The sequence below is a fragment of the Nocardiopsis sp. N85 genome (assembly GCF_028882275.1).
GTDB lineage: Bacteria > Actinomycetota > Actinomycetes > Streptosporangiales > Streptosporangiaceae > Nocardiopsis > Nocardiopsis lambiniae.
On the sequence record NZ_JARBUT010000018.1, the window covers coordinates 57,672 to 115,342 of the forward strand.

The window sequence follows — 57,671 nt, forward strand, 5'->3', positions numbered from 1 at the left end:
GGGCTGGGCAAGCCGCTCAAGATCATCAACCACCCCGTGCGCTCGGAGATCCCCGTCTACGTGGCCTCCCTCGGCGTCAAGAACGTGGCGATGACCGCGGAGATCGCCGACGGCTGGCTGCCGCACCTGTTCATCCCCGAGAAGGCCCACACCGTGTGGGGCGAGGCCCTGGCCGAGGGTCGGGCCAAGCGGGACGCCTCCCTGGGCGAACTGGAGGTCTCCGCCGGTGGCCTGCTCGCCATCGGGGAGGGCGAGGACACCAAGAGGCTGCTCGACCTCGTGCGGCCGATGATCGCCCTGTACGTGGGCGGGATGGGCGCCAAGGGCAAGAACTTCTACAACACGGTCGCCCGCCGCTACGGCTATGAGGAGGCCGCCGAGAAGATCCAGGACCTCTACCTGGCCGGGAAGAAGGACGAGGCGGCGGCCGCCGTACCGGAGGAGTTCGTGGAACTCACCAACATGGTCGGCCCCGAGTCCTACGTCCGCGAACGCGTGGAGGCGTTCCGGGCCGCCGGGGTCACCCGCCTCAACGTGATCCCCGTGGGCGAGGACCCCGTCGCCCTCATCGAGAAGGTCAAGGGCTGGGCCTCGTCGACGTGACCCGACCCTGAAGGGCCCCGCGGGCGTTGACGCGCCCACGCCGGGCGCCCGGTCGGGATGTCCCGACCGGGCGCCCGGCCACGGACCGCCGACGGCCGTGTCGCGACGATTCCCGGAATCCGCCGACTCCTCCCGGCCCGGCGGCCCCGCTCACGGTCCGGTGATCCGGATGCCCGCGTGGGTCTTGTAGCGGCGGTTGATCGCGATGAGGTTCGCGGTGAGCGCCTCCACCTGGTGGGCGTTGCGCAGCCGCCCTCCGTAGACGCCCCGGACACCCGGGATGAGCTCGGCCAGGGCCCGCACCGTGTCGGTGGCGCCCCGGTCCTCGCCCAGCACCAGCACGTCCAGGTCCACGCTCTCGACCTGCGGGTCCAGCAGGAGCACGGCGGACACGTGGTGGAACGCGGCGACCACGGTGCTGTCGGGCAGCACGGCGGCGGCCTGCTCGGCGGCGCTGCCCTCGGGCACGTCCAGCGCGAACGGACCGCGCTTGTCGAAGCCCAGCGGGTTGACGCAGTCCACGACGATCTTTCCGGACAGCGGAACGGCCAGATCCTCCAGCAGTTCCTTGTGACCGTCCCAGGGCACGGCGACGATGACGATGTCACCCTCGGCCGCGGCGGCGGCGTTGTCCAGCCCTCGGACGTCGATCGGAGTGGATTCGGCCTCCACCAGCTCGCGGGCCGCCTTCTCCGCGCGTTCGGTGTCGCGCGAACCCAGGTACACGGTGTGCCCGGCCAGGGCGAACCGGCGGGCCAGTCCGCGGCCCTGGTCACCGGTGCCGCCAAGGACGGAGACGGCCCGTCCGGTGATGTCGGTGCTGTCGGGTGTGCTCACTTCGGTCATGGGCCGATCCTGCCAGAACGCGGTTCGGAACCGGTCGAGCGCCCCGTCACCAACGGTCCTCCTCATCGTCGGAGTCCCACTCGTCATTGCGCTCGGCCGCGATGCCCAGCGCCCGCGCGGCGGTCGCCTCGTCCGGGTAGGGGCCCATCCGCTCCCGGTTGGGGCAGCCCGCGCCGTGCTCGACGGTGTTGTGCTTGAGGCAGTACCACCAGGCGTCGTTCTGTACGTCGGCCACCGCGTTCACCTTTCGTCGGTCCTCATCGGGCACCTACCCGCGGCACGGATGTTCCTCACACCGGGAGGGGTCCTCGGAGGGCACCGGCGGGTGGGCGCCACGAACTACAATCCGTGTTCATGACTACTCCGCTGGTTCCCGGGCGCATCTCGCCACAACGTTCGGTCCCCTCCCACATCGTCCGACCGGAGTACGTCGGGCGGAAGCACCCCGTGGAGGGTGTCCTGGGCGACGTGCAGACCCCGGAGACCATCGAGAGGATGCGCGCCACCGGCCGGATCGCCGCGCAGGCCCTGGAGGAGGTCGGCAAGCACGTCCACCCGGGAGTGACCACCGACGAGCTGGACCGGGTCGGGCACGAGTTCCTGCTCGACCACGGCGCGTACCCGAGCACGCTGGGGTACAAGGGTTACCCCAAGTCACTGTGCTCCTCGCTCAACGAGGTCATCTGCCACGGCATCCCCGACGACAGGGCCATCGCCGACGGCGACATCGTCAACATCGACATCACCGCGTACAAGGACGGCGTGCACGGCGACACCAACGCCACCTTCCTCGCCGGGAACGTCTCCGAGGAGCACCGCCTGCTGGTGGAGCGCACCCACGAGGCCACGATGCGCGCCGTCAAGGCCTGCCGTCCGGGACGGCGGATCAACGTGATCGGCCGGGTCATCGAGTCCTACGCCAAGCGGTTCGGCTACGGAGTGGTCCGCGACTTCACCGGTCACGGCGTCGGGCCGGAGTTCCACTCGGGCCTGGTGGTGCCGCACTACGACGACCCGCGCGCGGACACCGTCATGGTGCCGGGGATGACGTTCACGATCGAGCCGATGATCACCCTGGGCGGCGTCGACTACGACATGTGGGACGACGGCTGGACCGCGGTGACGGCCGACCGCGAGTGGACCGCCCAGTTCGAGCACACCCTGGTCATCACCGACACCGGCGCGGAGATCCTCACCCTGCCGTAGCCGGGGCGGACGCTCCCGTGCCGGGCCGGGGGTCCCGCCCCGGGCGAGACCGCACACCGGCGAGCGCCGGGGAGGAGGGCCCCACCCGGCGGTCGACGTGATCCGTTCAGGGCACCGGGACGACCTTCCCGGTGCCCTGTCGTGTTTCCAGGAGCCGGTGGGCCCGCGCGGCCTCGTCCGGGGGGACCGGGCGGCGACGGCGGGGGCGATGCCCCCTGCGGCGAGGAGTCCGAGCAGGTGGGCGAGGTCGCGTCGGACCCGTTCCGGATGGCGCTCGACCGCACGGCCGGAGCCGTGGAACAGCGCGGAGGCCGCGCCGGCCGGTGCCACCGGCGGGTGCGATGGGATGAGGCCGTCCAGGGGCCACCGGGATCCCGCCGGGGCGCACCGCCCGCCGGGCCGCCGCCCGATCTGCGGGCGGGCACGGTCCTGATCCGGCCACGTCTGGCGCGGTCCGGACCGCGACGGCTAGGGTCGGACCGGTGAAGATCCTCATCTCCGCGGACATGGAGGGCGCCACCGGCGTCACCTGGCCCGCCGACTGCGAACCCGGCACCGAGCAGTGGCGGCGCTGCCGCGTGATGTTCACGAGCGACGTCAACGCCGCGATCGCCGGCCTGTTCGACGGCGGCGCCACCGAGGTCCTGGTCAACGAGGCCCACGCCACCATGCGCAACCTGCTGCTGGAGGAGCTGGACGAACGCGCCACCATGATCACCGGTCGGCACAAGGAACTGTCGATGGTCGAGGGCGTCCAGCACGGTGACTGCGACGGGGCGGTGTTCCTGGGCTACCACTGCGGTGCCGGGGAGGAGGGGGTCCTCGCCCACACCTACCTGCCCAACGCCGTCACCGGTGTGTGGCTGAACGGCGAGCCCGCGAGCGAGGGCCGGCTCAACGCCGCCGTGGTCGCCGAGTACGGCACCCCCGTCATCCTGGTCACCGGCGACGACCGCGCCTGCCAGGACGCCGAGGCCTACGCGCCGTTCGCCCGGACGGTGGCGGTCAAGGAGTACGTCAGCCGGTACGCCGCACGCTGCCGCCCGCCCGCGCGCACCGCCGAGGAGATCCGGCTGGCCGCCTCGAAGGCGACGATGCTCGCCGGTCGTCTGGATCCGGCCGAGCCCTCCCCCAAGGCCGTGGAGATCGAGGTGGACGCCGCCCACCTCGCCCAGGACGCCGCCCTCGTCCCGGGCGTCACCCGGATCGGGGCGCGTCGCGTCCGCTACACCTCACCGGACGCCTACGAGATGATCCGCTGCTTCAAGACCGTGACGACGATGATCGCCCGGTCGATGGAGAAGGACTACGGCTGACCGCCCCTTCCTCCCCCGCCCTGCCGGCGCGAGGAGGATCCTTCCCGTTCGTCCGAAACCGGGGACGGCACCCCGTCGGAGCAGGTAGAACTATGGCGGAACCCGTGTCGCGCCCGGCCGTCGCCCCGGCCCGGCCGTCCCCGCGCGTCGACCCGCACCCCGCAGAAAGGCCGCACCGTGGGCCCCATCGCCCCCCTCACCGACACCGCCCGGACCGGTGAGGACGCCGTCGTCCTCACCCGGGAGCTGATCCGCAGGGACTCCACCAACCATGGCGGGGGTCGGGGTGACGAACGCGCCTCGGCCGAGTACGCGGCCGAGGCGCTGACCGACGCCGGACTCACCCCGGTGGTGCTGGAGTCAAAGGAGCGGCGGTCCAACGTGGTGGCCCGGGTACCGGGCACCGACCCCGACGCGCCCGCCCTGCTCGTCCACGGCCACCTGGACGTGGTGCCGGCCGACGCCGCCTCCTGGACGGTGCCCCCGTTCTCGGGGGAGATCGCCGACTGCCCGGTCACCGGGCTGCCCGCCCTGTGGGGGCGCGGCGCCGTGGACATGAAGAACACCGTCGGCATGGTCACCGCCGTCGTCCGGGAGTGGGCCCGCACCGGGGCGCGGCCGCGCCGCGACATCGTGCTGGCGTTCGTCGCCGACGAGGAGGACAGTTCCGAACACGGCGCCGAGTTCCTGGTGCGTCGGCACCCCGACCTGTTCGAGGGCTGCGCCGAGGCCATCGGCGAGGGCGGCGGTGAGACCGTCCACGCCCGCACCGCCACGGGCGGGACGGCGCGGCTGTACCCCGTGGGCGCCGCCGAACGGGGCAGCGCCTGGCTGACCCTGCGCGCCGAGGGCACCGCAGGGCACGGATCGCGTCCGCCCCGGGACAACGCCGTCGCCGCGTTGGCCGAGGCGATCGTGCGGATCTCCGGGCACCGCTGGCCGCCGCACCCGACCCCGGTCACGCGGGCGTCCATCGACGGGATCGCCGCGGCGCTGGGGGTGGAGCGCGGTCCCGACGACACCCGCACCGACGAGGCGCTGGAGGCGTTGCTGGCCCGGCTGGGCGCGGCCGCCCCGCTGGTCTCCCCCGCCGTGCGCAACAGCGCCGCGCCCACGATGCTCTCCGCCGGGTACAAGGTCAACGTCGTGCCGGGTGAGGCCACCGCCGGGGTGGACGGTCGCGTGTTGCCCGGGGCGGAGAAGGCTTTCGAGGAGACCATGGACGAGCTCACCGGGGACCGGGTGGGCTGGGAGTACGCGCACTCCTCGCCACCGGTGTCCGCGCCGGTGGACGCACCCGTGTTCGAGGCGCTGCGGGCCGCCCTGCTGGCCCAGGACCCGGACGCGCACGTGGTCCCGGTGTGTCTGGGGGGCGGCACCGACGCCAAGGTGTTCTCGCGGCTGGGGATCGACTGCTACGGCTTCTCACCGCTGTGGCAGCCGGAGGGGATGGACTACGCCGGGCTGTTGCACGGGGTGGACGAACGGGTGCCGCTGGAAGGGCTGCGGTTCGGCGTCCGGGCCTTGGACGTGTTCCTGCGGGCCTGAAACGACCGAGCGTCGTGGGTGGTGGGCGTGCGCCACGGTGGCGGGCGCCGCTGGGCGATGACCGATGTCCGGAGGGGGACGTGTGACGGAATCGATGACGGTGAACGATGAGGGCGTGGTGGCGGGGGTCCGGCCGCCGCGGCTGCGCGCGGGCGACCGGGTACGGCTGGTGGCACCGTGCAGCCCGGTCCCGGAGCCGATGCTGGAGTCGGCCGCGGAGGAACTGCGCCGATGGGGGCTGGTCGTGGAGTTCGGGGCGCACGTGCGCGACCGGCATCCGGTGCTGCCCTACCTGGCGGGAGCGGACGCCGACCGGGCCGCCGACCTCCAGGACGCCTGGTGCGACCCGGACGTGGCCGCGGTGTTCTGCGTACGAGGCGGCGACGGGGCGCACCGGACCCTGGACCTGCTCGACTTCGCCGCGCTGCGCGCGGCCGCGCCCAAGGCCCTGATCGGTTTCAGCGACGTCACGGCCCTGCACGAGGCCTTCTCGGTGGAACTGGGTGTGGCGACGGTGCACGGGCCGGTGATCGGCACCAAGTACTTCGTGGGCGACCCGGTGGCGCAGGAGGAGCTGCGGTCGACCCTGTTCGAGCCGGAGCGCCGCACGGTGCTGACCTCGCCGGGGGCGCACGCCCTGGTGCCCGGACGCGCCGAGGGTGTGCTCTTCGGAGGGAACCTGAGCCTGCTCAACGACGGTCTCGGGACACCGCACAGCCGGGCGTCGGCGGCCGGGGGCATCCTCATGCTGGAGGACATCGGCGAGGACGTGGCGCGGCTCGACCGGATGGTCACCCACCTGCTGCGCACGGGGTGGACGACCGGGCTGGCCGGGGTGGTCCTGGGCACCTGGACGGACTGCCCGCCGGGCCCGGGGGTGATCGCCGACCTGATGCGCGAGCGGCTCGCCCCGCTCGGGGTGCCGGTGCTGTGGGGGTTGGAGACGGGACACTGCGCCGCCCAGCTGACGGTCCCGCTGGGGGTCCCGGCCCTGTTGGACGCCGAGAACGGCCTCCTGGAGCTGGCGGTCCCCGGCCTGGCATGACCCGGGTGCCGTCGGGCGCACCGTGCCCGACGGCACCGTCCAACGGCGATGACCCGCGGATCCGGCGGTGCGGACGACCCGGTCGGCCGGGAGCCGGGGAGGAGGGGCCCGGCGTCGGCGACGACACGGGCGGGGCACGGTCCGGGCCGGCGATGGCGCGGCCGGGTTCGGCGAGGTCGCGGGCGGTGGCCGGGGCACGGACGAGGATCGGGCGGCGGCGTGCGGCGTACCCGCTGACGTGCTCCTCGACCGCCACCGTCCGGGCGAACGGCGCGTAGGTCTCGGCGTCCTGACAGGCGCGGTCGTCGCCGGTGACCAGGGTGGCGGGGGCGCCGTACCCGGCGACCACGACCCTTCCCCTCGTTCGGATGGTCGTACCGGTACGACCGTGGGGCTTCGGAGGGGGAGTCTAGACTCGACGCCATGGTGAGAGAGCCGCTGACCCAGAGCCAGATCGAACGCGGACGCCTGCTGGGCGGTCTACTGCGGCGGGCCCGCGCCGACCGCACCATGGTCGACGTGGCCCGACAGGCCGGGATCTCGGTGGAGACGCTGCGCAAGATCGAGGGCGGGCGCATCCCCACCCCGGCGTTCTTCACCGTCGCCGCGATCGCCGCCGCCCTCGACCTGTCCCTGGACGACCTGTTCCGCCGGGTCGACGAGGCCGCCGCGACCCCCGTGGGGGCCTGAGGTTAGGTTGGGATGGCACGCCCTTCCCGGGCGTGTTCCCGACCCCTCCGGCCGTGCGGGTGGTAGGCACGAGAGGGCCGCGTCGACGAGGACCAGCAGGGGGAGAAGATGAGCGAACAGGCGTTGCGGGTGGACGAGGCCGAGCTGCGGGGCCTCGTGGACGGCCGGTGGGCGCACGTGCGCGAACGCGCCCGTGATGTGATCCGGGGCGAGCTGTACGCCCCTGTGTACGGCCTGTCCGTGGAGGAGCACCGCGAGCGCACCCTCACTCAGCTCTCGGCCTTGGCCAAGACCGACATGCCCTCCTACGGGTTCCCCGCCTCGGTGGGCGGCAAGGACGACGTGGGGGCCTCGGTGGTGGCCTTCGAGATGCTCGTCGCGGACCTGTCCCTCATGGTGAAGATGGGTGTGCAGTGGGGGCTGTTCGGCGGGGCGATCCGTGCCCTGGGCACCGAGCGCCACCACACCGAGTACCTGCCCCGGGTGATGTCGATGGAGATGCCCGGCTGCTTCGCGATGACCGAGACCGGCCACGGTTCGGACGTGCAGCAGCTGCGCACCACCGCCACCTATCACCCGATCACCGAGGAGTTCGTGGTCCGCACGCCCGACGAGGCGGCGCGCAAGGACTACATCGGCAACGCGGCCAGGGACGGTCGGATGGCGGTGGTGTTCGCCCAGTTGCGCGCCGATGGCGAGGACCACGGCGTGCACGCCCTGTTGGTGCCGATCCGCGACGAGGACGGGAACCCGATGCCGGGGGTCCGGATCGAGGACTGCGGGCCCAAGGCCGGGCTCAACGGTGTGGACAACGGGCGGTTGTGGTTCGACGGCGTGCGGGTGCCGCGCGTCAACCTGCTCAACCGGTACGGCACCGTGGCGCCCGACGGCACCTACTCCAGTCCCATCCAGAACCCCAATCGTCGGTTCTTCACGATGCTCGGCACCCTCATCCGAGGCCGGATCAGCGTGGCCGGGGGCGCGGGGAGCGCCACCAAGGCGGCGTTGACCATCGCGTTGCGCTACGCCGACACCCGGCGCCAGTTCACCCGTCCGGGCATCGACGGCGCGCCCGAGCAGGAGGTGCGCATCCTCGACTACCTGGCGCACCAACGTAAGCTGCTGCCCGCCCTGGCCCGCACCTACGCGTTGCACTTCGCCCAGGAGGAACTGGTCACCAGGTTGCACGAGCTGTCGCGGGCGCCGCGACGGGACGAGCACGCCCAGCGGGAACTGGAGTCGCGGGCCGCCGGGTTGAAGGCGATCGCCACCTGGCACGCGACCGAGACCATCCAGACCTGCCGGGAGGCGTGCGGCGGGGCCGGGTACCTGGCGGAGAACCGGATTCCGCAGTTGAAGGCCGACTCCGACATCTTCACCACGTTCGAGGGCGACAACACGGTCCTGTTGCAGCAGCTCACCAAGGGCCTGCTGACCAACTTCCAGGACTCGTTCGGCGACCTCGACACGATGGGGCTGGCCCGGTTCATGGCGGGCAGGGTGTTCGAGACGGTGATCGAGCGCACCGCGGCGATCCCGTTGATCGACCGGCTCATCGCGGCCTCCCCCGGACGCGGGGACGAGGCCGACCTGTACAACCGGGGCTGGCAACTGGAGCTGCTGGAGGACCGGGAGAAGCACGTCATCGAAGGGCTGGCGGGGCGGTTGCGCCGGTCCGGCAAGGACGGCGACGCCTTCGAGGTGTTCAACCGGGCCCAGGACCACGTGCTGGCCGCGGGACGGGCGCACATGGACCGGGTGGTGCTGGAGGCGTTCGTGGCGGGTATCGACCGCTGCGGCGACAAGTCCACGGCCAAGCTGCTGAACCGACTGTGCGACCTGTACGTGATGTCGGTGATCGAGGAGGACCGGGCCTGGTTCCTGGAGCACGAGCGGTTGTCGACCGGTCGGTCCAAGGCGGTGACGCGGGCGGTGGACGACCTGTGCCGGGGGCTGCGGCCGTACGCGGTGCGGTTGGTCAACGCGTTCGGGTTGCGCGACGAGTGGCTGGGGGCGCCGATCGCGCTGGGCGCCGAGCACGCCCGGCAGGGCGACCCGGCCCCGGACCGGGGGTGACCCCCGGGTGCGGTCTCGATGCCGGGGCCGCACCCGCCCTATACTAGTCAAAGTTTAATAGAGACGCGGAGTCGAGCGAGGAGGGTATGGCATGTCGGCCATTCGGCTGCTGGTCCTGGGGGCGGTCCGCCTGCACGGGCGGGCGCACGGCTACCAGGTGCGCAACGACCTGGAGTTCTGGGGCGCGCACGAATGGTCCAACGCCAAACCGGGATCGATCTACCACGCGCTGAAACAGATGGCCAAGCAAGGACTGCTCGTCGCGCACGACGTGGCCCCCTCCACGGTGGGCGGCCCGCCCCGCACCGAGTACGAGATCACCCCCCGGGGGACCGAGGAGTACTTCGCCCTGTTGCGACGGTCGTTGTCCGGGTACGACGAACGCCGGGACATGCTCTCGGCCGGACTGGGCTTCATGGCGGACCTGCCCCGCGAGGAGGTGCTCGACCTGCTGAGCAAGCGGGAGGAGGGCCTCAAGACCTGGCAGGACTCGGTCTCCACGCACTACCTCCCCGAGGAGCACGCCGAGCAGATGGGCCACATCGGGGAGATCATGGAGATGTGGCTGCACATGGCCAAGGCCGAGACCCTGTGGACGCGACGGCTCATGGAGCGCATCGAGGCGGGCGCCCACACGTTCGCCGACGAGGCGGGCGAGCCGTTCGCGGAGGTGTTCGCCGAGGACCACCCCGACCTCATGGCCGCCTGGCGCGTCGGCGATTCCTGAGCCCCACGGGCCCGAGACCCCCGAAGCTCCGAGACCGAACGATCGGGGGAACGCCGCGTACCAGGACGGACGACCGGGACGGGCGACCGCCCCGGGCCGATCCCCGGGCCTCGGAGACCGGACTCCCCGGGAGGGGCCGCCCGCCGGGGCGGACGACCGGGACGAGGGCGGACCCCGCCCCGCGTCGACCCGGTGTCACGGGACGAGCGGACCGCGCGACGGTCCCGGCGTCATGGGGTGAGCGGACCGCGCGACGGTCCCGTGCGACCTCCGGCGCGGCCGGAGACCGATCGCCGGAACACCCTTCCGCGCGCCGGAACGGGTCCGGAGTGGACGCGGACGGTAGTCCGTGAGGGGCCCGCCCCTCCCGGCGCGGGAACGAGGCGCCGGGGAGGGCCGCCGCCCGGGATCAGCGGGACAGGGAGCGGAACCGGCCGGCCGCCATCGGGCAGGCGACCACGAGCAGCAGGACCGGCCACAGCACCGCCAGGAACAGGGCGTGCTCCGCCGCCCACGAGGTGCCCGCGACCCCCGGGTTCCCGAACAGGTCGCGCACCGCCGTGGCGGTGGCCGACATCGGGTTCCACTCGGCCACCGCGCCCAGCCACCCGGGCATGGACTCGGGCGAGGCGAAGGCGCTGGAGGTGAAGGCCACCGGCCAGACCAGGATCTGCACCGCCATCACCAGTTCCGGGCGGCCCACGACCAGTCCGAGCCAGATACCGCAGGCCAGCATCGCCGCGCGCAACAGGAGGAGCAGGCCCACCGCGCCCAGCGCGGCGCTCAAGGTGCCGTGCCAGCGCCAGCCGAGGGCGAACCCGACGGCGAGCACGATGAGCAGGGCCACGACGGATTCGAGCAGATCGGCGATGCCGCGGCCGACCAGCACGGCGGTGGGCGCCATGGGCAGGGACCGGAACCGGTCCAGGACACCGCGTCCCAGGTCACGGGTGATCGCCGTCATCGTGCCCTCCAGACCGAAGGCCATGGTGAGCACGAGCAGACCGGGGACCAGGAACTCGGTGTAGTCCCCTCCGCCGGCGACGGTCATGCTCCCGCCGAGGAAGAGGGCGAACATCACCAACATCATCACGGGGAAGAACAGGGCGAGGAGCACCCCGGCGGGGTTGCGGGCCCAGCGGGCGAACTCGCGCCGGGTCATCGTCCAGGAGTCGATCACCCACCGGGCCGCGTCGCCGGGCGTTTCCTCGTGCGCCCGGTCCTCCCGTACATCGGTCATCCGTGCCATCTCCCTCTCCCATCGTCGTCGCCGACCCGGGTCCCGCCCGGGTGGTCGCCTTTCCTCCCCCGCCCGAGCACGAACGGGTCATCGGTCGCGGACCCGCGGCCGGACCGGGGGCGCTCCCCTCCCCGGGTGGTCTCGGGAGGTCCGTCCGCGCCCGCTCCACCGCCCCGGGCGCGACTCCCGTCCCAGACCGGCACGGACCAGGCGGGCACAGCCCAAGCCGACACGGACCGGACGGGCTCGGGCCGGACGGGCACAACCCAAGCCGGCACGGGCCGGAGCGCCCTCCCGGAGGTCACCCGGAGCCCTGAGGAGCGCCCACCGGGCCGGTGGGGACATTCCCCGCGGCGCCGGGGCCGGAGTCCGCCGGGGCGTCGGGATCCGGAAGGACGCCGGCAGCGCCGTCGACGTCGGCGCCGGTGGTCCCGGTGAGGTGGAGGAAGACCTCGTCCAGGGTGGGGCGGCGGAGGGCCAGGTCATCGGCCTCGATGCCCGCCCCGTCCAAGGCGCGGACGGCGCGGGCCAGGGCGCCGCGCCGATCGGCGACGGGGACGCTGACACGACCGGAACGAGTATCGGCCTCCCGAGAATGGTCAAATTTGACCAGTTGGTCGAGGTCGGGGCCCCCGGGATGGCCGAAGAGCCTCGCCAGTAGTTCGGCGGCCTCGGCGAGGCGGGCCGGATCGGTGACGATGACGTCCAGGCGGTCGCCGCCGACCATCGTCTTGAGCCGATCGGCCGTACCCTCGGCGATCACCCGACCGCCGTCGATCACGCTGATGAGATCGGCCAACCGATCGGCCTCCTCCAGGTACTGGGTGGTGAGGAGCACCGTCGTACCACCGCCGACCAGGGAGTGCACCGACTCCCACACCTCGGTGCGCCCGCGCGGGTCCAGGCCGGTGGTGGGCTCGTCGAGGAACAGCACCCCGGGGTCGACGATGAGCGACGCGGCCAGGTCCAACCGGCGTCGCATGCCGCCGCTGTAGCCGGACACGGGCCGACCACCGGCGTCGCTCAGCCCGAACCGCTCCAGGAGTTCGTCGGCGCGGGCGGCCGCACGACGGCCGCCCAGGTGGTGCAGCCGGCCGAACAGTTCGAGGTTCTGGCGACCGGACAGCTCCTCGTCCAGGGCGGCGTGCTGTCCCAGCAGGCCGATGCGACGGCGGACGTCGCGTGGACGTGTGACGACGTCGATCCCGTCGACCTCCACACGCCCCTCCTGGACCCGGAGCAGGGTGGCCAGGGTCCGCACCAGCGTGCTCTTGCCCGCCCCGTTGGGCCCGAGGATGGCGTGCACCGTACCGCGCGCCACCGTCATGTCGAGGCCGTCCAGCGCCCTCTTCGTCCCATAGGACTTGCGCAGTCCCGCCACCAGGACGGCGGGATCCCCCCGTTCCACCATGACACCTCCCACTCATTGATCAATCTTGACTACTGGAGGAGGATAGCTCCCCGGAAGCTCATTAGTCAAACTTGATAAGTCACTTCTTCCGACAGGACACGACGCCACTCCGCCCATCGTTCGCCACCCGCCGCCCCGGCCACACCCTCCGACGGACATCCACGCCCGCCCCCGGGGAGCACCGGAGGAGACCGGCCCCCGCACACCCCCTCGGCGGACGCGGCCGTGGCGGGAACCGGGGAATCAGAGCCCCCTGGGGGCACACGTCACCGAGGTCGTCCGGAGAGCCAGTGCTCCAGCTCCTCGGCGTTGCGAAGCTCGCCCTCCACGCGCCGACGCTCCTCGGCGGTGAGGTCGATGGTTTTGAGCGCCTCGGTCCACTCGGACCGGCGCTCGTGCTCGTCCAACGCCACCGAGAGCTCGATGAGGGCGGCCAGCGCCATCGCCCGTTCCACCGCGGGGGCGTCGTCCCCGTGTCGACGCAGCGCGGAGCGGAGGTAACGCCACGCCGCCCGGTCGTCGAGCTTGAAGTCGCGGAGGATGCGGGCCCCGTCCAGCGCGCGGGCCAGACCCTCCAGTTCGACCGAACCGCCGTACTCCAACTCCTGGGGTTCGTCGCGCTGGATGAAGATGATCGAGTTGCCCGAGGGGTCCACCACCGTGAAGCGACTCGCCCCCGAGCGGTAGCGGGTGATCCGGGGCACCCCCTTGGTCGGGACCCGACCCTCGGCCGACCGCATCCGGGCCGACAGAACGGCGTGATAGGCCGCCACGTCGTCCACCATGACCAGACAGCCGCCCCCGTCCTCCCCCGACGGGTCGAACCCCTTGGGCGCCCGGCCGTAGTGCAGGTGGACACCGCCCCACCGGAAGGCGAGGTAGAGGTAGGGCCGGTCCTGCTCGTAGGTCACCTCGAACCCGAGGGAGCGGAAGAAGCCCAGGGTCTCCTCCGCCGACGCGCACGGCAGCAGCGGCACCATCGTCTCGTTCGCCCGCACGCCGGCTCCGGCACCCTCCCCGCCCTCCGGACCGGTCATCCCGACTCCCTCCGCCCGCCCCTCCACACCGGCCGCCTCCATGGCCCCCTCCCGGTCCGGGCTCCCGGGCATCCGCGCGTCCGACATCCGACCGGCGGCCCCAGGGCCACCACCGCTCCCCCTTCCCGCCGGCCCGGACCGCCCGACCCCCGCATCGGACCGGAGCCCCGATCCGCCGACGGCCTTCGCCCGCCCCTCGCCTTCCGCAGGCCTCACCGCGTCCCGCGCCCCCGGCTCGACCGTTCCGGCCGACGGGTCGGCCCTCGTACGGGACCCGGGTCCCGACGCCCGGACGAGCGCAGCGCCCTTCGTCGGTTCCGAACCCGCGGCCTCGTGGTGCGTTCCGATGTGCGTCATCGCCACCCCCACCTTCATTAATCAAGTTTGATCAGCATTCGAGGTTATCCCCCGCGCGGAATCTGGTCAAAATTGATCAGCCATGCCCGCCGCACCTTCGGGTCTTCCGCTCGCACATGTGACCCACATAACATGAAGACAATTCACGTTAGGCAGGTGACACGTGCGCCCACCCCCCGCGCCCCCGCCCTCCGAACATCCCCCGCCACGACCCGCCCCGATGGTCGAGGCACTCGCCGAGCCCACCGCCCCCGTCGGCGCGCCGTGGGTGGCCGGGATCAGCCTGGCCAACCTCGGCATGTGGATGGCGTTCTTCGGCCCCCTCCAGGTACTCCTCCCCGAGCAGGTCGGGGCGATCGTCCCGGAGGACAAGGAGACCGCCCTGGCCTGGGTCACCGGTATCGGCGCGCTGGTGGCCACCCTCGGCACGCCCCTGGCCGGGGCCCTGTCCGATCGCACCACCGGTCCGCTGGGACGCCGCCGCCCCTGGGTCCTGCTCGGCGCGGTCCTGGGCGGGATCGGTCTCGTCGTGCTGGGCCGCCAGGACACCGTCACCGGCGTGCTCGTGGGCTGGTCGTTCGTCCAGGCGGCCCTGTCCCTGCTCAACGCGACCCTGCTGGCGGCCATCCCCGACCGGGTCCCCGTCCGCCAACGCGGCGCGGTCTCCGGCTGGGTCGGCATCCCCCAGTCGGCGGGCGTGGTGATCGCCGTGGTGCTGGTGACCGTGGTCGTCACCCGCGTCGCCCCCGGTTACACGCTCATCGGCGTCCTTCTCATCGCCTGCGTTCTGCCGTTCGCCCTGACGGCCCCGGACCCGCCGCTGCCGCGCGAGGCCCGACCGCCCTGGCGCGAGTTCGTCCGCGGATTCCGGATCCCCCTGCGCGATCACCCGGACTTCGGCTGGGCCTGGCTGACCCGGTTCCTCATGCAGACCGGCAACGCGATGTTCACGCTCTACCTGCTGTACTTCCTGCGTGACGGGATCGGTTACGAGGACCTCTTCCCCGGTTCGTCCGCCACCGACGGTCTCCTGCTGCTGATCCTGGTCTACACGGGGGCGGTCGTGGCCACCACGGTGCTGGCGGGCGTGCTCTCCGACCGGTGGGGGCGGCGGCGCGGCCCCGTGTGCCTGTCGGGGATCGTGTGCGCGATCCCGGCGTTCCTGGTGGCGGCGTTCCCGTCGTGGCCGATGCTGATCGCGGGGGCGGTGGTGCTGGGTGTCGGGTTCGGCATCTACCTGTCGGTGGACAACGCCCTGGTCACCCAGGTCCTCCCGGCCGCCGAAGGGCGGGCCAAGGACCTGGGAATCGTCAACATCGCCAGCGCCGGCCCGCAGGTGATCGCCCCCGCCCTGGCCGGCCCGATCGTGGTGCACCTGGGCGGTTACCCGGTGCTGTACACCGTCTGCGGGCTGCTCACCCTGCTCGGCGCCCTCCTGGTGTGGCGCATCAGGGGTGTGGCCTGACCCGCTCCCACCCGAGAAGACGCCCTCCCGCCCCGGGAGGGCACCACACGTGCACGAAGGGATCCGTATGTCGTCACCGTTCCTGTGGGGTACGGCCTCGGCCGCGTTCCAGGTGGAGGGCGCCCTGTCCGAGGACGGTCGCGCCCCGTCCGTATGGGACGTCTTCGCCGCCCGCCCCGGGGCGATCCGCGACGGGCACAGCCCCGCCGCGGCGTGCGATCACTATCACCGCTGGTCCGAGGACGTGGACCTGCTCGATCGCCTGGGCGTGAACGCCTACCGGTTCTCGATCGCCTGGCCCCGGGTGGTGCCGCGCGGGTCGGGGGCGGTGAACAAGGCGGGCCTGGACTTCTACGACCGCTTGGTGGACGCCCTGTTGGAACGGGGCATCGCACCTCTCCCCACCCTGTTCCACTGGGACCTGCCCCAGGCGCTGGAGGACGCGGGCGGGTGGCTCGCCCGGGACACCTCGAAGGCGTTCGCCGACTACACCGCCGTCGTCGCCGACCGGCTGGGCGACCGGGTGGGGCGGTGGATCACCCTCAACGAACCGGTGGTCCACATGGCCTACGGTCACGCGTTCGGAATCCACGCCCCGGGTCGGACCCTGGACGTACCGGAGGTGCTGCGGGTCGCCCACCACCTGCTGCTCGCCCACGGCCTGGCCGCCGCCGAACTGCGCTCGCGCGGTCTGGAGGCGCTGTTGACCAACAACCTCTCCCCCGTGCGGGCACCCGAGCACGCCACCGACGCCGACCTGGCGGCCGGGGCGGCCTACGACGCCCTGCACAACCGGTTGTTCACCGACCCGGTGCTCACGGGCGCCCACCCGGACCTGTCGGCGTTCGGTGTCCCGGAGGTGCCGGGGGTGCGCGAAGGCGACCTGGACCTCATCACCGGCAGCGTGGACGGCATCGGCGTCAACTACTACAACCCGAGCCTGGTCCTGGCCCCCGAGGAGGGCTCCGGTCTGCCGTTCGCCCTGGGGGAGATCACGGGGGTGCCGACCACGGCGTTCGGATGGCCGGTGGTCCCGGAGGGGCTCACCGAGACCCTGGTGGGGCTGACGGACCGCTACGGGAACGCGCTGCCGCCGTTGTACGTCACGGAGAACGGGTGCTCGTGCCGCGACGAGGTCGAGGACGGCCGGGTGGCCGACCCCGAGCGGATCGCCTACCTGGAGGGGCACATCGCCGCCGTGGACGCGGCCCGGGAGCGGGGCGCGGACGTGCGCGGTTACTTCGTGTGGACGCTCACCGACAACTTCGAGTGGGCGGAGGGCTACCACCAGCGCTTCGGTCTGGTGCACGTGGACCACGCCACCCAGACGCGCACGCCCAAGGACTCCTTCGCCCGCTACCGCGACATCATCGCCGCCCGCACCGCCGCCCTCTGAGGGCTCATTCGGTGACGGCGTCCAGGGGTCCGCTGTCGAACCGTTCGGGGGCCTGCTCGCCGCGTCGGCGAGCGGGCTCCCACCACCACCAGTGCGAATCGGGCACCCAGGAGGGCACCTCTTCCTCGGCGGTCGAGACGGCGGTTTCGGCGACCGCCTCCAGGGCGTCGTCGATGCGGGCGACCGCCTCCAGGTCCTCCTCGCGCAGGAACTCGCGCCAGGGCACGAACTCCTCGGCGAGGATCTGGAGCATGGAACGGCGCCAGCAGGCGGGCCGGTAGCCCTCGTAGCGGCCGTTCTCGGCGGCGGTCTGACTGCGCACGACGTACAGGCCGAGCCGGTCGGGGTTGTTGCCGCCCACCAGCAGTTCGGTCAGGGTGGCGATGAACTCGCGGCCCGCCGGGGACCGGCGTTCGGCGCGGTTCGTCGCCCGGTAGAGGTCGAACAGGGCGGCGAAGGCGTCGTCCATCAACGCGTCCCGGTCCCTGCGACGCGCGGCGCTCTCGGCGAAGGCGTCCAACGCTCTCCTGGCCAGGGTGGAGATGTCCCTGCCCATGTCCGGAACCACCTGTTCCACCGCCTTCTCCTGTTGTGGGGGTCACGCTCGCACGGCCGGTGCGGTCGGGCTTTCGATCATAGACACCGTTCGCGGGCGACCGCCATCGGTCAGGGCTCCGGCCGCCGTCCTCATCCGGACAGGACCGCGTCGAGCATCCCGGCCCATTGGCGGACGATGCGGCGGCGACGTGCGCTGTCGTCGGTGAGCAGGTTGGCCAGACCCAGGCCCCGGGCCAGGTCCAGGGTGGCCTGGACGGCCTCGCGGACCCCGGGTCGGGACTCGTCGGCCCCCAGCAGGCCCACGGCGGCCCGGTGCAACTCGCGTCCCACCCGTTCCTCCATGGGAAGGATGCTCTCGCGCAGCGCCGGATCGTTGGCGGCGGCGGCCCACAGCTGGAGGGCGGCGCGGAAGTCCTCCCCGGTGAAGGCGTCCACGGCCATCTGCACCACGGCCTCGGTACGACCGGGGCCTTCGGGGACGGTGGCGATGCGGCGGCGCAGCTCCTCTCCCCGGCTGTCGAGGATGTGCCGCATGACCGCCAGGTACAGGTCCTCGCGGGTCGGGAAGTGGTGCTGCGCGGCACCCCGGGAGACCCCGGCGGTCTCGGCGACCGCGCCGACGGTGGCCCCGGCCACGCCGCTCTCGGCCAGGCGGGTCACGGCCGCCTCCAACAGCCGGGCCCGGGTGGCCCGACTGCGCTCCTGTCTGGGTTCGCGCTCCGCTGCGGTCCCCACCCGTCGCTCCCTCGCTGTGTGGCCGCGCGGGCCCCGGGGTCCGGGTGTCCGCGCGCTCCGATCAGTACGACCTGGGCAGGCCCAGGGACTGCTGTGCCACGTAGTTGAGGATCATCTCCCGACTGACCGGGGCGATCCGGGCCAGGCGGGCGCTCGCGATCGCCGCTCCCAGCCCGTACTCACCGGCCAGCCCGTTGCCGCCGAGGGTCTGCACGGCCTGGTCGACGGCCCGCACACACGCCTCGGCGGCGGCGTACTTGGCCATGTTGGCCGCCTCGCCCGCCCCGGCGTCGTCGCCGGAATCGTAACGGAACGCGGCGTGCTGGGTCATCAGCCGGGCCTGTTCCAGTTCGATCTTGACCTGGGCGAGGGGGTGGGCCAGTCCCTGGTGGGCGCCGATGGGGGTGTCGCGCCAGACCCTGCGCTCCTTGGCGTAGGCGACGGCCTTGTCGAGGGCGTGTCTGGCGCTGCCGGAGGCCAGGGAGGCGGCCATGATGCGTTCGGGGTTGAGTCCGGCGAAGAGTTGCAGGAGCCCGGCGTCGGGGTCGCCGACCAGCGCGTCGGCGGGCAGGCGGACGTCGTCCAGGAAGAGCTGGTACTGGTGGTCGGGGCTGAGCAGGTCCATTTCGATGCGCCGCGCCTCGAACCCGGGGGTGTCGGTGGGCACGATGAACAGGGCCGCGGACAGTCGGCCGGTGTCCTGGTCCTGGACGCGGCCCACGACCAGGACGGCGTCGGCGACGTCCACCCCGGAGATGAAGGTCTTGCGGCCGTCGAGGACCCAGTGGTCTCCGTCGCGGCGGCCGGTGGTGGTGATGCGGTGGGAGTTGGATCCGGCGTCGGGTTCGGTGATGGCGAAGGCCATGATGGTCTCGCCGGTGGCCAGTCCGGGCAGCCATCGCTTCTGCTGCGCGGGGGTGCCGAACCGGGACAGGACGGTGCCGCAGATGGCCGGGGAGACGACCATCATGAGGGTGGGACAGCCGGCTGCGCCGAACTCCTCCAGGACGGCGGCCAGGTCGCCGATGCCTCCCCCGCCGCCACCGTGCTCCTCGGGGAGGTTGACCCCGAGGTAGCCGAGCCTCCCGGCCTCCCGCCACAGTTCGGTGAGGTAGGCGCCCTCCTTGGCCCTGGCCCTGTAGTAGGCCGATCCGTAGTCGCGCGCGAACGCGGAGACCGCGGCGCGCAGTGCTCCGCGCTCGTCGGATTCGTTGAAGATCATGGCCCCGGTCGTCAACTGCTCTGCCCTTCGTAGTCGAGTACGGCGAGGGGTGTTCCGGCGGACACGCGCCGGCCCGCCGCGACCGGGATCTCCCGGACGGCGCCGGCGGCGGGCGCGGTGATGCGGTGCTCCATCTTCATGGCCTCCATCCGCAGGAGGGTCTGGCCCGCGCGGACCTTCTCCCCCACGGTGACGTCGACGGAGGTGACGGTGCCCGGCATCGGCGCGGGCAGCGCGCCGGGGTCGACCTCGACCTCGGGTGCGGGCAGGGGGTCGACGGGGGTGAGGGAGACGGATCCGTTCGGTGTGTCGATGTGGACCCGGCCGCCGGCGAAGTGGACGGTGTGGGCGCGGCGCAGTCCGTCGACCTCCAGGACGACCCGGTCCGCGGCGACCGACCGGACGCGTGTGCCGGGTCGTTCGGGGAGGGGCGCGCCGCGCACGGTGCGGTGGGACGCGGAGATCTCACGCCCGTCGTCGGTGGTGTAGCGGCGCACGTGCGGCCCGGAGGGGAGGTTGCGCCAGTGCGCGGGGATCCCCGGCGGGACGGCCGTTCCGGTCCGGGCGACCTCGGCGCAGGCCAGGGCGGCCGCCAGGGCGGCGAGTTCCTCGGTGTCGGGGGCGACCAGGGGGGTGGCGAGCGCGGTGAGGCGGTCGCCGGTGAGGAACCCGGTGTGCAGGTCCCAGGGCCGGTCGGCGGCGTCGACGAATCCGGGGTGACGCAGGGTGCGCACGAGCAGGTCGCGGTTGGTGCCCACGCCGTGCAGGCGGGCCCCGGTGAGGGCGGCGGCCAGTCGGCGCAGGGCGTCGCGGCGGTCGCGGCCGTGCGCGACGACCTTGGCGAGCAGGGGATCGAAGTCGGTGCCGACCTCGTCCCCGGCCTCGACTCCGGCGTCCAGGCGCACTCCGAACCCGGCGGGAGGGGCGAAGCGGGCGGTGGCGGCGGGAACGTCGAAGGCGGTGAGCACACCGGTGCGGGGCCGCCAGCCGCAGCGCGGGTCCTCGGCGTAGAGGCGGGCCTCGACGGCGTGGCCGACGGGCGGAGGCGGGTCCGCGGCGGGCAGCCGGTCCCCCTCGGCGACGCGGATCTGCCATTCGACCAGGTCGAGTCCGGTGACGCATTCGGTGACGGGGTGTTCGACCTGGAGTCGGGTGTTCATCTCCAGGAAGACGGGGACCCCGAAGGCGGTGGGGTCGCCCTCGGCGGGCGGGTGGACGGGGACGAGGAACTCGGCGGTGCCCGCGCCGACGTAGTCGATGGCCGCGGCCATCCGTCGGGCCGCCTGGTGGAGGTCGCGGCGCAGGTCCTCGGGCAGGCCGGGGGCGGGGGTCTCCTCGATGACCTTCTGGTGGCGGCGTTGCGCCGAGCAGTCGCGTTCGCCGAGGGCCCACACGGTGCCGTGGGCGTCGGCGAGGATCTGCACCTCGATGTGGCGACCGCGTTCCACGTACGGCTCGCAGAACACGGTGGGGTCGCCGAACGCGGACGCGGCCTCGGTGCGGGCGGCGGCCGCCGCCGCGGGCAGGTCGGCGAGGTCGTGGACCGCGCGCATGCCCCGGCCGCCGCCTCCGGCGGAGGCCTTGACCAGGACGGGCAGGTCCTCGACGCGCACGTCCTCGGGGTTCAGGGCGTCGGCGACGGGCACTCCGGCGGCGCGGGCGATCTCCTTGGCGCGGGTCTTGGCGCCCATCCGTTCGATGGCGTCGGCGGAGGGCCCCACCCAGGTCAGTCCGGCCTCGACGACGGCGCGGGCCAGGGCGGGGTTCTCCGACAGGAACCCGTAGCCGGGGTGGACCGCGTCGGCACCGGCGGCGCGGGCGGCGGCGACGATCGCGGCGGGGTCGAGGTAGGCGTCCACGGGTCCGCCGCCCGGGGGGACGGGCAGGGGGACGGCGGTGTCGGCCTCGACGACGTGGGCGGCCTCCTCCTCGCCCGGGGCGTGGACGGCGACGGTGCCGATGCCCAGGGCGCGGCAGGTGTGGATGACGCGTCGGGCGATCTCGCCGCGGTTGGCGACGAGGAGGGTGGTGACGGGTGGGGTGTTCACGGGTGCCCTCACATTCGGAAGACGCCGAAACGGTCGGTGCCGCGCACCGGGGCGTTGTGGGCGAAGGACAGGCACAGTCCCAGGACGGTGCGGGTGTCGCGGGGGTCGATGACGCCGTCGTCGTAGACCCGCCCGGACAGGAACAGGGGCAGGGACTCGGCCTCGATCTGGCCTTCGACCATCTGCCGGACGAGGGCGTCCTGTTCCTCGTCGTAGGGTCGCCCCTTCCGGGCCGCGGACTGCCGGGCGACGATGGAGAGCACCTCGGCGAGCTGCTTCGGGCCCATGACGGCTGAGCGGGCGCTGGGCCAGGCGAACAGGAACCGGGGATCGTAGGCACGGCCGCACATGCCGTAGTGGCCGGCCCCGTAGGAGGCGCCGACGAGCACCGAGAAGTGGGGGACCGTGCTGTTGGAGACGGCGTTGATCATCATCGAGCCGTGCTTGATGATGCCGCTCTGTTCGTACTCGCGGCCGACCATGTAGCCGGTGGTGTTGTGCAGGAAGATCAGGGGGGTGTCGGCGCGGTTGGCGAGCTGGATGAACTGGGTGGCCTTGTGCGCCTCGGCGCCGAACAGCACCCCGTGGTCGTTGGCGAGCACGCCGACGGGGTATCCGTGCAGGTCGGCCCAGCCGGTGACGAGTCCGGTGCCGTAGGAGGGCTTGAACTCGTCGAACTCCGAGCCGTCGACGACGCGGGCGATGATCTCGCGGGGGTCGACGGGGATCTTCAGGTCGGGCGGCATGACGCCGATGAGGTCCTCGCCCGGGTGGAGGGGTTCGCGGGCGGCGGCGGGCGGGGACCCGGCCTTGCGGTGGCCGAGCCGGGCGACGATGCGGCGGCCGATGCGCAGGGCGTCGTGCTCGTCCTCGGCGAGGTGGTCGGCCAGGCCGGAGACCTCCGCGTGCATGCGGGCCCCGCCCAGGGACTCGTCGTCGCTCTCCTCGCCGGTGGCCGCCTTGACCAGGGGCGGTCCACCGAGGAACACCTTGGCGCGGTCGCGGACCATGACGACGTGGTCGCTCATGCCGGGGACGTAGGCGCCGCCCGCGGTGGAGTTGCCGAACACGAGCGCGATGGTGGGGATGCCGTCGGCGGACAGGCGGGTGAGGTCGCGAAAGGTGCGCCCGCCGGGGATGAAGATCTCCTTCTGGGAGGGCAGGTCCGCGCCGCCGGACTCGACGAGGCTGATCATCGGCATGCGGTTCTGCGCGGCGATCTCCCCGGCCCGCTGGGACTTCTTCAGCGTCCAGGGGTTGCTGGCCCCGCCGCGCACGGTGGGATCGTTGGCGACGATGACGCATTCGACGCCGGAGACCACGCCCACGCCGGTGATGAGGCTCGCGCCGACGGTGTACTCGCTGCCCCAGCCGGCCAGGGGGGACAGTTCGAGGAAGGGGGAGCCCTCGTCGAGGAGGAGTTCGACGCGTTCGCGGGCGGTGAGCCCGCCCCGGGAGCGGTGTCGCTCGACGTACTCGACGCCGCCGCCGGCCAGGGCCTTGGCGTGTTCGGCGTCGATCTCGCCCAGGGCGGCGAGCATGCTCTCCCGGGCTTCGGCGAACTCGGCGGAGGCGGTGTCGATCCGGCTGGGCAGTACGGTCACGGGCGTGCCTCCTCGGGCAGCAGGACGACGGGCAGGGGGACGCGTCGGGCCCGCAACCATTCGCCCAGCCCCTTGGCCTGGGGGTCGAGCCCCTCGCGGCGCGCGGTGCCGGGGGCGAGCATGCCCTCGATCCAGAAGTTGGCGGCGCGCAGTTCGGGCAGCAGGTGGCGGGTGACCTTGAGGTCGGCGGTCTCGGGCAGCAGTTCGCGCAGGAGGTCGACGGTGAGGTGGTGGGCGATCCACCGCCAGGCGTCCTCGCGCTGATCGCGGGCCCAGACCCCGAGGTTGGCGTCGGCGCCCTTGTCGCCGCTGCGGGCGCCCAGGATCAGTCCCAGCGGGGCTTCGCGTACCGGCCCTTCGGGCGGGGGCGCGGGCGGCGCGGGTTCGGGGACCTCCACCAGGGACCGTGTGACCTCGGCGGGGGCGATGGTCAGCCGGTCGCCGTCGGGGAGGATCGCGAGGTGTTCGACCTCGGAGGCGGGTACGAGGGCGTGGGTCGCGGCCACCCCGTCGGGGCGGGCGTCGCGCGGCGGGGCGGTGAGGTGGAACCCCGCGTAGCCCGACAGCGCGAGCTCGACGGCGGCGGCGCCGAGGGGACGCCCGATGACGGTGGGTTCGTGGTCGCGGGCGGTGACGCGCAGGCGGGCGGTGGCCTTGTCCTGGGTGTCCCCGTGAGGGTCCTCGGCGGGGACGAACTCGAAGCGCAGTTCCTCGGGGCGGCGACGGGCCAGCGCGGCGCGCAGTTGGCGTTCGGCCAGGGCCGCCTTGGTCTCGGCGTCCAGGCCGGTGATGAGGAACTCGACGTCGTTGCGGAAGCCGGTGAGGCCGGTGAGGCCGACCCTGAGGTCGGGCGGCGGCGCCTCGCCCCGCGTGCCGGACAGGCGCACCCGGTCGGGGCCCTCCTGGACCAGGCGGACCGTGTCCAGGCGGGTGGTGACGTCGGGGCCGGGGTAGCGGGCGCCGGCGATCTCGTAGACCAGTTGGGCGGTGACGGTGCCGACGGTGACGGCGCCGCCGGTGCCGGGGTGCTTGGTGATGACCGCGCCGCCGTCGGCGTGGATCTCGGCGATGGGGAAACCGGGTCGGGCCGGGTCGTGTCCGTCGCGGACCAGGTCGTCCAGGAGCGCGTAGTTGCCGCCGGTGGCCTGGGCGCCGCATTCGATGACGTGTCCGGCGACGGTGGCCCCGGCCAGGGCGTCGAGGTCGTCGCGGGTCCAGCCGAAGTGGGAGATGGCGGGGCCGACGGCGAGGGAGGCGTCGGTGACCCTGCCGGTGACGACGATGTCGGCGCCGGCGTCGAGGCAGGCGGCGATGCCGAAGGCGCCGAGGTAGGCGTTGGCGGTGAGGGGGCCGTCCAGGCCCAGTTCCTCGGCGCGGTGCAGGAGGTCGTCGCCGGTGACGCAGGCGATGCGGGGGTCGAAGCCGAGGGATTCGGCGAGTTCGGTGAGGCGGTCGGCCAGCCCTCGGGGGTTGAGGCCGCCGGCGTTGGTGACGACCTTGACCCGGCGCTCCATGATGAGGCCGAGACTGTCGCGCATCTGCCGCAGGAAGGTCTTGGCGTAACCGCGCGAGGGGTCGGCGAGCTGGTCGCGACCGAGGATGGCCATGGTGAGTTCGGCCAGGTAGTCACCGGTGAGGACGTCGACCGGTCCGTCGGTGAGCATCTCGTGGACGGCGCAGAGGCGGTCTCCGTAGAAACCGGAGGCGTTGCCGACCCACAGCGAGGGCGTATCGGTCATGACCACGAGAGTGACACCGGACACATGAAAGAACAAGCACTCGTGATTGTTTTTCTGCGAACCGTCCCTTTCATCACGATATGGCCGAAAGTGGCCACGGAGCGTGGGTTACCGCTCTCGGAGAACCGGGGAGAGGCCGGATATTTTGTCCGGGTGAGCACCTCCGAGAACACCACCCCAGCCGACGACTCCACCGCCACGCCGGCCGAGGAGACCACCACCGAGGGCGGCACCACCGCCGAGGACACCCCGCCGGGCCCCGACGCCTTCCTGGCCGGCGTCCGCCCCGAGAGCACCCCGAGAGTACTCTCCGCCGAGACCTTCGCCCTGACGGGTCTGCTGCTGGTCCTCCCCGTGGTCGCCACCGGTCGCCTGTTCGAGCTGTTCGGCTGGTTCGCCCTCACCGACCTGACCCTGGAGGACCCGCGCCAGGCCGTGGTCGTCAACGCCGACCTCGTGGTCGCCGGCGGCCTCAGCGTGCTGGCCGTACTGTCGGGCTCGCTGTCCCTGATCATGGGTCGGGCGACGAACCGGGCCCGTGCCCGCTGGCTCGCCTCGGCGACGGTGCTGACCGGCGCGCTGTTCGTCGTCCTGGCCATCGTCACCTACGTCATCGCCTCGGGACGGATCTGATCACGTTCTCCGGGGCCGCGCGGCGTTCGGGCGCCCCCCGCCCCGGAGAACGGCGACCCCCTCGACGCCCGACGGCGCCGACCCCGTTCCCAGGCGTCGCCCTCCGGCGGGCCCGCGCGCCCCGGCGGCACCTCGATACCGGATTCCGCCCCTGACCGAATGTGGACAATCGCCCCCCATTCCGTCACACACGGTGACATCCGTCGTATTTCCGAGAGATGACGCACCTAGCCGCGAACGGCGCCCGCCCCGAGTCGCGATATTTCCATCACAGAGCGTGATCACCCGCTCTCTTTCGTCGTTGACGCCTCGCCCCCGCTGCCGTAGAAAGGCAATCGCGGACACGGAACCCGATATGGGCGCGAACATTCTCCCGCGTACCCGATATCCCACGGAAGTGGATATGGACTTCCGTTCCCGTGTCATGGGTTAAAACGGCATCACATCGCCGAAATGAGGGATGACATGAACGTCCTCGACCGTTTCACCACGCATTTCTCCCCCCTGACCTCCCCGGGCCCCGAGGCCCTGGCCGCCGCATGGGACGCGGTGGCCCCGACCGTACCGGAGATCCTGCCCCTGGCGGGCCCTCCCGGGGTGTACCCCTACGGCAGGAAGGTGATCTTCGCCAGTGATGACGTGGAGATCATCGTGATGAACTGGGCCGCCCGCCGCATGTGCGCACCGCACGACCACGGCGCCTCCTTCGGCTGGGTGAACATCCTGGCCGGCGAGGTGGAGCACACCCTCTACACCCTGGACCAGAATGACTTCCCGGTCTCCTACTTGAAACGTAGGGAAAAGTCCGGGAGCCGCTATTTCGCAGCGCGCGGAATGGTGCACAGCATGGGGAACTCCAGCGATGACCTGACTTTGACCGTGCACGTCTATGCCCCTCCCATTCACGGGATGAAGGTCTATGACCTGGAAAAGTGCGCGGCCTGTGTCGTCAGTGACGACTGCGGTGCCTGGTGGCCCGAGGACCAGCGCCAGATCCTCCGTGAGATCCGCTTCCGCAGCCCCGAACCCGCGGGTTCGTGAGCATCGGATCACCTCCCTCCCGAACGAAGGGCCTCATGACCTCCGTACAGCTCTCCCACCGGTTCCTCACCGACCCCGAGCGCACCAACGACGACGTGCTCTCCCTGGTGTCCGCGCCGATCGACCGCGACGACTTCCCCACGGCCCCGACCTCCGACCTCGTGGGCGACCGGCGGACCGTCCTGATCCGCGACCTGACGGACGGGGACGCCCGGCTGACCCCGACCCCCACCGGGACGCCGTTGCTCCTCCTGGTCCTGGAAGGGCGGGTCGAGACCATCGGTGACACCCACGAGCTCCTCGGGCGCGGCCAGAGCCGGTTGTTCCCCGACGGAGGGACGACCCTGCGCCTGGCCCGCTCCTGCCCCTCCGCGCGGGTGTGCGCGGTGTGGCTCGCACCGGTGTCCGACGCCGGGGCGACCGTCTCGGCCCCCGGGCCGGACGAGCCGCCGCACCTGCCCGACTACTACTACGGTTACGACGAGCGGTACGCGGCGGTCTACGCCGCCGGAGGGGAGACCTGGGAGACCCCCGAACCCAACGAGGCCCTGCTGCACGCCCTGGAGAAGCTGGGTGTGAGCGCCGGGCGGGTCATCGACCTGGGGTGTGGAGAGGGCCGCGACGCGCTCCACCTGGCGGGCCGGGGGTTCGAGGTCGTCGCGGTCGACGTGTCGGCGGCGGCCCTGGACAAGGGCCGGGCCAAGGCGGAGGCGGCCGGGGTGACCGTCACCTTCCTGGAACGCGACGTCACCACGCTGGCGCACCTTCCCGGCGACGCCTACGATCTGGCGATCAACATGGGCTGCCTGCACATGATGCCCGACTCCGGGCTGCGCGCGGCCCACCTGCGCCGGGTCCGCGACGTCCTCGCCCCCGACGGGCTGTTCCTGGTGGCCCACTGCCGGGAGCGGTGGTTGGACGGCTTCTACTCCGTCCCCGACTACGACGCGGTGGGCGAGGTCGTCCCCGGGAAGGTCATCCCCCGACGCATCCGCACGGAGGACGGCGGCACACGGATGCTGCCGCTGCCGCTGGTGCCCTACAAGGAGTCGCCCACCGAGGAGTTGCGCGCGGAGGTGGAGTCCGCGGGGTTCCGGATGGTCGCCGACCTCAGCGCGCGCACCGAGGCCTTCGGGAACACCTCGGTCCTGGCCTTCGTCCCCGCCGCGAGGGGGGACGCGTAGATGCCGGCGCTCGCCTTCGTCGCCCTGTGCGTCGCCTGGGGCGGTACCTGGGTGGCCATCCGTCTGGGCGTCACGGAGGCCCCGCCCCTGTGGCTGGCCGCCAGCAGGTTCATCGTGGCCGGGGTGATCATCCTGGTGATCGCCCGCTTCCTCGGCGGGCTGCGGTGGGTCGAACGTCGGGACTGGGGACGACTCGTCCTGATGTCGCTGGGCGCGATCAGCGTGTGCTTCGGACTGATCTTCTGGGGCGGTCAGTACGTCGACGCGGGCCTGACCGCGATCATCGTCCAGGGGTTCGTGCCGATCGGCCTGTTCTTCTTCGGGGTGCTGCTCGCCCGTGAGCGGGTGTTGACCCGCCAATACGTCGGGCTGGGCCTGGGGTTGGCCGGGGTGTGCCTGTTGTTGGTCTCGCAGGCGACGGTGAGCGCCGAACCGCGCGGGCTGCTCGGCATGGTGATGATCATCGTCGGGACCCTGGTCTACGACTGGGCCGCCGTCTACGGGAAACCGATCTTCGAACGCTATCCGGCGGCGTTCGTGTCGGGTATGGAGAACCTCATCGGCGGGCTGTTGCTCCTTCCGTTCTCGCTGCTCTTCGAGTTCGGGGAGTTGCGCTCGGGCGGGTGGATGTTGTCGGGGACCGCCCTGGGCAGTTGGCTGTACCTGGTGTTCGTGGGGTCGGTGGTGGGTTTCACCGCCTACACCTACCTGCTGGGCACCTGGGGAGCCTCGCGCACCTCGGCGTACGCCTTCGCCACCCCGGTGATCGCCGTGGCGGCCGGGTGGTGGCTGGCCGGTGAACGGCTGACCTGGGATCAGGGGGTGGCGATCGTCATCATCTTCTGCGCGGTCGCCTTCGTGACCGTGCGCGACCCGGGCGCGTCGAAGGGGACGAAGGGGTCCGCCGCCGATCCCGCCGCCGAGCGGTCCCGGGGGTAGGGCGCGGGCGGCACCGAGTGCGGCGGGCACGCGGAATGCCCGACCGGGGTCCGCTCCGGGGAGGACATCGCCCACGTCGGCCCGCGTGCCCCACCGACCTGGGGCGACATCGACCGACCGGTGGACGTGCCGTTCGAGGTCGTGCGTCCGCGCGGCGAGGGCGAACCGGTCGACGCCGAGACCCGCGTCTTCGAGCCGGCCTCGTGACGCGCCGTGGGGCGGCCACCGGGGGTCCGGTGGCCGCCCCACGGGTGTCGGGGTCAGGCGATGCGGTCGATGACGATCGGTCCCGGCTCGAAGACGCCGTCCGGGTCGATGTCGAAGGCACCCTCCAGGGCGTCCGCGCCGCGCTCGAACCGCTCGGGTTCGTCGGCGTACAGGGTGAACAGCGGTTCGCCCGCCTTGACCGTCTCCCCCGGCTTGGCGTGCAGGGTCACGCCCGCGCCGAAGGACACCGCGTCCTCCTTGCGGGCCCGGCCGGCGCCCAGGCGCCAGGCGGCCAGGCCGACCTGGTAGGCGTCCAGTCGGGTGAGCACGCCCGAGGTCGGAGCGAGCACCGTCCGACGTTCGGCGGCCTGCGGCAGCGGCGCGTCCGGGTCGCCGCCCTGGGCGCGGATCAGCCGCTTCCACGCCTCCAGCGCGCTGCCGTCCCGGAGTGCCTCGGCCGGGTCCTTGACGCCGTTCTCGCCCGGGGTGAGTCCGGCGGCGGTGAGCATCTCCCGGGCCAGGGCGACGGTCAGCTCCACCACGTCGGCCGGGCCGCCGCCGGAGAGCACCTCCACGGACTCGGCGACCTCCAGGGCGTTGCCGACCTGCCGTCCGAGCGGCACGGACATGTCGGTGATGAGGGCGACCGTGCGCACACCGTGGTCGGTGCCGATGTCCACCATGGTGCGGGCCAACTCGCGCGCGGAGGCGACGTCCTTCATGAACGCCCCCGAGCCCGCCTTGACGTCCAGCACGAGGGCACCGGTGCCCTCGGCCAGCTTCTTGCTCATGATGGAGGCGGAGATCAGCGGGATCGACTCCACCGTGCCGGTGACGTCGCGCAGCGCGTACAGCTTGCGGTCGGCCGGGGCCAGCCCCTCACCGGCCGCGCAGATGACACCGCCCGTCTCGGAGAGCACCGCGCGCATCTCGTCGGTGCTCAGCGACGCCCGCCACCCGGGGATGGACTCCAGTTTGTCCAGGGTGCCACCGGTGTGGCCCAGCCCCCGACCGGACAGCTGGGGCACCGCCGCGCCGCAGGCGGCGACGGTGGGGGTGAGCGGCAGGGTGATCTTGTCGCCCACTCCTCCGGTGGAGTGCTTGTCGGTGGTGGGCCGGTCCAGGTCGGAGAAGTCGAGCCGGACACCGGAGGCGAGCATCGCCTCGGTCCAGCGGGCCACCTCGGCGCGGTTCATGCCGCGCAGGAAGATCGCCATGGCCAGCGCCGACATCTGTTCCTCGGCGACCTCGCCGCGTGTGTAGGCGTCGATCACCCAGTCGATCTGCTCCGGGGTGAGCTCTCCCCCGTCGCGTTTGGCGCGGATGATCTCGATGACGTCCATGTCAGGGTCCTTCCACCGGCGGAAAAAGGGTCTCCCCGGTCGTCGCCGATCGGGCGACGCCGGGGAGAGGGGTGGCGCTGTCGTGTGATCAGGCCAGGTCGTGCGGCCCGAAGGCCTGCGGCAGCACCCGGTCCATGGTGAGGATCCCCTCGGGGGTGTCCACCAGCAGATCGGGGCCGCCGTGTTCGTACAGCAGTTGGCGGCAGCGCCCGCACGGCATGAGGGTCTCCCCCCGGCCGTCCACGCAGGCGAACGCCACGAGGCGACCGCCGCCGGTGGCGTGCAGGGTGCTGACCAGCCCGCACTCGGCGCACAGCGCCAGACCGTAGGAGGCGTTCTCCACGTTGCAGCCGCTGACGGTGCGACCGTCGTCGACCAGCGCCGCCGCGCCCACCGGGTACTCCGAGTAGGGCGCGTAGGCGTGGGTCATGGCCTCCCGGGCCGCCGCGCGCAGGGCCGCCCAGTCCACGTCGGCGGGGTCGAGGGCGCTCATGACCGGCTCGCCCGCCACTGCTTGCCGATCCCGGCGGGCGGTCGCAGACGCTGGGAGGCCAGCGAGAGCACCAGCAGGGTGGCGATGTGCGGGCTGTAGGTGGCCAGCTCGCGCGGCAGCGAGTCGGTCGTGAAGTACCAGGCCAGCAGCAGCACGGCCGCGATGACACCGGCGATCGCCAGGCCCTTGCGGTCGTGTCGGATCTGCCACAGGGCCGCCAGGAGCAGGACCGCGGCCAGCAGGAGCAGCAGGGCGTGGATCGCCGCGCCGCCGCCGCGGATCTGGAGGGCGTCGGTGTAGCCGAACAGGCCGGCGCCCATCGCCAGACCGCCCGGCCGCCAGTTGCCGAAGATCATCGCGGCCAGACCGATGTAGCCTCGGCCACCGGTCTGCCCCTCCTGGTAGATCTGCGAGGCGACGATGGACAGGAACACGCCGCCCATGCCGGCCAGGCCACCGGAGATGACGACCGCGATGTACTTGAAGGTGTACACCGGCACACCGAGGGACTCGGCGGCGTCGGGGTTCTCACCGACCGAGCGCAGTCGCAGACCGAACGAGGTCCGCCACAGCACCAGGTAGGTCAGCGGGATCATGAGGATCGCGATGACGGTGAGTGCCGACATCCGGGTGGTGAGCCCGATGACCAGCGACGCCAGGTCGGCGACGACGGGGACGCCGCCGGCCGCCACCGGGCCGAGCGCGTCGGCCACGAAGGGCACGTCCAGCACCGGGAACCGGGGAGTGGTGGGCGACTGGGAGGCGCCCGCGCCGGGCACGTCGGCGTACACCAGGATGGACAGGTAGCGCATCGCACCGAGCATGAGGATGTTGATCGCCACGCCGGAGACGATGTGGTCGACCGCGAAGGTGACCGTGGCGATGGCGTGCAGCAGACCGCCCGCCATACCGGCCAGGACACCGGCGATGAGACCCATCCAGGGGTCGCCGGTGGACCAGGCGAAGTAGGCGCCGAACCAGGTCCCGAGGATCATCATGCCTTCGAGACCGATGTTGATGATGCCCGCGCGTTCGGCCCACAGACCGCCCAGCGCGGCCATGGCGATGGGCACCGCGAAGGTGATGGTGGTGCGGACGGTGCCCGCGTCGGTCAGCATGTCCTGGCCGGTGATGATCCGCAGACCGGCCAGCGCCACCAGGACCGCGCCGAAGAGGCTGAGCAGCCGCCAGACCGACCGGCCACCGCGGGCCGGGGGCTTGGCCACCGGTCGCATCACGTTGAGTTCCTGGCTCACTTCGCCTCCCCGCCGCGGGTGCCGGCCTCACCGGGGGTGTCGTCCCCGGAAGGCGCGTCGCCGCTGTCGGACGCCGTACCGGCCGGCACGGTCGTCTCGGTCTCGACGGGCCCGGCGACGGTGGTGCCGAGCTCCTTGCCGATCTGTTGCTGCTGGTAACGGCGGCCCCAACGGTGGACGACCTCGTAGACCACGACGACCGTGAGGACGATGGTGGCCTGGGCGATGACGGCGATCTCCTGGGGGATGCCGTCGAAGGGCAGGATGCCCGACGCCTGGTTGAGGAAGGCCCAGAAGAGGGCGGCGAAGGCGATGCCCACCGGGTGGTTGCGGCCCAGCAGCGCGATGGCGATGCCGATGAAGCCGATGCCGGTCGGGAAGTCCAGCGCGTAGTAGTGGGAACTGCCGAGCAGCTGCGGCATGCCCACGAGGCCGGCGACCATGCCCGAGAAGAGCATGGACAGGAACACCATCTTCTTGACGTTGACACCGCTGGCCTCGGCGGCGCTCTGCGACTGGCCGGTGGCTCGCAGCTCGAACCCGAAACGGGTCCGGTTGAGCATCACCGCGTAGCCGACGCCCACCCCGATGGCCAACAGCACCAGGCCGAAGATCTCCCGCTCCGAGCCGAGGAAGCCGGCCGGGATACCGGGCACCCAGGACCCCTCCGGCAGCGGCGGCGTGCCGATGTTGTTGGTGCTGATCTCCACCGCCAGCCGGTTGGTGTTGAGCAGGTAGGCGGTGATGCCCGTGGCCACGGCGTTGAGCATGATCGTCGAGATGACCTCGGACACGCCGCGCGCGACCTTGAGGTAACCGGCGATGCCGGCCCAGGCGCCGCCGACGGCGACCGCGACGACGATCATGACGATCTGGCTCAGCACCGGCGGCAGCACGAAGTGGCCGCCGACGGCGGCGGCCATCAGCGCGGCGAGCCGGTACTGGCCGTCCACGCCGATGTTGAACAGCTTCATCTTGAAGCCGATCGCCACGGCGACGGCGGCCAGGTAGTAGGTGGTGCCGTCGTTGATGATCTGCACCAGGCTGTTGGGCCGGGTGCCGTACTCCATCATCCGGGCGAAGGTGGCGCCCGGGGCGATCCCGCTGAGCAACAGCACCAGCGCGGTGACGGCGATCGCGATGATCCCGGCCGCGAACACCGCGGCGAAGGACAGCGCGAGCATGGCCGACAGGCGGCGGTACAGCAGGAAGGCGACCGCGGAGCCGACGAACGCGCCCACGGCGGCGGCCACCGGTTCGATCAGGGACAGGTCCAGGAACCAGGCCGACAGCAGACCGGAGACCACCGACAGCACCAGGGCGGTCGGGACCACCAGGGTGCGGTGCAGGGTGGTGCCCTCCTCCTTGGTGCCGGCGGCACCGGCCCGGCCCACCTCGGGCATCCGCCGGTCCACCAGGACGACGGCGGCGAACGCCAGGACGACGCCGATGATCAGCGCCGCCCACCACAGCAGCGCCATGTCGAGGGCGACGGTCACGAGGACGCCCAACAGGGCGATGAGGAGCGCCGGGAACGGGCTCCGCGACGCACCCGCGCGGGTGGTCTCACTCATGCCCCACCCCCGTTGCGGTCGGCGGTGTCGTCACCGCTGTCACCTTCCGTGATGTCGGTGCCCTCGTCACCGTGGAGTCCGGCGCCGGTCATGGCGGAGCCGAGCTGCTCGGGGGTGACGGAGGTCGGATCGGCCTGGGCGACCAGGCGGCCGCGCAGGATGACGTGCAGTGTGTCGGACATGCCGATGAGCTCGTCGAGGTCGGCGGAGATCAGCAGTACCGCCAGGCCGGCGGCGCGGGCCTCGCGCAGCTGCTCCCAGATGGCGGACTGGGCGCCGACGTCCACACCCCGGGTGGGGTGGGCGGCGACGAGGAAACGGGGGTCGCCGCTCATCTCCCGGCCGATGATGAACTTCTGCTGGTTACCACCGGACAGGGCGTCGGCGATGACGTCGATGTTGGGCGTGCGCACGTCGTACTCGGCGACGATGCGCTCGGCGTCGGCGCGCGCGCCGGCCTTGTCGATCCAGGGGCCGCGCACGCTCGGCGGCTTGGTCTGGTGGCCCAGGATGCGGTTCTCCCAGAGGGAGGACTCCAGAAGTACGCCGTGGCGGTGTCGGTCCTCGGGGATGTAGCCGACCCCTGCCTCGCGGATCTTGAGGGTGTGCCATCCGGTGATGTCGTCGTCGCCGAGGTGGATGCGGCCGGAGGCGACCGACCGCATGCCCATGATGGCCTCGATCAGCTCGGACTGGCCGTTGCCCTCGACGCCGGCGATGCCGACGATCTCGCCCTCGTGGATGTCGAGGGTGACACCGTCGATGACGGCGCGCCCGTCGCCGGAGTGGACGGTGACGCCGTCCAGGGACAGGACGGTGCGGTCGGTGACCGTGGACTCGCGCAGCTCGGGCACCGGGAGTTCGCCGCCGACCATGAGCGTGGCCAGTTCCCGGGCGGTGGTGGTGCTCGGGTCCGCGGTGGCCACGGTGGTGCCGCGACGGATCACGGTGATCTCGTCGGCGACGGACAGCACCTCGTCCAGCTTGTGCGAGATGAAGATGACGGTGAGGCCCTCGCGCTTGAGTTCGCGCAGGTTGTCGAAGAGTTCGTCGACCTCCTGCGGGACCAGGACCGCGGTGGGCTCGTCCAGGATGATGGTCCGCGCGCCGCGGTAGAGGACCTTGAGGATCTCCACGCGCTGGCGGTCGCCGACGCCGAGGTCCTCCATCAGGCGGTCCGGGTCCACCCCGAGCCCGTACTGCCCGGACAGGTCGCGGATCCTCGCGGCGGCCCGGTTGCCGATGCCGTGCAGGCGTTCGGCGCCCAGGACGACGTTCTCCAGGACGGTGAGGTTGTCGGCGAGCATGAAGTGCTGGTGCACCATGCCGATGCCGTTCTTGATGGCGTCGGAGGGGGAGGAGAACCTGACCTCACGCCCCTTGACGTGGATCGTGCCCTCGTCGGGACGGTGCATCCCGTACAGGGTCTTCATCAACGTGGACTTGCCCGCACCGTTCTCGCCGACGATGGCGTGCACGGTGCCGGGGGCCACGGAGATGTTGATGTCGTGGTTGGCCACGACCCCGGGAAAACGCTTGGTGATCCCGCGCAGCTCAACGGCGGGGGGCGCCTGCCCCTCCTCGCCCGATGGCGTGCTGCTCATCTCTCTCCTTGTGGAAATGCGGAGCGGCGCGGGGCCGGTCGCCGCCGCCGGACGCCCTCGTCCGCGTAACGACGGCCGGGACGGCGGCCGGAGCGGGGATCTCCCCGTCCGGCGGCCGTCCCAGGCCGTGATCATCACGGGTCCTACCCGTGGTGGGGGTGCGCGATCGCGCGTTTACGGCTCGGTCGGAACCTCGATCTCGCCGTCGATGATCTGCTGCTTGATCTCGTCCAGCTCGGTCTGGATCGGGCTGATCAGCTCTTCGTTGGAGGTGGTGTAGTCGACACCGCCACCGGAGAGGTCGAAGCGCTCGATACCGGCGGCGACGTCACCGTCGACGGCGGCCTGGATCAGCTCGAACACGGCCACGTCCACCTGCTTGATGGCGGAGGTGAGCACGAACGGCTTCTGGGCGTCCTCGGCGTTCTCGTACTGGTCGCTGTCGACGCCGATGAACAGGAAGTCGTTGTCGACGGCGGCTTCGAGGACGCCGTTGCCGGAGGCGCCGGCGGCGTGGTAGATCACGTCGGCGCCGCGGTCGTACTGGGCCTGGGCCAGCTCACGGCCCCGGGCGGGGTCGCTGAAGCCGCTGAAGTCCGGCGGCTGGCTGAGGTAGTCGACCTCGACCGTGATGGAGTCGTCGACGTGCGCGACGCCGGCCTCGTAGCCCGCCTGGAACTTGTGGATCAGCGGGGTCTCGACGCCGCCGATGAAGCCGACGTGGTCCTCTTCGGTGCTCAGCGCCGCGGCGGCGCCGGCCAGGAAGGAGGCCTGCTCCTCGGCGAAGACCAGGCTGGTGACGTTGTCGATGTCCGCGATCTCGGAGTCCACGATGGCGAAGTGGACGTCCGGGTACTGCTCGGCCGTCGCCAGGACGGCCTCGTTGTAGGCGAACCCGACGGCGATGACGACGTCGTAGCCCTCCTCGGCCATGGTGGCGAGACGCTCCGCCTTGGCGGACTCGGCCTCGCCGTCGGCGGGCTCGAACTCCTGGGCGTCGACGCCCAGTTCGTTCATCGCCTGCTCCAGGCCGCGGTAGGCCGAGTCGTTGAACGAACGGTCGCCACGACCGCCGACGTCGTAAGCCAGGCCGACCCGGAGCTCGGAGCTCTCGTCGCCGCCGTCGGCACCGTCGCCGGACCCCTCCTGGGCCGCGTTGTCACACGCGGTGAGGGCCAGCACACCGGCCGCCGCGATGGCGGCGAACCTGACCGTGTTGCTGCGCTTCACTTGTTAACTCCCCTTCGCCCTCTCAGTGGCCCGCTTTCACGCGGGGTCCGAACTGAGTTCTGCGGTCGGACGATATCCGGTGGTGGAAAGTACACCCAACCGGCGCACAGAGTTGTTATGAAGGCGAGAGCTGAGTGACACGGGGCCTTACTCGGAAGTTACCAATCGCACACCGAGAGGGGGGCAACCCGCTTTGTCCCGAGGTATTCTGCGGGCCTCCCCGGGCCTCCCACGAGCCACTACTACACAAGGTTCTCGACCGAGTTCTCGGAGTCACAACAGCACGTGAAACGGTGCCGGTCTAGACCGGTCTGGACTCCGATGGGGATCCCATCGGAGCCCGACCGCACCCGGGGCCCGGCGTGGGAGCGGCGGACCGGACCGGGTGTGTTCCGCACCCCTCAGGAGGTGAGGAAGTCGATGACGGCCTGCTTGAAGACCCGCGAGGAGACCGCGTTGAGGTGGTCGCGTCCGGGCACTTCGACGTGGGCCCCCTCGACCGTCGCCGCCAACTCGCCGGCGCCCGCCGCGATCGCGTCCTTGGCGCCCGCGACCAGCAGGGTCGGCACCCGGACCGGGGGGTCGGCGCGGAAGGGGCGCCCGGCCTGTCCCCGGGCGCAGGCGGCCAGCGCGGCGGGGTCGTTGCCGGGGAGCGCGGAGACCGTGCGGTAGACGTGGTCGAAGGGGGTCGTCCCCTCCCCCGGCGCGGACAGGTCGGCGTCCTCGAAGGCGTTGACCGGTCCGAATCCGCCCAGGACCAGGCGACGCACCCGCTCGGGTCGGGTCAGCGCCAGCTCCCAGGCCAGCCGGGAGCCCATGGAGTAGCCGACGACGTCCACCCGTGCGATGTCGAGTTCGTCGAGCAGGGCGAGGAGATCGGACACGAAACGTTCGGGCAGGTAGGAGCCGTCATCGGTGGGTTTTTCGCTGGCGCCGTGGCCGCGCAGGTCGGGGCCGATCACGCGCAGCCCCTCGGCGCCCAGCGCCTGGGGCCACCCGGCGGCCTGCCAATTCATGCCGAAGTTCGTCCCGAAACCGTGGAGCAGAAGCACCGGTGCGGCGTCCGCCGGGGACTGCGGACGCAAATCCGCATAGCGCATTGTCACGTCGCCGACGAGATTCGCAGACATGAATCCTTCAATCCTTATGCGGCCGGATGTATTAACAGAAGACGGAACGGGGCCTTTTCGGAGGTTCCGATAAACGATGGACGGCGAGAACCGCCATCGTTCGTGGATTCCTCCGAACAGGCCCCGTCGCCGAAGCCCGGATCAGTCCGTCGGAGGCTTGAGTCGGACCCGGCGGGCGGGCCTGGCCTCCTCCGTGGGCACCTTGCCGACGATGCCGGCCTGCGGCGCGTCGTCACCGATCGTCACCGCGAAGGTGACGAGGGGGTCGCCGACGGGGACGACCCGGTCCTCCTCGGCGTGCAGTGCGACGATCCGCCCGGCCTTCGGGGAGGGGATGACCACGGCAGACTTGGTGGTCTCCACCTCCACGAGCGGGGCGTTGCGTTCGATGACGTCGCCGACGGACACCTGCCATTCCAGGACGGTGGCCTCGACGAGACCCTCCCCGAGGTCGGGAAGGGTGAAGGTGACGTTCTCTTCAGCCATGGTCGCTCTAGTACTCCAGGGTTCTCTGCACCGCGAACAGGACGCGGTCGATCGTCGGCAGGTACTGCGGCTCCAGCGGGCCCGCGGGATAGGGCACGTCGAATCCGGTGACGCGCTGGACCGGGGCGGCCAGGTCGCGGAAGCAGTGCTCGGTGATGAGCGCGGCCACCTCGGCGCCGAGCCCGGCGGTCAACGGGGCCTCGTGGACGACCACGGCGCGCTTGGTGCGCGCGACCGAGGCGGCCAGTCCGGCCGCGTCGATGGGCTTGAGCCAGCGCAGGTCCAGCACCTCCAGTTCCACTCCGTCCTCGGCGGCCAGTTCGGCCACCTGGAGGCACTTGTGGACCATCGCGCCCCAGGCGATGAGGGTGGCGTGGCGTCCGGGTCGGACGATACGACTGGTGCCGATGGGGTCGGTGGGTTCGGCGAGTCGAACCGGCCTACGGTCCCAGTAGCGGGCCTTGGGCTCCATGTAGACGACGGGGTCGTCGGAGCGCACCGACTGCAACAGCAGGCTGTAGGCCTCGGCGGGGTCGGAGGGGGCCACGACCTTCAGCCCCGGGGTGTGGGCGAAGATCGCCTCCAGGCTCTCTCCGTGGTGTTCGGGGGCCTGGATGCCACCGAAGGAGGGCAGCCGCAGGGTGATCGGCATGGGTGCCGAGCCGCGGGTGCGGTAGTTCATGCGCGCCACCTGGTTGACGATCTGGTCGATCGCCGGATAGGCGAAACCGTCGAACTGGAGCTCGGGGACGGGGCGCCAGCCGTTCATGGCCAGGCCGACCGCCATGCCCATGATCGCGGACTCGGCCAGGGGGGTGTCGAAGACGCGCCGGTCGCCGAACTCCTTCTGGAGGCCGTCGGTGACGCGGAAGACACCGCCCAGGGCGCCCACGTCCTCACCGAAGACCAGGACGTCCGGGTCCTCGGCGAGCAGGACGCGCAGGGCCCGGTTGATGGCCTGCTGCATGGAGAGTTCGAGTGCGGGGGTCTCTGCGGCGGCGTCGGCGCGGTCGATGAGTTCGGTCACGGCTGGACCTCTTCCTCCCAGATGCGGCGCTGCCGGGTCAGCTCCTGGGTGGTCTCCCGGAAGACGTGCGTGAACAACTCGGTGCCCTCGGGTTCAGGGGCGGCGGAGACGCCGTCGCGGATCTCCTCGGCGCGCTTCTTCGCCTCGGCGTCGATGGCGGCGAGTTCGTCGGCGTCGGCGTGGCCGGCCTCGATGAGGGCGGCGCGCAGCAGCGCGACCGGATCGCGGTGCGTCCGCCAGCGGTCGGCCTCGGTCTCATCGCGGTAGCGGCCGGTGTCGTCGGAGGTGGAGTGGGGTTCCACCCGGTAGGTGAGGGCCTCGATGAGGGTGGGGCCCTCACCGCGTCGGGCACGGGCCACGGCCCGGGTGACGGCGTCGTGGACGGCGGCGGCGTCGTTGCCGTCCACCACGACGCCGGGCATGCCGTAACCCTCACCGCGCGCGGCGACGGAGCCGCCGGCGACCTGGCGCTCGTTGGGCACCGACAGCGCCCAGCGGTTGTTCTGGCAGAAGAAGACGACGGGGGCACCGTAGACGCCGGCGAAGTTCATGGCCTCGTGGACGTCGCCCTCGGAGCTGGCGCCGTCACCGAAGTAGGCCAGGGCGACACCGTCGTCACCGCGCATCCGTTCACCGACCGCCCAGCCGACGGCGTGGGGGACGGGGCCGCCGACGACCGCGTTGACGGCGCCGAAGCGGGACTCCATGACGTCGTAGAGGCCGCCGTGCCACAGGGCCCTGTGGGTGGCCATGTAGCCGACCATCTCCACCCCGTAGGCGAGCGCGGAGGCCATCTCGCGGTAGGTCGGGAAGACGAAGTCGCGCCGGGGGTCCAGTGCGGCCGCACTGGCGACCTGGGCCGCCTCCTGCCCGCGGACGGACACGTAGGCGGGGAAGACGCCCTGGCGCTGGAGGGCGACGGCCTCGGCGTCCAGGTCGCGTGCGGTCCGCATGTGCGTGTACAGCGCGCGGGTGAGGTCCGGGGGCAGGTGGTCCACGGTGACGGTCCCCTGACCCGCTGGCTCGTGGGTCGACATGTGCAGCGGCTCCCAACGTGGCCCGTCGCGGTGGTGTGACGCGTCGGACTCCGGGCGATCTGTTAACTGATGAGGCAGATTGTCCGGATAATTCGACACTCGCGCTAGATAATCTCGAAAACTTGATACACATGAGGACGAAAAGCCCTTTCAGGTTCGCGATCGTCCAGCACCCGAGGTGTACGAGCAGGAAAAACGACAGGTCGGTCTGTACACCGCGAATCGGGACTCACCATCACAGATGGATCGCAGTTGGCCACGATAGGTGCCCGTTCGACGATGGAGCGCATACCTTCGGATGCATTCAGGCACTCCGACACGGAAAAGGCGACAAGGCACGACAAAGACGAACGAAAGCGGCCGTCACGCGAGAAGGCCGGCCATCTTCTCGGAACTCGCGCGTGATCACCTCCAGGCCCGGGGAAACCCCCGGACCGACCACCGCGTCAACCATGGGTACAGTCGGATACCCCTCGGCACCCCTGCGCGCCGGGGCCGCGAGAGCAAGATTCCGCCATGTGAGACCGCCCACGCGCATCCCCTGGTGATCGGGCGAATACGCAGATGGACATCATCTCGCCGACTGAGACTCCCATGGAAGCAAACAGCGTTTACCTGGTAGTTCGTTAGCCCCGGTCGATGACGATGAGAGGGGCTTCCACTGGAACGAGAAGACACGAGGAGCACCCACATGGCCATGGGCGAGCAACGCAGGAACGGCCGGCGGCCGGATGCGACCGACCAGACGATCCTCAGTGCTCTCGCCAAGGACGCGCGGACCGGGATCACCGAGATCGCCGCACTGGCCAATGTCTCCCGGGCCACGGCCTACAACCGGATCAAGCGTCTGACGGACGAGGGCGTCATCCGCGGTTACTCCGTGGTGACCGACCACTCGAAGATGGGTCTGGGCGTGACCGCGCTCGTGCTCATCTCCGGCAGCCAGCCGGACTGGCGGGCCAACCGGGAGATCCTCTCCTCCTACCCCGAGATCGAGTACTGCTGGTACGTGGTCGGTTCGGCGGACATCGTCCTGCTGGTCCGCGTCGCCAACACCAACCAACTGCGGGACCTGATCCTGACCCGCCTGCAATCGCTCCCCGGTGTGACGTCCACGCAGACGCTCACCGTCATCGACGAGGTCGTGCACCGGCCCGTCGTGGAGCCCGGCGACCTCGACTGAACGGACGACCCTAACCCCCGACCACCTCGGCGACCGAGGCCATCAGTTCGGCGAGCAACGCCGAACCCTGCGCGCGGGTGGCCGCGACATCGCCGTCCACGTCCATGACCACCTCGGCATAGGCCTTCAACTTGGGCTCGGTGCCCGAAGGCCGGAGCGTCACACGCCCCCGGGCCCCGCCCTCCAACCGGAAGCGCAGGGCATCGGTCGGCGGCAGACCCGCGTGTCCGGCGGCGAAGTCGTCGACCCCCGCGACCTTCAGGGGGCCGAACGCGGCGGGCGGTTCGGCGCGCAACCGCCGCATCGCCGCGTCGATCAACGACAGGTCCGACACGCGCACCGACAGTTGGTCGCTCAGGTGCAGGCCGTACGCGCGGGCCTGGTCGTCGAGCAGGTCGAGGAGGGTCCGCCCCTCCGCCTTCGCCCGCGCGGTCAGGGTCACCGCCATCAGCGCGGCGCCGATGCCGTCCTTGTCGGCGACCGGGCGACCCGCGTCACCACCGATGCAGTACCCCAGTGCCTCCTCGTACGCGAAGACCCGTCGGGTGCCGGGGCCGCCGGCCCGGGCCAGCCACTTGAACCCGGTGAGGGTCTCCTCGTAGTGCACCGCCCGGCCGCGGGCGATCATGCCGAGCAGGCTGGAGGAGACGATGGTGGTGGCCACCACCCGGTCGTCCCCGGTGGTGTGGTCGAGCACGAACTCGGCGAGCAGACCGCCCACCTCGTCGCCGGTGAGCGGCCCGTGCCCGGGGATCGCCAGGGCCAGCCGGTCGGCGTCGGGATCGTTGGCCACGACCAGGTCGGCGCCGATCGCCTCCCCCGCGGCCATCGCCAGGTCCAGGGCCCCGGGTTCCTCCGGATTGGGGAAGGACACCGTGGGGAAGTCGGGGTCGGGGTCGAACTGGGCGCCCACCACCTCCGGTGCCGCGAACCCGGCCCGTTCCAGCGCCTCGACCAGCACCCGGCCGCCGACACCGTGCATGGCGGTGTAGACGATCGACAGGTCGCGCGGTCCCGCGGGCACCGGCGCGGTGACGGCCGACAGGTACCGTTCGACGACCCCCCGGTCCAGGACCGTCCACTCCGTGCCCGACGGCAGGTCGCCGACGAGGCCGACCTCGTCGATGGCCTCGGAGATCTCGGCGTCGATCGGGGCCACGATCTGGGCCCCGGCGTCGTCCCCGTCACCGCCCACATAGACCTTGTAGCCGTTGTCCTGGGGCGGGTTGTGGCTGGCGGTGACCATGATCCCGGCGTCGGCGCCCAGGTCCCGCACCGCGAAGGCCAGGACCGGGGTGGGCAGGGGGGCGGGCAGGAGGGAGACCCGGTGTCCGGCACCGGTGAGGACCGCGGCGCTGTCGCGGGCGAAGTCCGCCGACCGGTGTCGGGCGTCGTAACCGATGACGACGTGCCCGGCGCCGCCGCGCGCGTGCAGCCAGGCGGCGATCCCGGCGGCGGTGCGCATGACCACGACACGGTTCATCCGGTTGGGGCCGGCCCCCAGCGCGCCGCGCAGTCCGGCGGTGCCGAACTCCAGCCGCCCGGAGAAGCGGTCGCCGAGGTCGGCGGCGGCCTCGACGTCACCCGCGGCGACCCGCTCCAGCAGGGCGGCCAGCTCGTCACGGGTGGCGGGGTCGGGGTCGCGCTCCATCCACGCGCGGGCGCGGGCGACGGTGTCGATGGTCATGGCGGATCTCCTCGGCTCGGGCTCAGACGCGGGCGACGATGTCGGCGAGCAGCCGACCCACGGTCTCGGCGGCGTCGCGACCGGCGGCCAGCACCTCCTCGTGATCGAGGTTGGCGCCCTCCAACCCGGCGGCGATGTTGGTGACCAGGGACATGCCCAGCACCCGGGCCCCGGCCTCGCGGGCGGCGATGGCCTCCAGGACGGTGGACATGCCGACCAGGTCGGCGCCCATGGCGCGGAGCATCCGGATCTCGGCGGGGGTCTCGAAGTGCGGGCCGGGCATGGCCGCGTAGACGCCCTCGGCCAGGCTCGGGTCCACTTCGAGGGCCAGGGCTCGCAGCTCGGCGGAGTAGGTCTCGGTGAGGTCGACGAAGGTCGCGCCGACCAGCGGCGAGCGGGCGGTCATGTTGATGTGGTCGGCGATGAGCACCGGGGTTCCCACCGTGTAGGTGGCGTTGATGCCGCCGGCGGCGTTGGTGAGCACGATGGTCCGGGCCCCGGCCGCGACGGCGGTGCGCACGTTGTGCACGACGGCGTCGGTGCCGTGCCCCTCGTACAGGTGGGTGCGGCCCAGGAACGCGAGCACGTCGCGGTCGCCGTCGACGATGCCGCGCACGGTGCCGCTGTGCCCCTCCACACCGGGGGGGAGGAAGCCGGGCAGTTCGGCGGCGGGCAGCTCGTCCCGTCCCTCCCCCAGGAGGTCGGCGGCGGGCGCCCAGCCCGAGCCCATGACCAGGGCGATGTCGTAGGCGTCCACCCCGGTGCGCGAGCGCAGTGCGTCGGCGGCCTGCTCGGCGATGGCCTTGGGTCCAGCGGTCACAGCGTGTTCTCCGTTCGTTCGTGCCGCGGGAGCGGCGCGGGGTGCGCCCCGGTGGACAGGGGGCGCGACATCACGTGTTGCGGGCCCGCGTCACCGGAGATGACACGCCCGGTCGCGGTGTACCCGGCGGCCTCGTAGACCCGCAGGGCGGCGTGGTTGCCGACGTTGACGCACAGCACGACCCTGTCGGCGTGCGGCGCGATCTCGGTGATCAACCGGTCCAGCAGGGGCGCGGAGCAGGAGGCCCGGCCCAGGCCCCGGCCCTGCCATTGTGGCGTGACGTAGTAGGCGCGCAGCAGCACGGCGCGCTGGGGTTCGGCGACCATGTCGCGCGTGCGCAGGGCCCGGTCCAGCACCCCGAACCCGACCGCCGCCGCCCGCGCGTCGGCCGCGTCCTCGACCGGCCCCAGCACGATGGCGAAGGGCACCCGGGCGGGGTCGGCGTCGGCGGCGGGCAGGGTGGCCACGGGCAGCCCGGTGAACCGGGACTGCCCGGGGGCCAGCCGGTGGCGCGACACGGCGGTGCGCAGCAGGGCGACCTCGGCCGTGTCCCGGTCCAACCGCACCAGGCGCGGCACGAGGGCCCGATCGGTCGGTGCCTCGGGACCGGCCGTGTCCACCGCGTCGTTCACCGCATCGCTCCTCTCCCGGACGTGCCCCTTCGGGCCCGTCGGAGTCCACGGGGCTCGGCGCCGGACGCGCTCCGCCCCTGGACTCAGACTGGCGTTCGACCCGGGCCCGCGCAAGCCGCCGTCCGCGACCTGTGGACGGCCCGGGTCATCTACCCCTCGTCCCCGTACGGATCAGACGCCGATGGGGTGCCAGACCGTCTTGGTCTCCAGGAACGGCGTCATCCGGGAGGTGCCGGGGTCGGGGTCGAGCCAGGCCTCCTCGCCGCCGTCGGCGTCGGGACCGCGGCGCAGCACCCGGGTGAGGGTCTGCGCGGCGGCCTCCTCGAAGGCGGTCGCGTCCTCCCCCGTCCCGGTCAGGTCCAGGGCGTTGACGTCGGCGTGCGCGGCCAGGTGCGGGCCCAGCTCGGGTACCCGGCCGGTGAGCAGGTTGACCACTCCGCCGGGCAGGTCGGAGGTGGCCAGCACCTCGGCCAGGTCCACGGCGGCCAGCGGCGCGGCCTCGGAGGACACCACCACGGCGGTGTTGCCGGTGGCGATGACCGGGGCGACGACCGAGGTGAGGCCGAGCAGCGGAGCGTTCTGCGGAGCGAACACGACGACCACACCGGTGGGCTCGGGGGCCGAGTGGTTGTAGTAGGGACCGGAGACGGGGTTGGCCCCGCCCAGGACCTGGGCGACCTTGTCGGTCCACCCGGCGTAGTACACCCACCGGTCGATGGCCGCGGAGACGACCTCCTCGGCCCGGACCCTCGTCAGGCCCTGGGCCGAGGCCGCCCGGGCGACGAACTGGTCGCGCCGGCCCTCCAGCACCTCGGCGACCCGGTACAGGATCTGTCCCCGGTTGTAGGCGGTGCGCCCGGACCACCCGGAGAACGCCTTGCGCGCGGCGGCGACCGCGTCACGGGCGTCCTTGCGGGAGGCCAGGGCGGCGTTGGCCAGGTGCGTTCCGTCGGTCGAGGTCACGGCGTAGCTCCTGCCCGACTCGGAGCGGGGGAAGGCCCCGCCCAGGTAGAGCTTGTAGGTCTTGCGGACCGCCAGTCGGGCGGGGACGGCGGGTGTCCTCGCCGCCTGGGCCGCGCCGCCCTTGTCGGCCTTGTCGGCCTTGTCGGCCTTCTTGCCGCCGCGTCGTTCAGCCAACGTAGGCCTCCAATCCGTGCCGTCCGCCCTCGCGGCCGTAGCCCGACTCCTTGTAGCCGCCGAAGGGGCTGGTCGGATCGAACTTGTTGAACGTGTTGGACCACACGACCCCGGCGCGCAGCCGTTCGGCGGTCCACAGCATGCGCGAACCCTTCTCCGTCCACACGCCCGCCGACAACCCGTAGGGGGTGTTGTTGGCCTTGCCGACGGCCTCCTCGGGGGTGCGGAAGGTCAGCACCGACAGGACCGGGCCGAAGATCTCCTCCCGGGCCACCCGGTGGGCCTGGCCGACGCCGGTGAAGATCGTGGGCGCGAACCAGTAGCCGTTCTCCGGCAGGTCGCAGGCGGGCGACCAGCGCTCGGCGCCCTCGGCCTCGCCGGAGTCCACGAGGTCGCGGATGCGCTCCAGTTGGGCGGCGGAGTTGATGGCGCCGATGTCGGTGTTCTTGTCCAGCGGGTCGCCCAGGCGCAGCTTGGCCACGCGCTCCTTCAGGCGGGGCATCAGTTCGTCGACGATGGACTCCTGCACCAGCAGCCGGGATCCGGCGCAGCACACGTGGCCCTGGTTGAAGAAGATGCCCGAGACGATGCCCTCGACGGCCTGGTCGATGGCGGCGTCGTCGTAGACGATGTTGGCGCCCTTGCCGCCCAGTTCCAGGGTGAGGCGCTTGTCGGTGCCGGCGACGGCGCGGGCGATCTGTCGCCCCACCTCGGTGGAGCCGGTGAAGGCGACCTTGTCGACGTCGGGGTGCTCGACCAGGGTGCGGCCGGTCCCCCCTTCGCCGGTGAGGATGTTGACCACGCCCGGGGGCAGATCGGCCTCCTGGCAGATCTCGGCGAAGACCAGCGCTGTCAGCGGGGTGGTCTCGGCCGGTTTGAGGACGACGGTGTTGCCGGTGGCCAGGGCCGGTGCGATCTTCCACGCGAGCATGAGCAGCGGGAAGTTCCACGGGATGACCTGGGCGGCCACACCGAGCGACCGGGGGGCGGGGCCCAGGCCGGCGTGGGCGAGCTTGTCGGCCCATCCGGCGTAGTAGAAGAAGTGGGCGGCGACCAAGGGCAGGTCGACGTCGCGGGTCTCCTTGATGGGCTTGCCGTTGTCCAGGGACTCCAGCACCGCGAGTTCGCGCGAGCGCTCCTGGATGATGCGCGCGATGCGGAACAGGTACTTGCCGCGTTCGGCGCCGGACATGCGGCTCCACACGGTGTCGTGGGCGCGGCGGGCCGCGGCGACCGCCCGGTCCACATCGGCGGGACCGGCGACGGCGACCTGGGCGAGCTTGGTCTCGTCGGCGGGGTTGAGGCTGGTCAGGTGTTCGCCGCTCTCGGCGGGGGTGAACTCCCCGTCGATGAACAGCCCATAGGACTCGCGCAGGGTGACGACGGAGCGGGACTCCGGTGCGGGCGCGTACTCGAAGATCACGGCTTCAGTCCAGCGTGTAGTAGTCGGGGCCCGGGTAGGTGCCGGTGGTCAGCCTGGTGCGCTGCATGAGCAGGTCGTTGAGCAGGCTGGAGGCGCCGATCCGGAACAGGTCCGGGGTGAGCCATGCGGGTCCGGCGGTCTCGTTGACCAGGACCAGGTTGCGGATGGCGTCCTTGGTGGTGCGGATGCCGCCGGCCGGTTTGACGCCCACGCGGCGGCCGGTCTCGGCGAAGTGGTCGCGCACGGCCTCCAGCATCACGAGGACGACGGGCGGGGTCGCCGCCGGCGAGATCTTGCCGGTGGACGTCTTGATGAAGTCGGCGCCGGCGCGCATCGCCAGGTGGGAGGCGCGGCGCACGTTGTCGTAGGTGACCAGCTCGCCGGTCTCCAGGATGACCTTGAGGTGGGCGTCACCGCAGGCCTCCTTCACGGCGACGATCTCCTCGTGCACCTTCAGGTAGTCGCCGGCGAGGAACGCGCCGCGGTCGATGACCATGTCGATCTCGCTCGCGCCGTCGGCGACGGCGGCGGCGGTGTCGGCGATCTTGACGGACAGGGGGGCGCGACCGGCCGGGAAGGCGGTGGCGACGGAGGCGACCCCGATACCGGTGCCGCGCAGCGCCTCGACGGCGGTGGGGACCATGTCGGGGTAGACGCAGACGGCGCCCACACCGGGCACGGTGCGGTCGGAGGGGTCGGGCAGCGCGGCCTTGGTGCACAGGGAGCGCACCTTGCCGGGCGTGTCGGCCCCCTCCAGGGTGGTCAGGTCGATCATGGAGATGGCCAGATCGATGGCCTGGGCCTTGGCGGTGGTCTTGATGGACCGGGTGGACAGATCCTGGGCCCGGGCGCGGGCACCGACCTCGTCGACGCCCGGGAGTCCGTGCAGGAACGTCCGGAGCGCGCGGTCGGTCGTCGCCTCGGGAGCGGATGCGGTGTGGGGCACGGGCACCTACAGCTCGGTCGAACGATGTGACTGCCCCCCGCCGGGGTCGGCGGGGGTGGCCCGGCACGGGATCGGTGATCCCCTCCGGGCCGTCAGGTGGTCACCATAACCCCGGAGGGCCGGGCCACCGGTACCCCTCGGGAGCGCATCGCCGAAGGTTGGAGAAGAGTCCAACCGAAGCTTGACCAAGGAATGGTCTTTTCCTCCAACAAGAGGGCGAGAACCCCCGAGAACAGCGTTTCCCGACATTCGGGATCCCCGCGCCCGGACCTGCGCGGTCTAGACCGGACTCGTCCTCCGGGCCCCTCCCGCCACCTCCGTCCGGGCTCGCGCGGACGGCGCGGATGCGTACCCTGTCCCCATGGCGGAGTTCCGGATCAGCAGCGATGACGAGCAGGTCGACCTGCGCAGGATGGCGACGGCCCTGGCCGAGTCCCAGGGGTGGGCGCGCGAGGACGTGGGCGTCTGGGACAACCGGCGCGGCGAGGTCATCGTCACCATCGACGACTCCCTGCTGCGCCGATCCGCTCCGGACCCGCGCACCCGGCCCCTGCACACGCCGCGCGACGTGCACAGGGCGTGCGAGGCGATCCACACCGAGGACGCCTCCCTGCGGGGCGTGGACTTCGCCTCCCTGCGCGACGAGGCGGCCCGGCTGTTCTCCGCCGGGTGGACCACCGAGGACGTGCTCCACGCGCTGGGTCACCGGCCCGACGGCGAGGCGTGGCCACGGGGGCCCGAACGGCGGGGCACCGAGTGGATGCTGCACCGGTTGCGCGCCTGGCGCACCCCCGACGGGGACATCCGTCCCTCCCGTTCGCAGGAGGGCGCCCAGTTGCGGGTCATCGGCAAGGCCGGGCTGCCGATGGACATCGGCCTGCCCGAGGACGCCGAGTCGACCCAGGGACCGGTGGCCAGCCCGGCGGTGGCGCGGTCGGCGGCCGACGACGCCCGCAGGCTCATCCGGCAGAACGCGCGCACCACCTCCGACACCCTGGCCCACCGGGACCGGACCTCGGCGACGATCCGCCGACCGGACTAAGGCCTGTTCTTCGCACGCCCTTCGCGCCCTCGGGGGTCGTGAGGACTTCCACGGGGGCTCTGGAGGTCGGCGGAGGAGACGTCCGGGGGGAAGCGCGGCCGAGGGCGCCCACGGGGTTCTGGAGCCCTGGAGCGAACGCCCGAGGAACGGGGACACGAGCGCGGGGCCGAAGGTCCCCGTTCTCCGGGCGCGCCGGGCACGAACCGAAGCGCGGGTTCGAAGGAACACGGACCGGTCCGCCCGGCCGATGCCCGGGACGCCGCAGGGGCGGTCCTACCTCCGGTCCTCGCGCAGGGAGTCGACCAGGCGGACGGCGCCGTCGGCGGCCTCGCCCAGGACGATCTCCGCCGGGCCCCGCCCCACGACGAGCCGCCACAGAGTGGCGAGGACCAGCGACCACAGGACGAACTGCTCCAGCAGCCACGGGGTGTGGAACTCGTACCCGACCGCGGAGATGATCAGCGCGAGCGCCACCAGGTGCCCGGTGTAGACGGTCAGCGGCATGCGGCCCACCGAGGTCAGCGGGTACATGACGATCCGCGCCCGGTCGCACAGCCACATGCACAGGACCATCACCACCAGCCCCTGGCCGATCGCCTCCAGTATCTCGAAGGTGGTCCCGGTGTGCGGGGTGTTGACCGCCAGCCACCACCACGAGTCGGTGGGCACCTGGCCCGAGATGGACTCTGCCTCGTCCCGGACCAGGTAGCGCAGTTCCTCGACCAGCGTCGGATCGGTGATCGTCGACAGCGGGGCGCCGAGCAGCTCGGGGGCGCGCGCCTCCATCAACCGGTCCATCCCGCCCAGCGGGCCCAGGGCCAGCCACGAGCCCAGGTGGCCGCAGACGGCGGCCACGGCGCCACCGACGAGCAGCCGCGACCGCGTCCCCGTGGCGGTGAGGTCCAGTCGGCCCACCGCCATTCCGGCGATCACGAAGACCATGAAGGTCACCGCCGGGTAGTAGCCGGTGAGGAAGAACTCGGTGAACGAGGTGAGCGCCCCGGTCCGGGGTACGGCCGGGAAGAAGGCGTCGCGCAGCAGGAACGACAGTGGCGGGCCGACGACGGCCAGGACGCCGGCGACGGTCCACAGCGCCCCCGAGCGCAGCTTGACCAGGGGCAGGGCGAGCAGGAAGAACCCGCCGTAGTAGGTGAGGATGACGGCGACGGGAACGGCCATCATGTCCAGGATCAGACCGAGCAGCGCGATGAGCACGGCGCGGGTGACGATGCGCACCACGGACCGGAAGAGCGGTTCGCCGGAGATCGGCCGGGTGCGGCCGGTCATCATGGCCAGGGAGACCCCGGCCAGGAAGGCGAAGAGCGCCGACGAGTTCCCCCGCACCACCCCGTGCAGGTCCCAGGCGTAGTTCTCCGGGGACAGGAGACCCATGGAGTCCACCCCGAGGTGGACGATGAACATACCGAAGACGGCGAGGGCCCGGGCCGCGTCGATGCCGTCGATACGGGTCTTGGCGGGGGCCGGACCGGAAGCCGGTTCGGCGAGGTCGTCAGGTCGCTTCTGTGCCACGCGGGCCAGGTTATGCCCCCTGGGGTAGGGCCACAATCAAGACACTTCGCCCCGGTGTGGCCGGCTCCGGCCAACGTGCCCGGTAGGCGACCGGTCGATGGGCGTGGTGCCGTCCGACAGGGTCCGGTGGGTCCGGTTCCCGGGGCCGGGCGGCCCCGGGAACCGGTCGCGGTCAGCCCACGAGGGTGCTGAAGTGGTCCAGCGCCTCCGGGTCGGCGAGGGAGTCGCGGCTGGCGACCTTCCCCGGGGCCTCACCCATGAGAATGCGCTTGACCGGCACCTCCAGGATCTTGCCGGAGAGGGTGCGCGGCACCGCCGGGACGACCCGCACCCGGTCGGGCACGTGCCGGGGGGAGCAGTCGGTGCGCACGCGCCGGGCGATCTCCTTGACGAGGGCGTCGTCGAGTTCGGCGCTCTCGCGCAGGACGACGAACAGTTCGATGCGCGAGGAACCCTCGCCCTGGGGCACGTCGACGACCAGGGCGTCGGTGATGTCGTCCACGGCCAGGACCGCGCGGTAGATCTCGCTGGTGCCCATGCGGACGCCGCCGCGGTTGATGGTGGAGTCCGAGCGGCCGTAGATGATCGCGGTGCCCCGGTCGGTGATCTCGATCCAGTCGCCGTGCCGCCAGACGCCCGGGTACATGGAGAAGTAGCTGTCGCGGAGGCGCTCGCCGCCCTCGTCCCCCCAGAAGAAGACCGGCATGGACGGGGCCGGGCGGGTGACGACCAGTTCGCCGACCTCGCCGATGAGCTCCTTGCCGTCGGGGTCCCAGGAGGCGACGGCCATGCCCAGGGCGCGGGACTGGATCTCGCCCTCGTACACCGGGAGGGTGGGGGTACCGCCCACCAGGCAGCTGCACACGTCGGTGCCGCCGCTGGTGGAGAACAGCCACAGGTCGTCGCCGAACTCCTCGTAGGCCCACGCGAACGCCTCGGGGCTGAGCGGGGAACCGGTGGAGCCGATGGCCTTGAGGCGGGACAGGTCGCGGCCCCGGCGCGGGTGGACGCCCTCCTTCATGCAGGAGGACAGGAACCCGGCGCTGGTGCCGAACACGGTGATGCCGGCCTCGGCGGCCAGGTCCCACAGCGTGTCCAGCTCGGGGGCGGCCGGACTGCCGTCGTACAGGACGATGGACGCCGGGGTCAGCAGCACGCTGACCAGGAAGTTCCACATCATCCAGCCGGTGGTGGTGAACCAGAAGACCCGGTCGTCCTCCTGCGCGTCCAGGTGCAGGTGCAGGTTCTTGAGCTGTTCGAGGAGGATGCCGCCGTGCCCTTGGACGATGGCCTTGGGCAGTCCGGTGGTGCCCGAGGAGTAGAGCACCCACAGGGGGTGATCGAAGGCGACGGGGGTGAACTCCAGGTCCGCTCCGGCCCCGGATGCCTCCAGGGCCGACCAGGCCAGGGTGCCCTCGACGGGGTCGGCGCCGGGCTCCAGGTGGTCGAGGAGGACGGTGTGCTCGACGGTGGGCAGGGCGGCGCGCAGTTCCTCGACGACGGGACGGCGGTCGAAGTCCTTGCCACCGTAGCGGTAGCCGTCGACGGCGAGCAGGACCTTGGGTTCGATCTGGGCGAAGCGGTCGATGACGCTGCGCACGCCGAAGTCGGGGGAACAGGAGGACCAGATCGCGCCCAGAGAGGCCACGGCGTAGAACGCGGCGACGGTCTCGGGCAGGTTGGGCAGGTAGGCGACGACCCGGTCGCCGGGGCCGACGCCGAGTTCGCGCAGACCTGCGGCGATCGCGGCGGTGCGTCGGCGCAGCTCGCCCCAGGTCCACTCGGCCAGGGGGCGCAGTTCGGTGGCGTGGCGGATGGCGACCCGGTCGGGGTCGCGGCCCTCGAAGAGGTGCCGGGCGTAGTTGAGGGTGGCACCGGGGAACCAGCGCGCGCCGGGCATGACGTCCTCGGCCAGGACCCCGTCGTGGGGGGTGTCGAAGCGGACGCCGTAGTACGCGCGGATCGCGTCCCAGAAACCGTCGACGTCGGTGACCGACCAGCGCCACAGGGCGTCGTAGTCGAAGTCGCCGTCGTCACCGAAGGCCTCGACGCCCTCGTGCTCGGCGGCCCATCGGGCGAAGGCGACGATGTTGGAGGCCGCCACCGTCGTCTCGTCGGGTTCCCAGAGCACACGGGGCACGCTGCTCTCCGTCATTGGCCCGCCTTCCCATTCGCGTGGCTGTGTGTTGCGGTGAGGTCCATCTAACAACACACCATGACCGGGGTCATGCCCCGGGCATCCCTTCGCGAAGGCCGGAGGACTCTGGGAAGTACGCAGGTCACACCGTGTTCACGGGGCCTGTGGAAGGTCCACTGCCGGGCGCGACCCAACAGTGGGAACCCCCCATTGACAGGCCCCTGCGGATCTCCGCGATCGACCGAGAGGGCCGGTCATGGGTTCTTTCGGTCGATCGCGGAAGGAGGTTCACAGCCCCCGCAGGGCGCGGACCGCGGCCACCGGGGACTCGACCACCGGCGAACCGGTGGCGACGAGCCGTTCGGGGGCCATCAGCCCGGTGGCGACCAGGATCGAGTGCGCGCCGGCCTCTCGGGCGGCGCGGGCGTCGTCGTCGATGTCGCCGATGAGCACGACCTTGGCCGGGTCGATGTCCAGGCCCCGGAGGTGGTGTACCAGGTGCTCGGCCTTGGAGTCGTGCTCGGTGTCGTACCTGCGGCCGTCGATCCTGGTGAAGTGCGGGGTCAGCCCGCGTTCCGCGATGAGCGGGACCAGGTGGTCGTGCGAGGCCATGGACAGCAGCGATTGGGTGCGGCCGTCGGCGCTCCAGTCGTGCAGCACGTCCGGGACGCCGTCGGTCAACTCGCACGTGGGCAGGTGACGCAGGTAGCCCTCGTCGTAGAGCTTCTCGGCGCGCGCCCACTCGCCCTCGGCGAAGGTCCGACCGAGCAGTTCCTCGTAGCAGGGGATGAGGGGCCGTCGGAAGACGGTGCGCCAATGGTCCAGTTCGACCGGTTCACGGCCGAAGGACGCGCAGACGGCGTTGACCGCCGCGAGGTTGGCGTGGTTGTCGTCGAGGAGGGTGCCGTTCCAGTCCCAGACGATGTGCGCGATGTCGTTCGGGTCGAAAGTCATCTCTGTCATTACGTGCATTTTACGTGTCCCGGACCGGTCGTGGCCGTGCGGTTCCGGTCACATCAGGCGGGCGCCCCGGGGTCCACGGCCTCTCGGCGTTCGGTCCGCGATCGGCGGCTGCGCCGCACCAGCCACACCCCCGCGACGACCAATGCCGGGAACACCACCAGGATGAGCACCGGCAGCAGGATCGCGACGATCGAGGTGAGGAAGCTGACGACGTCCTCGAAGAAGGAGACGAACGGGGCCGCGCAGCCGGCGCTCATCGAGTTCGCGGCCAGTCGGCCCAGGGACTTGACGAGGTGGAAGCCCAGGGCGATGACCACGCCCGCGATCACCGGACCCCAGGAGAACCCGTCCCCGGTCTCCGCGCCGGAGGCGGCGCCGGTGATCTCGGAGAGTTCGACGCTGGAGGCGCCCGCGCCGAAGACGATGCCGCCGGAACTCGGACGCACGACGGTCTGGATGATGTCGTTGACACTGTCGACGGCCGGGAACTTGTCGGCCAGGAACTCCACGGCCAGGAGCACCGTCAGCACGATCAGGGTGATCGGGTGCTCCAGCCACGTCCAGGAGTCGCCCAGGGGGAGCAGGTCGGTGAAGCGGGCGATCAGACCCACCAGCAGCAGGGGGATGTAGGCGTTCAGCCCCGCCGCGGAGGAGAGACCGATACCGGTGAGTGCAGTGAGCAAGGGGGCCCTTTCCATGGTGCGAACGCGCGGGGCGGGCCCGCGCGCTCACACGCCGGGCCCGCCCCCGCCGGTTCACCCTGGTTGATGCCCGCCGACGGCCCGCGGTTGCGGTCGGTCCGGCTTCACTGGCGGTAGTTCTCGACCTCGGCCACCGAGCGGGCCTCGGCCTCGTCGGGGTCCCGTCCGAACTCTTCGCGGGCCCGTCGCTGGCGGAGCAGGTCCCAGCACTGGTCGAGGGCCTCCTCGACCTCCTTCATCCGCCCACGCTCCACGGAGGACAGGGCCCCGGGGGTGTCGCGCAGGGCGTGCTCCTCCTTCATCAAACCCTTGATGGTGGTCAGGATGTCCTTGTCGCCGCTTCGGTCCATAGGGACATGGTGGGTTCGGCACGGGACACGGGCAAGAGCCTTGCCCCGGGCTTACCCAGATCAGGCCCGACGTTTACGGACGGCGGCCAGCAGCGCGATCGCGGCGCCGACGGTGATGAGACCGCCGGAGAGCAGGGCGGCCAGGCCGGGGCCGGTGACGGGCAGCTTCGGCTTGCCGGGCGGAGTGGGCTCGGGATACGGGCCCGGGGTGGGCTTCGGCGACGGATCGGGCGACGGACTCGGGCTCGGAGAGGGGGACGGACTCGGCGACGGGTCCGGGCTCGGAGAGGGGGACGGGTCCGGAGAGGGGGACGGGTCCGGAGAGGGGGACGGACTCGGAGACGGGTCGGGCGACGGACTCGGGCTGGGCGAAGGAGACGGATCCGGAGAAGGTGACGGACTCGGAGACGGCGACGGGCTCGGGGAAGGTTCCGGAGGGCGGCAATCGGCCGTCACGTCGCCCAGGACCAGATCGAACAGCGTCACCGGGTCCCCCACCGGGTTCCCGTTCCCGTCGTAGCGCTGGGCCGTCGCCGTGTAGTCGGTCTCCACATGGCCGTGGTACGGGTGATCCTCCTCCACGACATGACCGATGACCGTCTCCACCCGGACCAGGGTGGCACCGTCCCCGAAATCCCCCGGGAAGGTCGTCAGGGTGGAGGCGGTACCGGCCTGGTTGGGAGGCGGGGCGTCGAGAAGCCGCCCGAACAGGGTGGGCGCCGTGGTCGAGGTCTGGGCGATGACACCGTTCGGGGGGTTGCACTGCACCCGGTTGCTCCAGGTGGCGACCCGGAGGACCACGTTGCCGTCGGGGGCCGACCCTTCCACCAGCCGCGCGACCCAGGGCACCGAGGGCGTCGGTACCGCCAGTCCGGTGAAGGCGCCGTCGGCGTTGGTCATCGCGCTCTCGGGCGCGGTCACGGCGCTCACCGCGCCGGTCGCCGTCGCGGACGTCAGATGAGGGGAGGAGGGGAGCCCGCTCCAGGAGTCGGCGTCGTCCCCGGAGACCTCGATGACCTGGAGGGTCTCCTCCACCGGCGTCCCGTACACGGACCCGTCGAGCGTCAGCCGACCCCAGGTGCTCGACGCGTAAGGGGTGGCCGGCGCGGCCACCACGTCACGGGCGCCGAAGGTCGCGCCCGCCACCACAGCGCCGGATGCCACGAGGACCGAGGTGACGACGGCGACGCCGACCTGCCGTCGTCCCACCGAGCGAACTCGCACCGCGATCAATTCAGCACTCCCAGTAGTCAATTTTCACCGTGGACAACACTCTAGGTAACGACCGGACGCGATGCCCGGAGGACTCGACGATTCACCCGCGACGTCTTACGCCCCTGTTCGTCTGGGAAACTCCTACCTGAGGACCCAACGGCGGAATGCCTTGCCGAACGGGACCGTTCAATACCTCAAGGGGGTATTGTTCATGGCATCTGAGCAGGAACGACACGGAAGCGGGACCATGGCTGCGACCCACGGTTACAGCAATGACAAGCAGAGCCACATCAACCGGTTGCGCCGCATCGAGGGACAGATCCGCGGTCTACAGCGCATGGTCGAGGACGACCAGTACTGCATCGACGTCCTCACCCAGACCTCGGCCGTGAACAGCGCCCTGCGCTCCTTCGCCCTGGCCATGCTCGACGAGCACCTCAAGCACTGTGTGGCCCACGCCGTCGCCAACGGCGGCGAGGAGGCCGACGCCAAGGTCAAGGAGGCCTCCGAGGCCATCGCCCGGCTCGTCCGTTCCTGATCCCCTCCCCCGTCCCGCACCGTTCCGGGGGCGGCGGACCGCCGTGGTCCGCCGCCCCCGTCGTGTCCGGGTCAGCTGTCCCCGTACCGGGCCCTGAGGTTCTCCAGCAGCCGGGCGCCCTCGCGTCCCGCCGCCTCCGAGTCGAGGTAGTCGACGTTGTCGTTGGCCACGAACGAGGACGGGCGCCCGTGGTCCGCGAAGCCCATCCGGGACACGTCCCCTCCGATGAACGCCCGGATGCCCCAGTTGGCCAGGATGCGCGCCCGCGCGTTGGGCGAGGGCACCGCCATCAGGTGGTAGCCGCGGGTCGCGCCCAGCGCGGGCAGGCCGCTCAGCTCCAGGTCCATCACCCGGGCCAGCGCGTCCCTGCCGCTCAGGTCCACGACCAGACCCAGGTCCCGATGGCGGAACTCCCGCAGCGGGCGCCCCAGGATGGAGGCCACCACGTTGTGCGCCACCGTCGTCGCCTGCCGGGTCGCGTACTGGGCCGTCGGCGGGCAGTAGGGCGACTCCCCCGCCAGGTCGGGCACCGCCACCGCGTCGCCGAGGGCGAACACCTCGGGCTCTCCCGGCACCCGCAGGTCGGCTCCCACCTCCAGACGGCCCCTCGTTGTGGGTACGCCCAGGGTCTCCATGAGCGGGCTCGGGGAGACCCCGGCCGTCCAGATGAGGGTGCGACAGGGCAGGGCCCGTCCGTCGGTGAGCACCACCTTGTCGGCGGTGACCTCGCGCACCGACACCTTGAGCTTGACCTCGATACCCAGATGGCGCAGCAGGTCCAGGGCCTTGCGGCCGAGCCGGTCCCCCAGTTCGGGCAACACCTTGGGCGCGATGTCGACCAGGTGCCAGCGGATCACCGAGCGCAGCTCGGGGTAGCGTTTGGCGGCCTCCTCGCACAGGCGCATCAGCGACGCCGCGGTCTCCACTCCCGTGTAGCCGCCGCCGACCACGATGAACCGGCAGCGCTCCTCGCGTTCGATCGGGTCGACGCTGTCGTTGGCCATCTCCAGCTGGGCGAGCACGTGGTCCCGCAAGAGGACGGCCTCGGCCAGGGTCTTGGCCCCGTAGGCGTGCTCGGTGAGGCCGGGGATGTCGAAGGCCCGGGTGTGGGCGCCGGGCGCCAGCACCAGTCGGTCGTAGCGCACCGGGGTGAACTCACCGGTGGGCCGGCGCACCACCACGACGCGGTCGTCGGTGTCGACGCCGACGGCGTGGCCGGGGACGAGCCGGGTCTCGCGGGTCAGCCGGTGCACGGACATCGCCACCGACTGCGGGGTGAGCATCCCGGAGGCCACCTGTGGCAGCAGCGGGCTG

The 57,671-nt window shown here is 71.8% G+C and carries 51 protein-coding genes and 1 pseudogene (2 of these 52 cut by a window edge); 17 read left to right on the top strand and 35 right to left on the bottom strand.

The window, feature by feature from the left end:
- On the top strand, positions 1-603 hold the 3' portion of the coding sequence (locus PWG71_RS22000) for an LLM class F420-dependent oxidoreductase (protein ID WP_274811830.1). The gene continues 444 nt to the left of window position 1, outside the view; the window shows 603 of its 1,047 coding nt (coding positions 445-1,047); its start codon lies beyond the left edge, outside the window; it ends in the stop codon at positions 601-603.
- Between the two features lie 150 nt (positions 604-753).
- Here the strand turns inward: PWG71_RS22000 and npdG are convergent, their stop codons facing one another.
- Complete coding sequence (gene npdG / locus PWG71_RS22005; RefSeq protein WP_274811831.1) at positions 754-1,449, bottom strand: NADPH-dependent F420 reductase; 696 nt, start codon at positions 1,447-1,449, stop codon at positions 754-756.
- Between the two features lie 46 nt (positions 1,450-1,495).
- Positions 1,496-1,684: a hypothetical protein gene (locus tag PWG71_RS22010; RefSeq protein ID WP_274811832.1), complete on the bottom strand. Its 189-nt coding sequence runs from the start codon at positions 1,682-1,684 to the stop codon at positions 1,496-1,498.
- A gap of 119 nt (positions 1,685-1,803) precedes the next feature.
- On the opposite strand from PWG71_RS22010, the gene map reads away from it, so the two are divergent.
- The 4 genes from map (at position 1,804) to PWG71_RS22030 (ending at position 6,564) form a co-directional block, all read left to right on the top strand.
- Entirely contained in the window at positions 1,804-2,655 is an 852-nt protein-coding gene (gene map / locus PWG71_RS22015; RefSeq protein WP_274811833.1) for a type I methionyl aminopeptidase, read from the top strand.
- A 482-nt stretch (positions 2,656-3,137) separates the two neighbouring features.
- On the top strand, positions 3,138-3,971 hold the full coding sequence (locus PWG71_RS22020) for a M55 family metallopeptidase (RefSeq protein ID WP_274811834.1): 834 nt from the start codon (positions 3,138-3,140) through the stop codon (positions 3,969-3,971).
- A 177-nt stretch (positions 3,972-4,148) separates the two neighbouring features.
- Positions 4,149-5,519: a M20/M25/M40 family metallo-hydrolase gene (locus tag PWG71_RS22025; RefSeq protein WP_274811835.1), complete on the top strand. Its 1,371-nt coding sequence runs from the start codon at positions 4,149-4,151 to the stop codon at positions 5,517-5,519.
- Between the two features lie 94 nt (positions 5,520-5,613).
- Positions 5,614-6,564, top strand: coding sequence for a S66 peptidase family protein (locus tag PWG71_RS22030; RefSeq protein WP_274811836.1), 951 nt, complete (start codon positions 5,614-5,616; stop codon positions 6,562-6,564).
- A 201-nt stretch (positions 6,565-6,765) separates the two neighbouring features.
- Here the strand turns inward: PWG71_RS22030 and PWG71_RS22035 are convergent.
- A pseudogene (locus PWG71_RS22035) lies at positions 6,766-6,913 on the bottom strand (M55 family metallopeptidase); the annotation flags it as partial.
- Positions 6,914-6,987: 74 nt separating this feature from the next.
- Between PWG71_RS22035 and PWG71_RS22040 the strand changes: the two are divergent.
- From PWG71_RS22040 to PWG71_RS22050, 3 genes are all read left to right on the top strand, one after another.
- A complete protein-coding gene (locus PWG71_RS22040) occupies positions 6,988-7,254 on the top strand; it encodes a helix-turn-helix domain-containing protein (protein WP_274811837.1) in 267 nt (88 codons plus the stop codon).
- A 108-nt stretch (positions 7,255-7,362) separates the two neighbouring features.
- Positions 7,363-9,330: an acyl-CoA dehydrogenase family protein gene (locus PWG71_RS22045; protein WP_274811838.1), complete on the top strand. Its 1,968-nt coding sequence runs from the start codon at positions 7,363-7,365 to the stop codon at positions 9,328-9,330.
- Positions 9,331-9,421: 91 nt separating this feature from the next.
- The gene (locus tag PWG71_RS22050) at positions 9,422-10,057 is read left to right on the top strand and encodes a PadR family transcriptional regulator (RefSeq protein ID WP_274811839.1); all 636 of its coding nucleotides are present in this window, start codon (positions 9,422-9,424) and stop codon (positions 10,055-10,057) included.
- 409 nt (positions 10,058-10,466) lie between these two features.
- On the opposite strand, the gene PWG71_RS22055 is transcribed toward PWG71_RS22050, so the two are convergent.
- The 3 genes from PWG71_RS22055 to PWG71_RS22065 form a co-directional block, all read right to left on the bottom strand.
- Complete coding sequence (locus PWG71_RS22055; RefSeq protein WP_274811840.1) at positions 10,467-11,297, bottom strand: ABC transporter permease; 831 nt, start codon at positions 11,295-11,297, stop codon at positions 10,467-10,469.
- Positions 11,298-11,598: 301 nt separating this feature from the next.
- The gene (locus tag PWG71_RS22060; protein WP_274811841.1) at positions 11,599-12,708 is read right to left on the bottom strand and encodes an ATP-binding cassette domain-containing protein; all 1,110 of its coding nucleotides are present in this window, start codon (positions 12,706-12,708) and stop codon (positions 11,599-11,601) included.
- Positions 12,709-12,974: 266 nt separating this feature from the next.
- Positions 12,975-13,745 (bottom strand): glyoxalase, encoded by a 771-nt coding sequence (locus tag PWG71_RS22065; RefSeq protein WP_274811842.1) that lies wholly within the window; start codon positions 13,743-13,745, stop codon positions 12,975-12,977.
- Positions 13,746-14,322: 577 nt separating this feature from the next.
- On the opposite strand from PWG71_RS22065, the gene PWG71_RS22070 reads away from it, so the two are divergent.
- Positions 14,323-15,567: an MFS transporter gene (locus tag PWG71_RS22070; RefSeq protein WP_274811843.1), complete on the top strand. Its 1,245-nt coding sequence runs from the start codon at positions 14,323-14,325 to the stop codon at positions 15,565-15,567.
- Between the two features lie 67 nt (positions 15,568-15,634).
- Positions 15,635-16,963 (top strand): GH1 family beta-glucosidase, encoded by a 1,329-nt coding sequence (locus tag PWG71_RS22075; protein ID WP_274811844.1) that lies wholly within the window; start codon positions 15,635-15,637, stop codon positions 16,961-16,963.
- Positions 16,964-16,967: 4 nt separating this feature from the next.
- Here PWG71_RS22075 and PWG71_RS22080 read toward each other — a convergent pair whose 3' ends face one another.
- The 6 genes from PWG71_RS22080 to PWG71_RS22105 form a co-directional block, all read right to left on the bottom strand.
- The gene (locus PWG71_RS22080) at positions 16,968-17,519 is read right to left on the bottom strand and encodes a hypothetical protein (protein WP_274811889.1); all 552 of its coding nucleotides are present in this window, start codon (positions 17,517-17,519) and stop codon (positions 16,968-16,970) included.
- Between the two features lie 131 nt (positions 17,520-17,650).
- Complete coding sequence (locus tag PWG71_RS22085; protein ID WP_274811845.1) at positions 17,651-18,256, bottom strand: TetR/AcrR family transcriptional regulator; 606 nt, start codon at positions 18,254-18,256, stop codon at positions 17,651-17,653.
- A gap of 61 nt (positions 18,257-18,317) precedes the next feature.
- Positions 18,318-19,478: an acyl-CoA dehydrogenase family protein gene (locus PWG71_RS22090; protein ID WP_274811846.1), complete on the bottom strand. Its 1,161-nt coding sequence runs from the start codon at positions 19,476-19,478 to the stop codon at positions 18,318-18,320.
- 11 nt (positions 19,479-19,489) lie between these two features.
- Positions 19,490-21,538 (bottom strand): ATP-binding protein, encoded by a 2,049-nt coding sequence (locus PWG71_RS22095; RefSeq protein ID WP_446725077.1) that lies wholly within the window; start codon positions 21,536-21,538, stop codon positions 19,490-19,492.
- Positions 21,535-23,130, bottom strand: coding sequence for an acyl-CoA carboxylase subunit beta (locus PWG71_RS22100; RefSeq protein WP_274811848.1), 1,596 nt, complete (start codon positions 23,128-23,130; stop codon positions 21,535-21,537). Before PWG71_RS22100 ends, PWG71_RS22095 begins: the two co-directional genes overlap by 4 nt.
- Positions 23,127-24,893: an acyclic terpene utilization AtuA family protein gene (locus PWG71_RS22105; RefSeq protein WP_274811890.1), complete on the bottom strand. Its 1,767-nt coding sequence runs from the start codon at positions 24,891-24,893 to the stop codon at positions 23,127-23,129. The genes PWG71_RS22100 and PWG71_RS22105 overlap by 4 nt, the downstream gene beginning before the upstream one ends.
- A 129-nt stretch (positions 24,894-25,022) precedes the next feature.
- Here PWG71_RS22105 and PWG71_RS22110 point away from each other — a divergent pair, with 129 nt between their 5' ends.
- The 4 genes from PWG71_RS22110 to PWG71_RS22125 all read left to right on the top strand — a co-directional run bounded on the left by PWG71_RS22110 (position 25,023) and on the right by PWG71_RS22125 (position 28,666).
- Positions 25,023-25,502, top strand: a complete 480-nt coding sequence (locus PWG71_RS22110) for a hypothetical protein (RefSeq protein WP_274811849.1) — start codon at positions 25,023-25,025, stop codon at positions 25,500-25,502.
- A gap of 465 nt (positions 25,503-25,967) precedes the next feature.
- On the top strand, positions 25,968-26,543 hold the full coding sequence (locus PWG71_RS22115) for a cysteine dioxygenase (RefSeq protein WP_274811850.1): 576 nt from the start codon (positions 25,968-25,970) through the stop codon (positions 26,541-26,543).
- A 35-nt stretch (positions 26,544-26,578) separates the two neighbouring features.
- Entirely contained in the window at positions 26,579-27,727 is a 1,149-nt protein-coding gene (locus PWG71_RS22120) for a class I SAM-dependent methyltransferase (protein ID WP_274811851.1), read from the top strand.
- Positions 27,728-28,666, top strand: a complete 939-nt coding sequence (locus PWG71_RS22125; RefSeq protein ID WP_274811852.1) for a DMT family transporter — start codon at positions 27,728-27,730, stop codon at positions 28,664-28,666.
- A 260-nt stretch (positions 28,667-28,926) separates the two neighbouring features.
- Here PWG71_RS22125 and PWG71_RS22130 read toward each other — a convergent pair whose 3' ends face one another.
- The 10 genes from PWG71_RS22130 to PWG71_RS22175 all read right to left on the bottom strand — a co-directional run bounded on the left by PWG71_RS22130 (position 28,927) and on the right by PWG71_RS22175 (position 40,053).
- A complete protein-coding gene (locus PWG71_RS22130; protein ID WP_274811853.1) occupies positions 28,927-30,216 on the bottom strand; it encodes a thymidine phosphorylase in 1,290 nt (429 codons plus the stop codon).
- An 88-nt stretch (positions 30,217-30,304) separates the two neighbouring features.
- Entirely contained in the window at positions 30,305-30,727 is a 423-nt protein-coding gene (locus tag PWG71_RS22135; protein ID WP_274811854.1) for a cytidine deaminase, read from the bottom strand.
- A complete protein-coding gene (locus PWG71_RS22140; protein ID WP_274811855.1) occupies positions 30,706-31,965 on the bottom strand; it encodes an ABC transporter permease in 1,260 nt (419 codons plus the stop codon). Before PWG71_RS22140 ends, PWG71_RS22135 begins: the two co-directional genes overlap by 22 nt.
- The gene (locus PWG71_RS22145; protein ID WP_274811856.1) at positions 31,962-33,539 is read right to left on the bottom strand and encodes an ABC transporter permease subunit; all 1,578 of its coding nucleotides are present in this window, start codon (positions 33,537-33,539) and stop codon (positions 31,962-31,964) included. The genes PWG71_RS22140 and PWG71_RS22145 overlap by 4 nt, the downstream gene beginning before the upstream one ends.
- On the bottom strand, positions 33,536-35,143 hold the full coding sequence (locus PWG71_RS22150; RefSeq protein ID WP_274811857.1) for an ABC transporter ATP-binding protein: 1,608 nt from the start codon (positions 35,141-35,143) through the stop codon (positions 33,536-33,538). Before PWG71_RS22150 ends, PWG71_RS22145 begins: the two co-directional genes overlap by 4 nt.
- A 174-nt stretch (positions 35,144-35,317) precedes the next feature.
- Complete coding sequence (locus PWG71_RS22155) at positions 35,318-36,373, bottom strand: BMP family lipoprotein (protein ID WP_274811858.1); 1,056 nt, start codon at positions 36,371-36,373, stop codon at positions 35,318-35,320.
- A 401-nt stretch (positions 36,374-36,774) separates the two neighbouring features.
- Positions 36,775-37,503 carry an alpha/beta fold hydrolase gene (locus PWG71_RS22160; RefSeq protein WP_274811859.1) on the bottom strand — a complete coding sequence of 243 codons (729 nt, stop codon included), beginning with the start codon at positions 37,501-37,503 and terminating at the stop codon, positions 36,775-36,777.
- A 141-nt stretch (positions 37,504-37,644) separates the two neighbouring features.
- A complete protein-coding gene (locus tag PWG71_RS22165) occupies positions 37,645-37,989 on the bottom strand; it encodes a biotin/lipoyl-containing protein (RefSeq protein ID WP_274811860.1) in 345 nt (114 codons plus the stop codon).
- A 7-nt stretch (positions 37,990-37,996) separates the two neighbouring features.
- Positions 37,997-39,016, bottom strand: a complete 1,020-nt coding sequence (locus tag PWG71_RS22170) for an alpha-ketoacid dehydrogenase subunit beta (protein ID WP_274811861.1) — start codon at positions 39,014-39,016, stop codon at positions 37,997-37,999.
- A complete protein-coding gene (locus PWG71_RS22175) occupies positions 39,013-40,053 on the bottom strand; it encodes a thiamine pyrophosphate-dependent dehydrogenase E1 component subunit alpha (RefSeq protein ID WP_274811862.1) in 1,041 nt (346 codons plus the stop codon). Before PWG71_RS22175 ends, PWG71_RS22170 begins: the two co-directional genes overlap by 4 nt.
- A 691-nt stretch (positions 40,054-40,744) precedes the next feature.
- Here PWG71_RS22175 and PWG71_RS22180 point away from each other — a divergent pair.
- Positions 40,745-41,236 (top strand): Lrp/AsnC family transcriptional regulator, encoded by a 492-nt coding sequence (locus PWG71_RS22180; protein ID WP_274811863.1) that lies wholly within the window; start codon positions 40,745-40,747, stop codon positions 41,234-41,236.
- Positions 41,237-41,246: 10 nt separating this feature from the next.
- On the opposite strand, the gene PWG71_RS22185 is transcribed toward PWG71_RS22180, so the two are convergent.
- From PWG71_RS22185 to deoC, 6 genes are all read right to left on the bottom strand, one after another.
- On the bottom strand, positions 41,247-42,923 hold the full coding sequence (locus PWG71_RS22185; RefSeq protein ID WP_274811864.1) for a phospho-sugar mutase: 1,677 nt from the start codon (positions 42,921-42,923) through the stop codon (positions 41,247-41,249).
- 22 nt (positions 42,924-42,945) lie between these two features.
- Entirely contained in the window at positions 42,946-43,743 is a 798-nt protein-coding gene (locus PWG71_RS22190; protein ID WP_274811865.1) for a purine-nucleoside phosphorylase, read from the bottom strand.
- On the bottom strand, positions 43,740-44,375 hold the full coding sequence (locus PWG71_RS22195) for a GNAT family N-acetyltransferase (protein WP_274811866.1): 636 nt from the start codon (positions 44,373-44,375) through the stop codon (positions 43,740-43,742). Before PWG71_RS22195 ends, PWG71_RS22190 begins: the two co-directional genes overlap by 4 nt.
- A 171-nt stretch (positions 44,376-44,546) precedes the next feature.
- Complete coding sequence (locus PWG71_RS22200; RefSeq protein ID WP_274811867.1) at positions 44,547-45,512, bottom strand: aldehyde dehydrogenase family protein; 966 nt, start codon at positions 45,510-45,512, stop codon at positions 44,547-44,549.
- Positions 45,505-46,935 carry an aldehyde dehydrogenase family protein gene (locus PWG71_RS22205; protein ID WP_274811868.1) on the bottom strand — a complete coding sequence of 477 codons (1,431 nt, stop codon included), beginning with the start codon at positions 46,933-46,935 and terminating at the stop codon, positions 45,505-45,507. Before PWG71_RS22205 ends, PWG71_RS22200 begins: the two co-directional genes overlap by 8 nt.
- Positions 46,936-46,939: 4 nt before the next feature.
- Positions 46,940-47,887: a deoxyribose-phosphate aldolase gene (gene deoC, locus PWG71_RS22210; RefSeq protein ID WP_274811869.1), complete on the bottom strand. Its 948-nt coding sequence runs from the start codon at positions 47,885-47,887 to the stop codon at positions 46,940-46,942.
- A gap of 355 nt (positions 47,888-48,242) precedes the next feature.
- On the opposite strand from deoC, the gene PWG71_RS22215 reads away from it, so the two are divergent.
- Positions 48,243-48,923: a hypothetical protein gene (locus PWG71_RS22215; RefSeq protein WP_274811870.1), complete on the top strand. Its 681-nt coding sequence runs from the start codon at positions 48,243-48,245 to the stop codon at positions 48,921-48,923.
- A 273-nt stretch (positions 48,924-49,196) separates the two neighbouring features.
- Here the strand turns inward: PWG71_RS22215 and PWG71_RS22220 are convergent, their stop codons facing one another.
- From PWG71_RS22220 to PWG71_RS22245, 6 genes are all read right to left on the bottom strand, one after another.
- Positions 49,197-50,453 carry a heparan-alpha-glucosaminide N-acetyltransferase domain-containing protein gene (locus PWG71_RS22220; protein WP_274811871.1) on the bottom strand — a complete coding sequence of 419 codons (1,257 nt, stop codon included), beginning with the start codon at positions 50,451-50,453 and terminating at the stop codon, positions 49,197-49,199.
- 172 nt (positions 50,454-50,625) lie between these two features.
- Positions 50,626-52,608, bottom strand: a complete 1,983-nt coding sequence (locus tag PWG71_RS22225) for an acetoacetate--CoA ligase (RefSeq protein WP_274811872.1) — start codon at positions 52,606-52,608, stop codon at positions 50,626-50,628.
- 270 nt (positions 52,609-52,878) lie between these two features.
- A complete protein-coding gene (locus tag PWG71_RS22230) occupies positions 52,879-53,553 on the bottom strand; it encodes an HAD family hydrolase (RefSeq protein ID WP_274811873.1) in 675 nt (224 codons plus the stop codon).
- A 53-nt stretch (positions 53,554-53,606) separates the two neighbouring features.
- Positions 53,607-54,236 (bottom strand): DUF4126 domain-containing protein, encoded by a 630-nt coding sequence (locus tag PWG71_RS22235; protein WP_274811874.1) that lies wholly within the window; start codon positions 54,234-54,236, stop codon positions 53,607-53,609.
- A 122-nt stretch (positions 54,237-54,358) separates the two neighbouring features.
- Entirely contained in the window at positions 54,359-54,604 is a 246-nt protein-coding gene (locus PWG71_RS22240; RefSeq protein WP_274811875.1) for a DUF2630 family protein, read from the bottom strand.
- 60 nt (positions 54,605-54,664) lie between these two features.
- Positions 54,665-55,813, bottom strand: a complete 1,149-nt coding sequence (locus tag PWG71_RS22245) for a hypothetical protein (protein WP_274811876.1) — start codon at positions 55,811-55,813, stop codon at positions 54,665-54,667.
- A 253-nt stretch (positions 55,814-56,066) separates the two neighbouring features.
- On the opposite strand from PWG71_RS22245, the gene PWG71_RS22250 reads away from it, so the two are divergent.
- Positions 56,067-56,357: a metal-sensitive transcriptional regulator gene (locus PWG71_RS22250; RefSeq protein ID WP_274811877.1), complete on the top strand. Its 291-nt coding sequence runs from the start codon at positions 56,067-56,069 to the stop codon at positions 56,355-56,357.
- Between the two features lie 71 nt (positions 56,358-56,428).
- On the opposite strand, the gene PWG71_RS22255 is transcribed toward PWG71_RS22250, so the two are convergent.
- Positions 56,429-57,671, bottom strand: partial view of an NAD(P)/FAD-dependent oxidoreductase gene (locus PWG71_RS22255; protein ID WP_274811878.1) — the 3' portion only. 131 nt of this gene lie beyond the right edge of the window; the window shows 1,243 of its 1,374 coding nt (coding positions 132-1,374); its start codon lies beyond the right edge, outside the window; it ends in the stop codon at positions 56,429-56,431.

Excerpts from the sequence above, each read along its gene's own strand:
- npdG (WP_274811831.1), bottom strand. The coding sequence starts at position 1,449 with ATGACCGAAGTGAGCACACCCGACAGCACCGACATCACCGGACGGGCC.
- map (WP_274811833.1), top strand. The coding sequence starts at position 1,804 with ATGACTACTCCGCTGGTTCCCGGGCGCATCTCGCCACAACGTTCGGTC.
- PWG71_RS22030 (WP_274811836.1), top strand. The coding sequence starts at position 5,614 with ATGACGGTGAACGATGAGGGCGTGGTGGCGGGGGTCCGGCCGCCGCGG.
- PWG71_RS22040 (WP_274811837.1), top strand. The coding sequence starts at position 6,988 with ATGGTGAGAGAGCCGCTGACCCAGAGCCAGATCGAACGCGGACGCCTG.
- PWG71_RS22045 (WP_274811838.1), top strand. The coding sequence starts at position 7,363 with ATGAGCGAACAGGCGTTGCGGGTGGACGAGGCCGAGCTGCGGGGCCTC.
- PWG71_RS22050 (WP_274811839.1), top strand. The coding sequence starts at position 9,422 with ATGTCGGCCATTCGGCTGCTGGTCCTGGGGGCGGTCCGCCTGCACGGG.
- PWG71_RS22055 (WP_274811840.1), bottom strand. The coding sequence starts at position 11,297 with ATGACCGATGTACGGGAGGACCGGGCGCACGAGGAAACGCCCGGCGAC.
- PWG71_RS22060 (WP_274811841.1), bottom strand. The coding sequence starts at position 12,708 with ATGGTGGAACGGGGGGATCCCGCCGTCCTGGTGGCGGGACTGCGCAAG.
- PWG71_RS22065 (WP_274811842.1), bottom strand. The coding sequence starts at position 13,745 with ATGACCGGTCCGGAGGGCGGGGAGGGTGCCGGAGCCGGCGTGCGGGCG.
- PWG71_RS22070 (WP_274811843.1), top strand. The coding sequence starts at position 14,323 with ATGGTCGAGGCACTCGCCGAGCCCACCGCCCCCGTCGGCGCGCCGTGG.
- PWG71_RS22075 (WP_274811844.1), top strand. The coding sequence starts at position 15,635 with ATGTCGTCACCGTTCCTGTGGGGTACGGCCTCGGCCGCGTTCCAGGTG.
- PWG71_RS22080 (WP_274811889.1), bottom strand. The coding sequence starts at position 17,519 with ATGGGCAGGGACATCTCCACCCTGGCCAGGAGAGCGTTGGACGCCTTC.
- PWG71_RS22090 (WP_274811846.1), bottom strand. The coding sequence starts at position 19,478 with ATGATCTTCAACGAATCCGACGAGCGCGGAGCACTGCGCGCCGCGGTC.
- PWG71_RS22115 (WP_274811850.1), top strand. The coding sequence starts at position 25,968 with ATGAACGTCCTCGACCGTTTCACCACGCATTTCTCCCCCCTGACCTCC.
- PWG71_RS22120 (WP_274811851.1), top strand. The coding sequence starts at position 26,579 with ATGACCTCCGTACAGCTCTCCCACCGGTTCCTCACCGACCCCGAGCGC.
- PWG71_RS22125 (WP_274811852.1), top strand. The coding sequence starts at position 27,728 with ATGCCGGCGCTCGCCTTCGTCGCCCTGTGCGTCGCCTGGGGCGGTACC.
- PWG71_RS22130 (WP_274811853.1), bottom strand. The coding sequence starts at position 30,216 with ATGGACGTCATCGAGATCATCCGCGCCAAACGCGACGGGGGAGAGCTC.
- PWG71_RS22145 (WP_274811856.1), bottom strand. The coding sequence starts at position 33,539 with ATGAGTGAGACCACCCGCGCGGGTGCGTCGCGGAGCCCGTTCCCGGCG.
- PWG71_RS22150 (WP_274811857.1), bottom strand. The coding sequence starts at position 35,143 with ATGAGCAGCACGCCATCGGGCGAGGAGGGGCAGGCGCCCCCCGCCGTT.
- PWG71_RS22160 (WP_274811859.1), bottom strand. The coding sequence starts at position 37,503 with ATGTCTGCGAATCTCGTCGGCGACGTGACAATGCGCTATGCGGATTTG.
- PWG71_RS22165 (WP_274811860.1), bottom strand. The coding sequence starts at position 37,989 with ATGGCTGAAGAGAACGTCACCTTCACCCTTCCCGACCTCGGGGAGGGT.
- PWG71_RS22175 (WP_274811862.1), bottom strand. The coding sequence starts at position 40,053 with ATGTCGACCCACGAGCCAGCGGGTCAGGGGACCGTCACCGTGGACCAC.
- PWG71_RS22180 (WP_274811863.1), top strand. The coding sequence starts at position 40,745 with ATGGCCATGGGCGAGCAACGCAGGAACGGCCGGCGGCCGGATGCGACC.
- PWG71_RS22185 (WP_274811864.1), bottom strand. The coding sequence starts at position 42,923 with ATGACCATCGACACCGTCGCCCGCGCCCGCGCGTGGATGGAGCGCGAC.
- PWG71_RS22215 (WP_274811870.1), top strand. The coding sequence starts at position 48,243 with ATGGCGGAGTTCCGGATCAGCAGCGATGACGAGCAGGTCGACCTGCGC.
- PWG71_RS22225 (WP_274811872.1), bottom strand. The coding sequence starts at position 52,608 with ATGACGGAGAGCAGCGTGCCCCGTGTGCTCTGGGAACCCGACGAGACG.
- PWG71_RS22230 (WP_274811873.1), bottom strand. The coding sequence starts at position 53,553 with ATGACAGAGATGACTTTCGACCCGAACGACATCGCGCACATCGTCTGG.
- PWG71_RS22240 (WP_274811875.1), bottom strand. The coding sequence starts at position 54,604 with ATGGACCGAAGCGGCGACAAGGACATCCTGACCACCATCAAGGGTTTG.
- PWG71_RS22250 (WP_274811877.1), top strand. The coding sequence starts at position 56,067 with ATGGCTGCGACCCACGGTTACAGCAATGACAAGCAGAGCCACATCAAC.